General features: G+C 70.3%; 57 protein-coding genes (1 of these 57 running past the window's edge). 35 read left to right on the forward strand and 22 right to left on the reverse strand.

Features of this window, described 5'->3' with window-relative positions:
* A protein-coding gene (locus tag AB0J64_RS13840; protein WP_364025585.1) for an NAD(P)/FAD-dependent oxidoreductase crosses the window boundary here: on the reverse strand, window positions 1-32 show its 5' end (the start). 1000 nt of this gene lie to the left of the window's left edge; only the first 32 of its 1032 coding nucleotides appear in the window; its start codon is at window positions 30-32; its stop codon lies beyond the left edge, outside the window.
* 64 nt (window positions 33-96) lie between these two features.
* Here AB0J64_RS13840 and AB0J64_RS13845 point away from each other — a divergent pair, with 64 nt between their 5' ends.
* The 3 genes from AB0J64_RS13845 (at window position 97) to AB0J64_RS13855 (ending at window position 2506) form a co-directional block, all read left to right on the forward strand.
* Complete coding sequence (locus AB0J64_RS13845; RefSeq protein WP_364025587.1) at window positions 97-681, forward strand: hypothetical protein; 585 nt, start codon at window positions 97-99, stop codon at window positions 679-681.
* 66 nt (window positions 682-747) lie between these two features.
* A complete protein-coding gene (locus tag AB0J64_RS13850; RefSeq protein ID WP_364025590.1) occupies window positions 748-1299 on the forward strand; it encodes an RNA polymerase sigma factor in 552 nt (183 codons plus the stop codon).
* The gene (locus AB0J64_RS13855; RefSeq protein ID WP_364025593.1) at window positions 1292-2506 is read left to right on the forward strand and encodes a hypothetical protein; all 1215 of its coding nucleotides are present in this window, start codon (window positions 1292-1294) and stop codon (window positions 2504-2506) included. The genes AB0J64_RS13850 and AB0J64_RS13855 overlap by 8 nt, the downstream gene beginning before the upstream one ends.
* A 7-nt stretch (window positions 2507-2513) precedes the next feature.
* Here the strand turns inward: AB0J64_RS13855 and AB0J64_RS13860 are convergent, their stop codons facing one another.
* On the reverse strand, window positions 2514-3770 hold the full coding sequence (locus AB0J64_RS13860; RefSeq protein ID WP_364025595.1) for a crosslink repair DNA glycosylase YcaQ family protein: 1257 nt from the start codon (window positions 3768-3770) through the stop codon (window positions 2514-2516).
* Between the two features lie 83 nt (window positions 3771-3853).
* On the opposite strand from AB0J64_RS13860, the gene AB0J64_RS13865 reads away from it, so the two are divergent.
* A complete protein-coding gene (locus tag AB0J64_RS13865) occupies window positions 3854-4399 on the forward strand; it encodes a hypothetical protein (protein ID WP_364025598.1) in 546 nt (181 codons plus the stop codon).
* A gap of 3 nt (window positions 4400-4402) precedes the next feature.
* Here AB0J64_RS13865 and AB0J64_RS13870 read toward each other — a convergent pair whose 3' ends face one another.
* On the reverse strand, window positions 4403-5395 hold the full coding sequence (locus tag AB0J64_RS13870) for a LuxR C-terminal-related transcriptional regulator (RefSeq protein ID WP_364025601.1): 993 nt from the start codon (window positions 5393-5395) through the stop codon (window positions 4403-4405).
* Between the two features lie 121 nt (window positions 5396-5516).
* Here AB0J64_RS13870 and AB0J64_RS13875 point away from each other — a divergent pair, with 121 nt between their 5' ends.
* The 6 genes from AB0J64_RS13875 to AB0J64_RS13900 all read left to right on the forward strand — a co-directional run bounded on the left by AB0J64_RS13875 (window position 5517) and on the right by AB0J64_RS13900 (window position 11120).
* The gene (locus AB0J64_RS13875; RefSeq protein WP_364025604.1) at window positions 5517-6644 is read left to right on the forward strand and encodes a hypothetical protein; all 1128 of its coding nucleotides are present in this window, start codon (window positions 5517-5519) and stop codon (window positions 6642-6644) included.
* A gap of 171 nt (window positions 6645-6815) precedes the next feature.
* Window positions 6816-8411, forward strand: a complete 1596-nt coding sequence (locus AB0J64_RS13880) for an ATP-binding protein (protein ID WP_364025607.1) — start codon at window positions 6816-6818, stop codon at window positions 8409-8411.
* 85 nt (window positions 8412-8496) lie between these two features.
* Window positions 8497-8931, forward strand: coding sequence for a roadblock/LC7 domain-containing protein (locus tag AB0J64_RS13885; RefSeq protein WP_364025610.1), 435 nt, complete (start codon window positions 8497-8499; stop codon window positions 8929-8931).
* A complete protein-coding gene (locus AB0J64_RS13890) occupies window positions 8928-9284 on the forward strand; it encodes a DUF742 domain-containing protein (RefSeq protein WP_364025613.1) in 357 nt (118 codons plus the stop codon). Before AB0J64_RS13885 ends, AB0J64_RS13890 begins: the two co-directional genes overlap by 4 nt.
* On the forward strand, window positions 9265-9858 hold the full coding sequence (locus AB0J64_RS13895) for an ATP/GTP-binding protein (RefSeq protein WP_364025616.1): 594 nt from the start codon (window positions 9265-9267) through the stop codon (window positions 9856-9858). The genes AB0J64_RS13890 and AB0J64_RS13895 overlap by 20 nt, the downstream gene beginning before the upstream one ends.
* Window positions 9855-11120, forward strand: a complete 1266-nt coding sequence (locus AB0J64_RS13900) for a cytochrome P450 (RefSeq protein ID WP_364025619.1) — start codon at window positions 9855-9857, stop codon at window positions 11118-11120. The genes AB0J64_RS13895 and AB0J64_RS13900 overlap by 4 nt, the downstream gene beginning before the upstream one ends.
* On the opposite strand, the gene AB0J64_RS13905 is transcribed toward AB0J64_RS13900, so the two are convergent.
* Window positions 11121-12470 carry an MFS transporter gene (locus tag AB0J64_RS13905; protein ID WP_364025622.1) on the reverse strand — a complete coding sequence of 450 codons (1350 nt, stop codon included), beginning with the start codon at window positions 12468-12470 and terminating at the stop codon, window positions 11121-11123.
* A gap of 166 nt (window positions 12471-12636) precedes the next feature.
* Between AB0J64_RS13905 and AB0J64_RS13910 the strand changes: the two genes are divergently transcribed.
* The 4 genes from AB0J64_RS13910 (at window position 12637) to AB0J64_RS13925 (ending at window position 15567) form a co-directional block, all read left to right on the forward strand.
* Window positions 12637-13314, forward strand: a complete 678-nt coding sequence (locus AB0J64_RS13910; protein WP_364025625.1) for a GntR family transcriptional regulator — start codon at window positions 12637-12639, stop codon at window positions 13312-13314.
* Between the two features lie 164 nt (window positions 13315-13478).
* A complete protein-coding gene (locus tag AB0J64_RS13915; RefSeq protein ID WP_364025627.1) occupies window positions 13479-14372 on the forward strand; it encodes a dihydrodipicolinate synthase family protein in 894 nt (297 codons plus the stop codon).
* Between the two features lie 17 nt (window positions 14373-14389).
* Window positions 14390-15433 carry a sialidase family protein gene (locus AB0J64_RS13920; protein WP_364025630.1) on the forward strand — a complete coding sequence of 348 codons (1044 nt, stop codon included), beginning with the start codon at window positions 14390-14392 and terminating at the stop codon, window positions 15431-15433.
* On the forward strand, window positions 15433-15567 hold the full coding sequence (locus tag AB0J64_RS13925) for a hypothetical protein (protein ID WP_364025633.1): 135 nt from the start codon (window positions 15433-15435) through the stop codon (window positions 15565-15567). Before AB0J64_RS13920 ends, AB0J64_RS13925 begins: the two co-directional genes overlap by 1 nt.
* Before the next feature lie 23 nt (window positions 15568-15590).
* On the opposite strand, the gene AB0J64_RS13930 is transcribed toward AB0J64_RS13925, so the two are convergent.
* Both AB0J64_RS13930 and AB0J64_RS13935 read right to left on the reverse strand, forming a co-directional pair.
* Window positions 15591-16589, reverse strand: a complete 999-nt coding sequence (locus tag AB0J64_RS13930; protein ID WP_364025635.1) for an LLM class flavin-dependent oxidoreductase — start codon at window positions 16587-16589, stop codon at window positions 15591-15593.
* Complete coding sequence (locus AB0J64_RS13935) at window positions 16586-16945, reverse strand: VOC family protein (RefSeq protein ID WP_364025638.1); 360 nt, start codon at window positions 16943-16945, stop codon at window positions 16586-16588. The genes AB0J64_RS13930 and AB0J64_RS13935 overlap by 4 nt, the downstream gene beginning before the upstream one ends.
* Before the next feature lie 89 nt (window positions 16946-17034).
* Here AB0J64_RS13935 and AB0J64_RS13940 point away from each other — a divergent pair, with 89 nt between their 5' ends.
* The gene (locus AB0J64_RS13940; protein ID WP_364025641.1) at window positions 17035-17634 is read left to right on the forward strand and encodes a TetR family transcriptional regulator C-terminal domain-containing protein; all 600 of its coding nucleotides are present in this window, start codon (window positions 17035-17037) and stop codon (window positions 17632-17634) included.
* Between the two features lie 113 nt (window positions 17635-17747).
* Complete coding sequence (locus tag AB0J64_RS13945) at window positions 17748-18653, forward strand: helix-turn-helix transcriptional regulator (RefSeq protein ID WP_364025644.1); 906 nt, start codon at window positions 17748-17750, stop codon at window positions 18651-18653.
* A 3-nt stretch (window positions 18654-18656) separates the two neighbouring features.
* Here AB0J64_RS13945 and AB0J64_RS13950 read toward each other — a convergent pair whose 3' ends face one another.
* Window positions 18657-19475, reverse strand: a complete 819-nt coding sequence (locus AB0J64_RS13950; protein ID WP_364025647.1) for an SAM-dependent methyltransferase — start codon at window positions 19473-19475, stop codon at window positions 18657-18659.
* A gap of 178 nt (window positions 19476-19653) precedes the next feature.
* On the opposite strand from AB0J64_RS13950, the gene AB0J64_RS13955 reads away from it, so the two are divergent.
* Window positions 19654-20421, forward strand: a complete 768-nt coding sequence (locus AB0J64_RS13955) for a lytic polysaccharide monooxygenase (protein WP_364025650.1) — start codon at window positions 19654-19656, stop codon at window positions 20419-20421.
* Window positions 20422-20437: 16 nt separating this feature from the next.
* Here AB0J64_RS13955 and AB0J64_RS13960 read toward each other — a convergent pair whose 3' ends face one another.
* Together AB0J64_RS13960 and AB0J64_RS13965 are read right to left on the reverse strand one after the other, a co-directional pair.
* The gene (locus AB0J64_RS13960; protein ID WP_364025653.1) at window positions 20438-21112 is read right to left on the reverse strand and encodes a helix-turn-helix domain-containing protein; all 675 of its coding nucleotides are present in this window, start codon (window positions 21110-21112) and stop codon (window positions 20438-20440) included.
* Window positions 21113-21172: 60 nt separating this feature from the next.
* Window positions 21173-22396, reverse strand: a complete 1224-nt coding sequence (locus AB0J64_RS13965) for a cytochrome P450 (protein ID WP_364025656.1) — start codon at window positions 22394-22396, stop codon at window positions 21173-21175.
* Between the two features lie 140 nt (window positions 22397-22536).
* On the opposite strand from AB0J64_RS13965, the gene AB0J64_RS13970 reads away from it, so the two are divergent.
* Window positions 22537-23715, forward strand: a complete 1179-nt coding sequence (locus tag AB0J64_RS13970) for an alpha/beta hydrolase (protein ID WP_364025659.1) — start codon at window positions 22537-22539, stop codon at window positions 23713-23715.
* 16 nt (window positions 23716-23731) lie between these two features.
* On the opposite strand, the gene AB0J64_RS13975 is transcribed toward AB0J64_RS13970, so the two are convergent.
* The gene (locus tag AB0J64_RS13975; protein ID WP_364025662.1) at window positions 23732-24817 is read right to left on the reverse strand and encodes a peptidase; all 1086 of its coding nucleotides are present in this window, start codon (window positions 24815-24817) and stop codon (window positions 23732-23734) included.
* Window positions 24818-24914: 97 nt separating this feature from the next.
* Window positions 24915-26183: an SGNH/GDSL hydrolase family protein gene (locus AB0J64_RS13980; RefSeq protein ID WP_364025665.1), complete on the reverse strand. Its 1269-nt coding sequence runs from the start codon at window positions 26181-26183 to the stop codon at window positions 24915-24917.
* 194 nt (window positions 26184-26377) lie between these two features.
* Between AB0J64_RS13980 and AB0J64_RS13985 the strand changes: the two genes are divergently transcribed.
* Together AB0J64_RS13985 and AB0J64_RS13990 are read left to right on the forward strand one after the other, a co-directional pair.
* The gene (locus tag AB0J64_RS13985) at window positions 26378-27367 is read left to right on the forward strand and encodes a hypothetical protein (protein ID WP_364025668.1); all 990 of its coding nucleotides are present in this window, start codon (window positions 26378-26380) and stop codon (window positions 27365-27367) included.
* An 80-nt stretch (window positions 27368-27447) separates the two neighbouring features.
* Window positions 27448-29427 carry a histidine kinase gene (locus AB0J64_RS13990; RefSeq protein ID WP_364025671.1) on the forward strand — a complete coding sequence of 660 codons (1980 nt, stop codon included), beginning with the start codon at window positions 27448-27450 and terminating at the stop codon, window positions 29425-29427.
* On the opposite strand, the gene AB0J64_RS13995 is transcribed toward AB0J64_RS13990, so the two are convergent.
* Entirely contained in the window at window positions 29424-30032 is a 609-nt protein-coding gene (locus tag AB0J64_RS13995; RefSeq protein ID WP_364025674.1) for a response regulator transcription factor, read from the reverse strand. The genes AB0J64_RS13990 and AB0J64_RS13995 overlap by 4 nt on opposite strands.
* 91 nt (window positions 30033-30123) lie before the next feature.
* Here AB0J64_RS13995 and AB0J64_RS14000 point away from each other — a divergent pair, with 91 nt between their 5' ends.
* The 6 genes from AB0J64_RS14000 (at window position 30124) to AB0J64_RS14025 (ending at window position 37561) form a co-directional block, all read left to right on the forward strand.
* Window positions 30124-30855: an ABC transporter ATP-binding protein gene (locus AB0J64_RS14000; RefSeq protein WP_364025677.1), complete on the forward strand. Its 732-nt coding sequence runs from the start codon at window positions 30124-30126 to the stop codon at window positions 30853-30855.
* Window positions 30855-33161 carry an ABC transporter permease gene (locus AB0J64_RS14005; protein ID WP_364025776.1) on the forward strand — a complete coding sequence of 769 codons (2307 nt, stop codon included), beginning with the start codon at window positions 30855-30857 and terminating at the stop codon, window positions 33159-33161. Before AB0J64_RS14000 ends, AB0J64_RS14005 begins: the two co-directional genes overlap by 1 nt.
* 93 nt (window positions 33162-33254) lie before the next feature.
* On the forward strand, window positions 33255-34385 hold the full coding sequence (locus tag AB0J64_RS14010; protein ID WP_364025680.1) for a DUF2207 domain-containing protein: 1131 nt from the start codon (window positions 33255-33257) through the stop codon (window positions 34383-34385).
* A 522-nt stretch (window positions 34386-34907) separates the two neighbouring features.
* Complete coding sequence (locus AB0J64_RS14015) at window positions 34908-35249, forward strand: hypothetical protein (RefSeq protein WP_364025683.1); 342 nt, start codon at window positions 34908-34910, stop codon at window positions 35247-35249.
* 20 nt (window positions 35250-35269) lie between these two features.
* Complete coding sequence (locus AB0J64_RS14020; protein ID WP_364025685.1) at window positions 35270-35512, forward strand: hypothetical protein; 243 nt, start codon at window positions 35270-35272, stop codon at window positions 35510-35512.
* Between the two features lie 12 nt (window positions 35513-35524).
* A complete protein-coding gene (locus AB0J64_RS14025; RefSeq protein ID WP_364025688.1) occupies window positions 35525-37561 on the forward strand; it encodes a WD40 repeat domain-containing serine/threonine protein kinase in 2037 nt (678 codons plus the stop codon).
* Here AB0J64_RS14025 and AB0J64_RS14030 read toward each other — a convergent pair.
* Entirely contained in the window at window positions 37528-38427 is a 900-nt protein-coding gene (locus tag AB0J64_RS14030) for an AraC family transcriptional regulator (RefSeq protein WP_364025691.1), read from the reverse strand. The two genes, AB0J64_RS14025 and AB0J64_RS14030, sit on opposite strands and share 34 nt — an antisense overlap.
* An 86-nt stretch (window positions 38428-38513) precedes the next feature.
* On the opposite strand from AB0J64_RS14030, the gene AB0J64_RS14035 reads away from it, so the two are divergent.
* A complete protein-coding gene (locus AB0J64_RS14035; protein WP_364025693.1) occupies window positions 38514-39323 on the forward strand; it encodes an NAD(P)H-binding protein in 810 nt (269 codons plus the stop codon).
* Window positions 39324-39344: 21 nt separating this feature from the next.
* On the opposite strand, the gene AB0J64_RS14040 is transcribed toward AB0J64_RS14035, so the two are convergent.
* The 3 genes from AB0J64_RS14040 to AB0J64_RS14050 all read right to left on the reverse strand — a co-directional run bounded on the left by AB0J64_RS14040 (window position 39345) and on the right by AB0J64_RS14050 (window position 42296).
* On the reverse strand, window positions 39345-40883 hold the full coding sequence (locus AB0J64_RS14040) for a protein kinase (RefSeq protein WP_364025696.1): 1539 nt from the start codon (window positions 40881-40883) through the stop codon (window positions 39345-39347).
* Between the two features lie 75 nt (window positions 40884-40958).
* On the reverse strand, window positions 40959-41693 hold the full coding sequence (locus AB0J64_RS14045; protein WP_364025699.1) for a hypothetical protein: 735 nt from the start codon (window positions 41691-41693) through the stop codon (window positions 40959-40961).
* A 141-nt stretch (window positions 41694-41834) separates the two neighbouring features.
* On the reverse strand, window positions 41835-42296 hold the full coding sequence (locus AB0J64_RS14050; protein WP_364025702.1) for a MarR family transcriptional regulator: 462 nt from the start codon (window positions 42294-42296) through the stop codon (window positions 41835-41837).
* 92 nt (window positions 42297-42388) lie between these two features.
* On the opposite strand from AB0J64_RS14050, the gene AB0J64_RS14055 reads away from it, so the two are divergent.
* The 4 genes from AB0J64_RS14055 to AB0J64_RS14070 all read left to right on the forward strand — a co-directional run bounded on the left by AB0J64_RS14055 (window position 42389) and on the right by AB0J64_RS14070 (window position 46086).
* Complete coding sequence (locus tag AB0J64_RS14055) at window positions 42389-42841, forward strand: SgcJ/EcaC family oxidoreductase (protein WP_364025705.1); 453 nt, start codon at window positions 42389-42391, stop codon at window positions 42839-42841.
* A gap of 62 nt (window positions 42842-42903) precedes the next feature.
* On the forward strand, window positions 42904-43530 hold the full coding sequence (locus AB0J64_RS14060) for an NAD(P)H-binding protein (protein ID WP_364025708.1): 627 nt from the start codon (window positions 42904-42906) through the stop codon (window positions 43528-43530).
* Between the two features lie 98 nt (window positions 43531-43628).
* Window positions 43629-44042, forward strand: coding sequence for a VOC family protein (locus tag AB0J64_RS14065; protein ID WP_364025711.1), 414 nt, complete (start codon window positions 43629-43631; stop codon window positions 44040-44042).
* A gap of 163 nt (window positions 44043-44205) precedes the next feature.
* Window positions 44206-46086, forward strand: a complete 1881-nt coding sequence (locus AB0J64_RS14070; RefSeq protein WP_364025714.1) for a potassium transporter TrkA — start codon at window positions 44206-44208, stop codon at window positions 46084-46086.
* Between the two features lie 152 nt (window positions 46087-46238).
* Here AB0J64_RS14070 and AB0J64_RS14075 read toward each other — a convergent pair whose 3' ends face one another.
* The 5 genes from AB0J64_RS14075 to AB0J64_RS14095 all read right to left on the reverse strand — a co-directional run bounded on the left by AB0J64_RS14075 (window position 46239) and on the right by AB0J64_RS14095 (window position 50446).
* Window positions 46239-46811: a DUF664 domain-containing protein gene (locus AB0J64_RS14075; protein ID WP_364025717.1), complete on the reverse strand. Its 573-nt coding sequence runs from the start codon at window positions 46809-46811 to the stop codon at window positions 46239-46241.
* Window positions 46812-46883: 72 nt separating this feature from the next.
* A complete protein-coding gene (locus tag AB0J64_RS14080) occupies window positions 46884-47876 on the reverse strand; it encodes an aldo/keto reductase (RefSeq protein ID WP_364025720.1) in 993 nt (330 codons plus the stop codon).
* Window positions 47877-47890: 14 nt separating this feature from the next.
* Entirely contained in the window at window positions 47891-49183 is a 1293-nt protein-coding gene (locus AB0J64_RS14085; RefSeq protein WP_364025723.1) for an MFS transporter, read from the reverse strand.
* Window positions 49180-49752, reverse strand: a complete 573-nt coding sequence (locus tag AB0J64_RS14090) for a helix-turn-helix domain-containing protein (protein ID WP_364025726.1) — start codon at window positions 49750-49752, stop codon at window positions 49180-49182. Before AB0J64_RS14090 ends, AB0J64_RS14085 begins: the two co-directional genes overlap by 4 nt.
* Before the next feature lie 85 nt (window positions 49753-49837).
* Window positions 49838-50446: a histidine phosphatase family protein gene (locus AB0J64_RS14095; RefSeq protein WP_364025729.1), complete on the reverse strand. Its 609-nt coding sequence runs from the start codon at window positions 50444-50446 to the stop codon at window positions 49838-49840.
* A 220-nt stretch (window positions 50447-50666) separates the two neighbouring features.
* On the opposite strand from AB0J64_RS14095, the gene AB0J64_RS14100 reads away from it, so the two are divergent.
* The 3 genes from AB0J64_RS14100 to AB0J64_RS14110 all read left to right on the forward strand — a co-directional run bounded on the left by AB0J64_RS14100 (window position 50667) and on the right by AB0J64_RS14110 (window position 52720).
* Window positions 50667-51674 carry an aldo/keto reductase gene (locus AB0J64_RS14100; protein ID WP_364025732.1) on the forward strand — a complete coding sequence of 336 codons (1008 nt, stop codon included), beginning with the start codon at window positions 50667-50669 and terminating at the stop codon, window positions 51672-51674.
* Between the two features lie 147 nt (window positions 51675-51821).
* Window positions 51822-52184: a hypothetical protein gene (locus AB0J64_RS14105; RefSeq protein WP_364025735.1), complete on the forward strand. Its 363-nt coding sequence runs from the start codon at window positions 51822-51824 to the stop codon at window positions 52182-52184.
* Between the two features lie 170 nt (window positions 52185-52354).
* Complete coding sequence (locus AB0J64_RS14110; protein ID WP_364025738.1) at window positions 52355-52720, forward strand: MerR family transcriptional regulator; 366 nt, start codon at window positions 52355-52357, stop codon at window positions 52718-52720.
* Window positions 52721-52955: 235 nt separating this feature from the next.
* Here the strand turns inward: AB0J64_RS14110 and AB0J64_RS14115 are convergent, their stop codons facing one another.
* Window positions 52956-53471, reverse strand: a complete 516-nt coding sequence (locus AB0J64_RS14115; protein WP_364025741.1) for a class I SAM-dependent methyltransferase — start codon at window positions 53469-53471, stop codon at window positions 52956-52958.
* A 507-nt stretch (window positions 53472-53978) separates the two neighbouring features.
* On the opposite strand from AB0J64_RS14115, the gene AB0J64_RS14120 reads away from it, so the two are divergent.
* Window positions 53979-55034 carry an NBR1-Ig-like domain-containing protein gene (locus AB0J64_RS14120; RefSeq protein WP_364025744.1) on the forward strand — a complete coding sequence of 352 codons (1056 nt, stop codon included), beginning with the start codon at window positions 53979-53981 and terminating at the stop codon, window positions 55032-55034.
* Window positions 55035-55062: the final 28 nt, after the last annotated feature.

The following is a 55062-nucleotide window of genomic DNA, read 5'->3' on the forward strand; positions in this document are numbered from 1 at the left end:
CCCGCGCCCACCACAACCGCCGATCCCGCCATGACACCCTCCTCCGTCAACTGACTACCACATCTGTGGTACCACAATTGGGGTAATGTCGCATCCGTGGGAAATCAGGATCGGCGGGAACGGCTGCAGGACACCGCCATCGAGGTGCTGGCCGAGCACGGGGGGCGCGGGCTGACCCATCGCGCCGTGGACACGGCCGCGGGCGTTCCACTGGGCACCACCAAGAACTACTTCCCGACCAGGCAGGCGCTGCTGAGGGCGGCGGCCGAACGCTGCGTCGAGCTCTACCGCGACGTCCCGAGGCCGGCGCCCAGTGACAGGAAGACGCTCGTGGCCATGATGAGCGCGCTGCTCGCCGACGTCGCGGGCCCGGGGCGGCCACGCCTGCTCGCCTATCTCGAGCTCCAGGCCGAAGCGGCCCGCGCACCCTGGCTGGCCGGCATCGTGGACGCCATCGCGGAGGCCGACTTCGCCGCCTTCGAGGAGGCGCAGCGGGCCGCCGGCCTGCCGGTCACGCCGGAGCGCGCCGCCACCGTCACACTGGCCCTGCATGCCGCGATCCCGCACCTGCTCGCGGGCGGCTCGCGCACTCTGGCCGCCGCCGGTCTGGACGACCCCGCCGGCTTCGCCCGCGACCTGCTGGACTCCGTCTACGGCCGGGTGGGTGACGGCATGCCGTGAAAGTCTGACGGCGCTTCGGGCAAGAAGGGGCGACCGTCGTTCACCTGACCCAGCGGAGACGCCTGCATGGCCGTTCCACCCGACCTGACCGACCCTCCCGATCTGCGGGCCGGCTTCGAGCAGATCTTCAACGAGCACTTCGCCGAGATCCACCGCTACATCGCGAGGCGCCTGTCGGGCGACGCCGCTGACGATCTGGCAGCCGAGGTGTTCCTGGCGGCATACCGCGGCGGGTACGACGCCGCACGGGGCGGAGTGCGACCGTGGTTGTACGGCATCGCCACCAACCTCGTCGCGCGGCATCGCCGTACCGAGATCCGCCGGTGGAAGGCGCTCAGCAGGGCCGCCGAGCGCGACGAGCACGACCCCCAGGACGCCGCGCTGTCCCGTGTGGCGGCGGGCGAGGTGACCGGGAGGCTGGCGGAGGCGCTGGCCGGGCTCAACCGCGGCGACCGCGACGTGGTCCTGCTGAGCGCGCTGGGCGAGCTCAGCCACGCCGAGGTCGCCGCGGCACTCCGGATCCCGCCGGGGACGGTCGCGTCCCGGCTCAACCGGGCACGCAAGAAGCTCCGCAAGGCGCTCGGCGAAGTGAACCCCCTGAAGGAGTCCCATGGATGAGTTCGACCTCCTGGCCAGATCGCTGCCCGACGCGCCGCCGCCCTCGGCCGAGGTGGTCGAGCGGGCCCGCGCCCGGCTCTCCGCCGCCCAGCACGAGCCGACCCGGCGCTTCGTGCGGTCCGGGCCGGCACGGTCGTCCGTGCGGTTCGATGCGACCCTGCCGTCCGTGAGGTTCCGGCCGGTACGGCGCCGCTTCGGCTGGGGCTGGACCCTCGGGGCGGCCGTGGTCACCATCGCCGTCGTCATGGCCGTCGTCACGCTGGTGTCGAACCTGACCGCCGTGCCTGCTCCCGTGCTGGTGCCGCCTCGCGGCAACGACGCCCTGCGCCAGTTGGCGGACCAGGTGGCGAAACTGCCGGACGACACCGGCGCGTACTGGCGCAAGTCACTGGTGAACGACAGTCTGACCCGGGTACGGGCGGGCGGGCAGACCTTCAACGCGATCTTCTCGACGCGGATCGAGTTCTGGCAGCCGCGTGATCCCGGCGATCCCATGCAGAATCAGATCGAAGAGCTGGGCCTGCGCCCCGCGACCTCGGCGGACGAGCGCGCGTGGCGGGCGGCCGGGTCTCCTGCCAAGGTCCAGAGGGTGTGCACGCCCGGCACCCAAGCGGGCGACTGCCCGAAGCTGGCGATGAAGTCCAAGAACCCGGACTGCCGGTCCACGCGCACGGTCCAGCCGGGAGGCGTGTTCGGCGACCGGCGGGTGGGGGAGGTCACCGTAGCGGAGCTCGCCGCCCTGCCCACCGACGACAGGGGGCTGCGGGAATGGGTGCGCGGCCATGGGGCGGCCATGGGCAGGATGTCGAAACAGACGGACAACGAGGTGCTTGCCCGTTCCCGTCACTTGCTGGAAATGCCGATCAGGCCCGCGGCCAGGGCTGCCGTGCTGCGCCTGCTCGCCGACCTGCCGACGACCGAGGTGCGGGGCCGGGCCACCGACCCCCTGGGACGCGCCGGCCTTGAGGTGGACTTCGTCAAGGGCAAGCGTTACTTCCGGGAGTTCGGCAAGGACGACGAGGTGACCGAGGACCACACGACCATCCTCGACCTGCGGACGGGTGTCATCCTGGCGGATGTCACGGCGGCGGGGGAGAGCACCGAGGGACTGCCCAAGGGGACGATTGTGGACTACATGGCATGGACGGCGGAGTCCGGCTGGACAGACGACCGTCCCCGGCGGCCCAGCGACTGCCGCCACGGGTAGCGGCGGGTCACGCCCGCACCAGCGTCGGCCCGGCCCCCGGGCCGACGGACCCGCGGCTCGACCGCCATGGCGCTGAGACGGTGTGCGCGTAGGAGACCTCGCGTGCCCCCGCGAACGCGGCCAGGTCGGCGACCGCCGCGCCGATGGCCCCGGCGGACGTCTCGTCGCCGGGGAAGCCCGGCTCCGGGAACACGCCCTCGATCTCCAGCACGCCCCGGCGGCGGTCCAGGCGTGGCACGAGCCGCCCGACCAGGCGCTCGCCGTGCAGGACCGGCATGATGTAGTAGCCGTACCGCCGCTTGTGCTTGGGCACGTACATCTCCGTGCGGAACTCGAAGCCCCACAGCCGCTCGGTGCGGGCCCGGTCGCAGATGAGGTTGTCGAACGGCGACAGCAGCGTGGTGCGCGGCTGCCAGTCCTGCTCGAGCAGGCCCAGGGCGTCGCGGTGCACGTACCAGCGCTCCTGGCCGCCCTCGACCTCGGCGGGCAGGATCTGACCCGAGTGCTCCAGCTCGTGCAGGACCTCGGCGAGGCCTGGATAGCGGTCGCGGACGAAGTGGCGCTCGATGTCGGCGGCGCGGGCCACGCCGAGCGCACGCAGGGAGTGCTCGGCCGCCAGGGACACCGCCTCCCGCCGCGGCAGCGGCGTGGCGGCGGCCCACGCGGGCAGCCGGCGCTCGGCCAGGTCCCAGTGGCGCGTGCGGCCCGCCCTGCCCGCGACCATGATGTGGCCCTGGAGCCAGAGGAAGTCGAGCATGCGCTCGACGCCGCGGCCGTTGGTCCACCCGGAGGACTGCCAGGCCACGCTCGCGCGGCCGTCGAACGCCCCGGGCGGCAGCGGCCCCGCCTCGCGTAACCGGTCGAGCACGTGCTGCCGCAGCTCGTCGTTGGCCGTCAGCCAGTCACGGACCCGCAGCGCGTAGGTCGACTCCCCTCGCGGGTAGCCGCGCATCATGACCTGGTGGATCGGGTAGTCCTCCGACAGCACGATGGACGCGGCGTGCGCCCAGTATTCGAAGAGCCACCGCTCCTCCCACAGCAACGTGTCGAGGTCGGCGGGGTCGTAGGCCCCGAGCCGGCTCCAGAGCACCAGCAGATGGCTGCGGGCCACCACGTTGATCGGATCGAGCTGCAGGCACCGCAACGTGCGCAGCACCTGCCGCATCCCTTCCACGCCGCCGCCGGGCCTCGGCCCGGCCAGGTGCTGAGAGGTCACGGCCAGCCGCCGCGCGGTCTCCAGGCTGAGGGCCAGGGGGGTTGGCATGGCCAGCAGTGTAATCGAAAAAGAGTTCGATGTGTTTCACGTGAGTCACGAGGTTGTCCGGATCTGGCCGGACCTGTCCCAGAGTGCGCGCGCACCATTTCCCGGGTACGCGACATCGGGAGGTACGGGCCCGCCCCGGGCTCGCCGTGCCGGCGGCGTGGAACGCCCTGGAGGCCGGTGTCCGTGCGGTGCTCGGGCGCGGCAGGACGCCGCGCGAGGCGGCGGACCGGCTCGGGGCGCTGACGCACAGGCTGGGGACGAAGGTGCCGGGGCTGCCGGGCGGCCTCACGCACACCTTCCCCGATGCCGCCGCGATCGCCCGGGGCGAGGTCACGCAGGACGAAGCGGCCCTGATCGAGGCGCTGGCGGCCGATGTCGCCCGCGGGCACGGGGCGCTCGACCACGGCACCGGCCTGGAGGCGCCGGCCACCCTGCCCTACGCCGATCACGACCTCCGCCACGACCTGGCCTTCAGGCTGGGGAGCCGCGAGGCGTTCCCGCTTGGCGACGCGTCCCTCCGCGCCGCGCTGGCCGGCCTCGGCCTCGACCCCGCCGCCTGCCATGAACGGTGGCGCCCATGGCGGTCACTGGCGGCGGTCCACCTGATGGCGCACGGCGACGGCCTGTGACCGTCAGGAGTCCGCGCCCCACCACCCGCGGCGCGCGGCGAGCAGCCCGGCCTGGAAGCGCGTGCGGGCGCCCAGCCGGTCCATGAGCTCGCTGACCCGCCGGTGCACGGTACGCAGGCTCACCCCGAGCTGACGCGCGACGGACTCGTCCTTGAGCCCGGCCGCCAGCAGCGTGAACAGCTCCGGATCCGGCAGCTCGGCGGGGGAGGAGGCGGCGGCCGAGGTGGCCGGCAGCGGCAGCGCCGACCGCCACAGGACCTCGAACAGCGTGACCAGCGCGTCGAGCAGCGTCGAGGAGTGCACGATGACCGCGCTGTCGGCGTAGGCGGACGCGTCCGTGCTCAGCGGCAGGATCGCGGTCTTCCTGTCGGCGATGGCCAGCTTCATCGGCACCTCGGGGCTGACCCTGGCCTGCTCTCCCGCCGCCGCCGACTCCTGGGCGAGGCGCAGCTTGCCGGGGATCTCCAGGGCCGAGGCGTCGTAGATGCCGCGCACCAGGAGGCCGTGCGCGAGGCGCTCCATCTCGGCGACGTTCTGCTGGGCGGGGTCCTGCGCGTACGGCGGCCGGTCCAGCACCAGCAGCTCCTCGGTCGCCGTCTGCTGCAACTGCGTGAACCGCTGCACCACGGCCGCCTGCCCCTGCACGACCTCGACCAGCTCCTCGGGGGACTGGTTCTCCGTCCGCGGCGTCTCGGCCAGCAGCGCGAGCGCGGCCAGCCGCGCCTGGGCGAGCCCTTCCTCGCGGCGGGAGATGAGGGCGGCCACCGCGACGTCGGGCCTGGTCGGCACCCACCGGACGGGGCGGCCCGCCATGCGGCTGACCAGGCCGAGCGCCTCGAGCCTTGAGCAGGCCCGGCGCAGGGCCACGGTGGTGCGGCCGGTGTGCGCGGCCAGCTCGGGCAGCGTGGCACGCGGCCGCCGCAGCAGGTCCCGGTAGATCCGCTCGTCCTCGGCGTCCACCCCGACCGCCGCGAGCGCGTTGTCGTCCGTGTTCATGATCGATCAGTGTGTCAGATACCTGCAATGGCACAAATCTGCCGCCGTTTGCGCTAGCCCCGGCGTTCCGCTCCCCGATAGGACGGACTCCTGTAAGACCGGCCCTGTCGGGGAGGCAGTGTTGAAGAAGGCGTTGACCATCGGACTCGCGACCGCGCTGGCGGTCCTGTCGGCCACCACACCCGCACTCGCGGATGACGAACCCACCGGCGACGGCCTCGCCGGCTTCTGGCGCCAGCCCATCTGCCGGACGGTCACCGGTGACGGGTCGGTGACGTACACGCGGAACGACGGCAGGACCATCGCACCCACCAGCCAGGTGCTGCGCCCGGTCGTCTACACCACCGGGCTCGTCGCCCTCGACCGCCCGAACGAACTGCTCGCCATGTCGAACAACCAGCTGCTGAGCTCCAAGGACGCGGGCTGCACCTGGACGGCGGCGGGCGAGGTGAGCGGCTCCCAGACCGAGCTGGTCCCGGCTCGGGGCGGCCGGGCCTACGCCTGGGACCGCGAGGGCAACCTCACGCTCGCCACGTCCGAGGGCGTCACCCCGCTCACCTCACCGGCCGGCGACCTGACCGGGCTCGGCGTGGACCGCTTCCGCGGCGACCGTCTGCGGGCGGCCGACGGCTCCGGCCGGTTGTACGACTCGAGGGACGGCGGGCGTACGTGGCGGCCCATCGGGGTGCCCGCCTGGCCGCAGAGCGACCTGCTCATGGCCTACACGGCGGTGTTCGACCCGTACGACCTGGACCATGTGGTGCTCGGCGCGTCGAACACCGGCGCCCGCGTCACCTTCGACGGCGGCCGCACGTGGCGCACGTCCACCGGGCTGAGCGCGACCGGCGGCAAGGTCAACGTGTTCAGCGCCGCGATCTCCCCGGCCGCCCCGAACGTCGTCTACGCGATGGGGCTCGACATCGCGGAGTCGGAGGCGGGCGCGCCGTCCGGCGGCCGGCACATCTACCGGTCCTACGACGGAGGCCGGCGCTTCACGCGCGTCGTGGACCAGGGCGACGAGGTCACGATCCCCAACGGGCCGCTGCTCGCCCCGCACCCGACGGACCCGGGCGTGCTCTACTTCGACTTCGGCACCGGGTGGTCGGGCATCGGCACGGACATCTACCGGTACGACTCCCGCCTGAACCGGGTCACCGTCAACCACAACTCCTACGACCGGGTCACCTCCATCGCCTTCAACCCCTCCAACCCGGGGGTGATGTATCTCGGCATCGCCGAGGAGGTGTGACGAATGTTCTGTTACTGGTGAAGCGACCGGTTCCAGGGTGGTTGTCTGTTCTTGTGGTACTCGTGGTGCTACGGTGAGTGCCGTTCCCGTTCGCGCACGGTCGTGAAGCGGACACAGTAAGTCGTGGGCCTTAAGTCCTGCATGACTGCCCCCCGCCCTGAGGACCCCCGAATGCAAGCAGACGTACCTCAACGGACGCCCGAGCGGAAGCTCACCTCCAAAGAGCTGGCGGTCGTGGCCTTCGTGGGCACGATGGTGGTCACGGCTGCTGCGTGGTTGTGGGCGGTGACCGCCGCTCCTGCCGGGGCCAAGGGACTGATGGCGGCCGTGGGCGCGGGCTCGACCCTGCTGCTGGCCTGCGCCGCCGGGGCCGCCGCCTACTACGCCGCCACCGGCCGCGAGCTGCGCCGGCAGGCCAGGTGGGCCGAGGCGCGCTACCTGTGGCTGCGGCAGGAGAACGTGCGGGTGGCCGAGGAGGCGCTGCCCGTGCTGGGGCGCCGGGTGCGCGAGGGCGTGCCGGTCGTGGACGCGTTCGCGCAGGCGCCGAGCTTCGGCGAGAGCTCGCTGCAGCGGGTGCTCCGAGCGGCCGGCAACGAGCTCGGCGTGCTCCAGCGCGAGCTCGACACGGCAAGGAAGGCCCGCGAGTCGGCCGAGTCCGGCGCCAGGGCGTCCCGCGAGGCGCTGGAGCAGGAGATCTCCCGGCTGTCCTCCGACACGCTGCCGGAGCTCGTACGCCGGCTCCAGAAGGAGCGGATGTCGGTCGGCGCCGCGCTGGCGGACGTGCCGCAGCCGGAGCACGACCCCCTGCGCGACCTGCTGGGCGAGACGGCGCAGCACCTCGGCGAGAGCGAGCGCAGGGGAGCCGCCGTGATGGCCGCCTGCGCCGGCGCCGCGGCCCGGGTGCAGGCCCAGGCGACCAGCCTCCTCGCGCAGCTGCGCGGCCTGGAGGAGCAGTACGGCGAGCAGGAGGACGTCCTCAGCGACCTGCTCGACCTGGACCACCGCGTCTCCCAGATGAGCCGGCTGGCCGACAACATCGCCCTGCTGAGCGGCGGACGTTCGGGCCGGCGGTGGACGCGGCCGATCGTGATGGAGAGCATCCTGCGCGGCGCCATGGGCCGCATCGGCGCCTACCGCCGCGTCCGGCTCCACTCCACCAGCGCCGCCGCCGTGGTCGGGTACGCCGCCGAGGGCGTCATGCACGCGCTGGCCGAGCTGATGGACAACGCCGCCACGTTCTCGGCGCACGGCACGGAGGTGCACGTGTACGTGGACGAGGAGGACGCCGGCATCGTGATCACGATCGACGACAGCGGCCTCGGCATGCGGCCGCGCGAGCGGCAGCACGCCACCAAGCTCGTCTCCGAGCCGCTCGACCTGCGCACGCTCTCCGGCACTCGGCTGGGCCTCGCGGTGGTGGGCCGCCTGGTCGACAAGTACGGCCTGACCGTGAGCTTCCGGCCGTCGGCCCGCGGCGGCACCGGGGTCGTGCTGCTGATCCCGCGCGTACTGATCACACAGCCCAGGACCGCCGAGCCGCCGGCCGTGCCCGCGCAGGCGCCGCCGGTGGAGGAGCTGCCGACCGACGAGGAGCTGCTGCCCAGGCGGCGTCGCGGGCAGACGCTGGCCGAGGCGACGAGGGCGCGGCAGGCGCCGGAGGCCAAGCCGGTGGCCCGCGACGGGCGTGATTCGGCGGCGAGGTTCGCCGCGTTCCGCCAGGCGGGCGGCCGTGGGCGTACGTCCTCTCCGGTCACCGACGACGCGTGAGCACGCGTCACCGGCCCCCGGAACTTTCTGATCACAGTAAGGAGGCAGGGACGCCCGCGCCGCACACGCGCGTCCCGTCGTTTCGATGAGCACTACCGACGCTGCAGGCACCACCGATCGCGAGCTCGACTGGCTGCTGGAGAACCTCAGGAAGAAGACCCCGGGGGTCAGGCACGTCCTGGTCCTGACCAGGGACGGTCTCAAGATGTGCGTCACCTCGGGCCTTGGGCGCGACAAGGCCGACCAGCTCGCGGCCCTGGCCGCCGGGATCCAGAGCCTGTCGCTGAGCGCCTCCGCCGAGTTCGGCGACGGCATCGGCGCGGGGCAGGCGATGGTGGAGTTCGCCGGCGGGCTGCTGCTCATCGTGCCCGCAGGCGAGGGCGCCCACCTGGCCGTGATCGCCGACGAGGACGGCGACGTGGGGCTCGTCGCGCACAACATGAACGAGATGGTCGAGCAGATCGGGGTCTACCTCAGCGCGGCGCCGCGTCGGGCGGAGACCAGCGGCGAGCGCCCATGACACCGCGCGCTGTCGACCGGGAGGACCCGGACCGGCTCTACACGGTCACCGGCGGCCGCACCCGCGCCGACGAGAACGCCTTCGACTCCGTCTCTCTGATCGTCAGTGAGTGCGAGCCGGCCCCCGGCATGCAGTCGGAGCACGTCAAGATCCTCCAGCTGGCCCGGGAGCCGGCGGCGGTGGTGGAGATCTCCGCCGAGCTGCGGCTGCCGGTGAGCGTGGTGAAGATCCTGCTGCGCGACCTGCTGGACACCGGCCGCATCACCGTCCGCCATCCGTCGTCCGCCCTGCAGGCCGGGCGGCCGGACCCCGAGACCCTGAGGCAGGTGCTCAGTGCCCTCCACGACCTCTGATGCCGTACGCACACCGCTGCGCGGAACCGCACTCGACGCACTGAAGATCGTGATCGTCGGCGGCTTCGGCGTGGGCAAGACGACCATGGTCGGCTCGGTCAGCGAGATCCGCCCGCTGAGCACCGAGGAGGTCATGACCCAGGCCAGCGAGGGCATCGACGACGCCAGCCGGGTGCGGGCCAAGACCACCACGACGGTCGCCTTCGACTTCGGCCGGATCACGGTGACTCCCGACAAGGTGCTGTACCTGTTCGGCGCCCCGGGGCAGCAGCGCTTCTGGTTCGTGTGGGACCAGCTGTTCGCCGGCAGCCTGGGCGCGGTCGTCCTGGTGGACACCCGCCGCCTGCAGGACTCCTGGTACTCCATCGACCGGCTGGAGCACCACAAGACGCCGTTCGTCGTGGCCGTCAACCGCTTCGCCGACGGCCCCTCGCTGGAGGCCGTACGCGAGGCGCTCGCGCTGTCGCCCGAGGTCCCGCTCATCGAGTGCGACGCGCGCAAGCGCCCCTCGTCCAAGCACGTGCTCATCACGCTCGTGAAGCACATCGCCGGCACCCGGGAGGGCAAGTCATGACGAACCCACTCGTGGACGGCTATCCCGATCACGTCGACGCCATGCGGCTGTACGGGCCGGAGATCCACGCCGACCCGGCCGCGGTGTACGAGGAGATGCGCCGCAAACATGGGCCGATCGTGCCGGTCCTGCTCGACGACGACATCCCTGCCTGGCTCGTGGTCGGCTACCGCGAACTGCATCACGTCACCAGCCAGCCCCAGCTCTTCGGCCGCGACTCCAGGCGCTGGAACCTGTGGGATCACATTCCCGAGAACTGGCCGGCGCGCGCGTTCGTGAGCTGGCAGCCGTCCCTGGTGTTCACCGAAGGCGCCGAGCGCAAGCTCCGGGGCGGCGCGATCGGCGACGCGCTGGACACCGTCGACCGCATCGAGCTGAACATGATCTGCGAGCGGGTCGCCGACCGGCTGATCGACGAGTTCTCGGGGAACGGTCGCGCCGACCTGATCAGTCAGTACGCCCACCGGATCCCGGCCGAGGTCGTCACCCGGCTGTACGGCCTGCCGGAGTCGGAACTGCCCGAGCTGGTCAAGGACGCCTACCTGGTGACGGACGCGGGTGAGGAGTCCTTCCCCGCGGGGCTGCGGGTCATGGAGCAGGTGACCCGGCTCGTGGCCGCCAAGCGCGCCAGGCCGGGGCGCGACCTCACCTCGCACCTGCTGGCGCACGCCGCAGGGCTCTCCGACGAGCAGATCGTCCAGGACCTGATGGTGCTGATGCTGGCCTCACACAGCCCGGGCTCCAACTGGATCGGCAACACGCTGCGGCTCATGCTGGTGGACGACCACTTCTCGGTGACGCTCCAGGGTGGGCGGAGCAGCGTCGGCGAGGCGCTGAACGAGGTGCTGTGGAGGGACCCGCCCTCTCAGGCCATGCCGTCGCGCTGGCCCGTGCGTGACTGCGACGTGGCCGGGCGGCGCCTGCGCAAGGGCGACCTGCTGGTGCTCGGCTTCGCGGCGGCCAACGCCGACCCGCAGGTACGCCCGGCCGCGCCGGCCCACTCCGGCGCGAACCGGGCGCACATGTCGTTCAGTCACGGCGAGTACGGCTGTCCCTTCCCGGCGCCGGAACTCGCCGAGATCATCGCCAAGACGGCCATCGAAGTGCTCCTGGACCGGCTGCCCGACGTGCATCTCGCGGTGGAGCCGGAGGAGCTGCGCTGGCGGCCGTCTGTTTGGGCGCGGGGCCTCGAGTCCCTGCCCGTCCTGTTCAGCCCGGCCGGCCCCATGGGTCAGGGGCCGGCCGAGCGCTGGGAGCTCTGATCAGCGCACGCTCTCGCCGGTGGCGCTGAGGTCGCGGCGGAAGGACTCCGGCGCCTTGTACACCGAGAACATCGTGATCAGGGCGCCGATCATGACGTACGCGGCGACCAGCGGCCAGCGGGAGCCGTCCTTGCCGGCCAGCGCCGTGGCGATGAACGGGGTCAGGCCGCCCGCGAAGATGGAGGCGATCTCGCGGCCCGCCGCGGCGCCCGTGTAGCGGCGATCGGCGGGGAACAGCTCGGCGAAGAACGCGGGCTGGATGGCGTTGATGGCGTTGTGCCCGAAGTTGAGGATCAGCACGTACCCGAGCACGATCAGCACCATCGAGCCGCTGTGCAGCATGGCGAAGAACGGGAAGGCCATGACGAACACCACGACGGCGCCGAAGAAGTAGATCGGCCGCCGCCCGACCCGGTCGGAGATCGCGGCGAACACGCCGTGGCTGACGAAGGAGAGCACGGCGGCGACGAGGATGGCGTTGTTGAGCTGGGTCTTCTCGAGGCCGAGCGCGCTGGTGCCGTAGGACAGCGCGAACACCGTGAGCAGGAAGTACGGCACGGACTCGGCGAACCGCAGGCCGATGATCAGCAGCAGGTTGCGCCAGTCGTCCACGAAGATCGTACGGATCGGCCCGTGCTTGGGGCGCTCGGGCTCCGCGGCGGCCGTCTCGGCCTCCTTGTCGGCGGCCACGGCCTCGGCGAAGACGGGGGTCTCGTGCAGGCTGCGCCGCATCCAGAACGTCACGACGAGGACCACGGCCGACAGCAGGAACGGGATCCGCCACCCCCAGCTCAGCAGCTGATCGTCGGGGAGCGTGTAGACGTAGGCGAAGATCCCGGTGATGAGGATCTGCGCGGAGAAGCCGCCGGTGTTGGGCCATGCGCTGAAGAAGCCGCGGCGGTTCGGCGGCGCCGACTCCAGCACGATGATCATTGAGCCGCCCCACTCGCCGCCGACCGCGAAGCCCTGCAGCAACCGCAGCGCCACCAGCAGGACGGGAGCCCAGATCCCGATGGTGCCGAATCCCGGCAGCAGCCCGATGAGGATGGTGCTGAGTCCCATCACGACGAGCGTGACCATCAGGGTGGACTTGCGGCCGTGGCGGTCGCCCCGGCTTCCGAAGAACAGCCCGCCCAGCGGTCTGGCCAGGAAGCCGACGGCGAACGTGCCGAAGGCGGAGAGCGTGGCCACGAAGCCGCTGGCGTCCGGGAAGAACACCTTCGGGAAGACGACGGCGGCGGCTGTTCCGTAGACGAGGAAGTCGTAGTACTCCAGCGTGTTGCCGAGGAAGCTGGAGGCCGTGACCTTCCAGGTGTAGCGGAGATCTGTCTTCGGAAGGGTCGCGACCATGGCGCCTCCCTTTCTGCTGGCGGCTTGCATATTTCCGCAGTGGTTCAGTTGTCGCACACTATGGCTTGGAAGACGGTTAACCGTCAACGGTCATCCGTTAACGTTGACCGTATGCAGTTGTGCGGGATAGTCTCCGGGTCGGCGGAGACTCAGGAGAGGAGAGCTGGTGTCGATCACCAATCCGTTGCGCAACCCACCGCTCGGAGATCAGCTGCTCGCCCAGCTCCGCTCGCTCATCGTGCGTGGCGAGCTGAGCGTGGACACGCACCTGGTCGAGGGCCGGATCGCGGAGCGCTTCGGGGTGAGTCGCGGGCCGGTGCGCGACGCGCTCCGCCAGCTGGAGATCGAAGGGCTGGTGGAGACGCGCAAGCGGGGCGTCTTCGTCCGCGGCCTGTCTGACCAGGACCTTCGTGAACTCTACTCGCTCCGCGGCGCGCTGGAGAGCCTGGCCATCAAGGAGGCCGTGGCGCGCCTCGACGCCGCCGACTGGTCCCCGGTCGACGAGGCGGTCGAGCAGATGCGGGCCGCCGCCGACGACTCCGACGCCGCCAAGTTCGCCGCCGCCGACCTCGACTTCCACAGCGGCTTCTACACGATCGGCGACAACCGCTGGCTGACCGCCACCTGGGCGCTGCACCGGCCGTTGTTCGCGGCGGTGCTGGAGATCACCAACACCGATCGCGACCTGGTGCCCGTCGCCCAGGACCACGCCGACCTCAGGGACATCGTCCGCTCGGGCGACGTCGACGCCGCGCTGGCCGCGCTCACTGCCCACCTCGACGGATCCTGCGCCCGGATCCGCGCGACGCTGATCGAGCGGGAGCGCGCCCAGCCCGCCCTCTGACCTGCCCCCCGCCTGCCGCCCTGGGCCCGCCCGGGGCTCCGTCCGCCTGCCATCGATCCCGCCTGCCGTCAATTCCGCCTGCCATCAATGACGTACCGAGGCATCGCCGTGCCTCGCCATCGACGACACCATCGACGACACCATCGACGAACCGAGGTCCCGCCATGCCGGAGAACAGAGAGAACACCCCACCCCGTGCCGAGATCCTCGCCGCCGTCCCGACCTTCTTCGACGAGGCCGGGGAGCTCGACCACGCCACCACCAAGGCGCACTTCACGGATCTCGCGGGCCGCATCGACGGTGTCTTCGTGTGCGGCACCACCGGCGAGTTCCCCGCGCTCGACCGCGCCGAGCGCCGTGCCGTCGCCGAGATCGCGCTGGCCGTGTTCGGTCCGGAGCGGGTCGTGGTGCACGTCGGCGCCGCGGCCACCCGGGAGGCCGTGGCGCTGGCCCGCGACGCGGTGGCGCTCGGGGCACGCAGGCTGGCCGCGCTGACTCCGTACTATCTGCCTGCCGACACCGGCGCCGTGCGCAGGCACTTCGCCGCGGTGGCGGAGGCGGCAGGCCCCGCCGCCGTCTACGGCTACCTCTTCAGCGAGCGCTCCGGCGTGGTCGTCGAGCCCGCCGACTTCGCCGCGATGGCCGCGGAGACCGGGCTGGCCGGGGCCAAGCTGAGCGGCCTCGCGGCCGAGCGGTTCGCGGAGTACCGCGCGGCGCTGCCGGCCTCCGCCCGGGTGTGGTCGGGCTCGGACACCAGGCTCGCCGAGGTCGTCCGCGGCGGCGGCGCCGGAGTCGTCTCTGGGCTGTCGGCGGCGTTCCCCGAGCCGTTCGCCCTGCTCGCCGACGCCGTGGCCGTCGGGGACGCCGACGCGGAACGTTCCGCCCAGTCCCGGGCGGACGAGGTGCTGGCCACGCTGGGCGGCACCGTCGAGGGCATCAAGCTGGCGCTGAGCCACCTCGGACGCGGTACGGGCGCGCTCCGCATGCCGGCCCCCGAGATCGGCCCCGACATGCGTGAGCGCATCGCGCGGCTGGCCGAGACGGTCCTGAGTGCCTGATGATCCACCGGGAGTTCGTGACCATAGACGACCCCCGCTGGACGCAGTGCCACGCGTCCACGCTCGCGGTGGCGGACGGCACTCCGGTCGTCGCGTGGTTCGCCGGGACGAGGGAGGGCACGCCTGACAACCGCATCCGCGTCGCCCGGGGTGGTGAGCTGTCCACCCTGGACACCGGCAGAGACGTCGCGCACTGGAACCCGGTGCTGGCGCCCGGTCCCGACGGCGCGCTCTGGCTGTTCTGCAAGGCGGGCGAGCGCATCTCCGAGTGGATCACGCTGGTCACCCGCTCGTACGACGCCGGCGCCACGTGGGAGCCGGTGCGCGAGCTCGTGCCAGGAGACCGGTCCGGCGGCCGGGGCCCGGTCAGGAACCCGCCGCTGCTCGCCCCCGGAGGGCGGCGCTGGCTGGCGCCCGGCTCGACGGAGCGGTGGGGCGAGCCGCTGCGCTGGGACCCGTTCGTGGACGTCTCCGACGACGGCGGGCTGAGCTGGACGCGCGCCCCGATCCCCGTCGACCACGACGCGCTGGCCGGTGCCGGGCACATCCAGCCCGCGCTGTGGTGGGGAGCGGACGGCCCGGTCGCGCTGATGCGCAGCACCGAGGGGCGGGCGTACCGCTCGCTCTCCCGCGACGGCGGGCGCACCTGGACGCCCGCCGAGCCCACGGGCCTGCCGAACAACAACAGCGGCCTCACGGCGGTCGCGCTGCCGTCCGGACGGGTGGCCTGCGTGCACAATCCGAGCGCCGAGTCGTGGGGCAGCCGCTGCCCGCTCGTGGTCTCGCTGTCGGACGACGACGGGCTGACCTGGCACGCGGGTCCCACTGTGGACGACGGGGTCGTCCCCGTCGATCCGGCCGTGCCGCGGCTCCTGGACGACCGCGACCCCGGTGCCGGCCCCGGTTTCGCGCCGGGTGACGCGGGCGTCGTCACCGGCGGCGTCGCCGAGTACAGCTATCCCTCCGCCGTCCTCACCCCCGGCCACCTCCTCGTCACCTACACCTGGCAGCGCAGGGGGATCGTCCTCGCCCGGCTGTCCCTCGCCGATCTGGAGCCGTGATGACCAGCACGTACCGCATGCCCGTACCCCGCAAGGAGCGGCCCGCCGAGCCGCGCACCGCGTACCTGATCGCCAGCGGAGACCTGCGCCTGTCGGCGAACGTCGCCGGCTGGGCCGCGCAGGAAGCCCTCTAGAAGGCGGTCACGTCTGGTCGCGCTCAAGAACGGGCGGCTGCCGCGAAGGCGTGCAGTTCGCGCTCGACATCGGGACCGGCCGGGATGTACACGATCTCGGTGACGCCCGCGACGCCGGCCTTGCGGACCCGTTCGCCGATCGAGGCGGCGTCGCCGCTCCAGCCGGCGCGCAGGAGGGCCGGCCCGGCGGCGGCGACCAGAGCGCGGTCCCGGTCGGTCAGCGACGAGAGATGGCCCTGGTGGGCGACGAGATGGCGCAGGCCTTCCGCGCGGTCCGCCTCGAGGGCCGCCCGCCACCGGGCACCGCCGGGCACGGCGTCGACGGCCTCCTTCCCGTGCTCCCACACGGCGTGGACGGTGCTGGCGTAGCCGGGTCCGGCGGCCTCGACCACGCGTGGACTGGTGTGATCCTCGCCGGGCTCCAGAACGGTGCCGAAGCGCAGCAGCGCGAACTCGGGCCAGCCGCCCTGATCGCCTCCCTCGGAAACGGCGGTCACGACCACTCCGGGCACGCCGAGCTCCCGTGCCACGCCGAAGCCCTTCGGCCCCGAAGCCGCGACCCACACCGGCACGCCGATCGGACGGTCCGGGGCGGAGCCGGGCAGGTGCGTCATCTGGCACGGGCGGCCGTCGATCTCGACCACCTCGCCTCGCAGCAGAGCCCTCACCTGCCGGACGTAGCGCGCCAGCTCCGACCACGTGACGGGCCGCTGCCCCAGCGTGCTGCGGCCGGTGTAGCCCGTACCGAAGGCGACGATCAGCCGTCCGGGCGCCAGCTCCTCGACCGAGGCCACGGCGGATGCCGTCACCATCGGGTGCCGCAGCCCCGGGATCGCGACTCCGGTGCCCAGGCCGATGCGCTCGGTCGCCTCCGCGACGCGGGCCAGCGCGATCCAGGTGTCGCCGTAAACGGCCGGTGACTCGAACACCCAAACGCGGTGGTAGCCCAGCCGCTCGGCCAGCCGGGCCTTGTCGACGACGTCGGCGCCGGGCGGCAGGGCACACGAATATCGAGGAGTCATCGCCTGGCTTCCCACAGCGCGAGTGTGGCGCCGGTGGGATCGTCGATCACCGTGACCGATCCCTGGTGGAGGTCCACCCGGGCCCGGACCACGGTCGCGCCCAGCTCCACGGCCTGCTCCACCGCCCGGTCGAGGTGCACCACGGGCACGTACGGGATCCACTGCGGGCGGCGCCCGTCGTTCTCGGCGAGTTGCGTGAGGCCACCCCACGGAGCGCCGCCGTCGGTGAACATCGGCACGGTCTCGGACCCGGCAGGCACGTCGGTGACCGTCCATCCGAGCAGCTCGCCGTAGAAGCGGCGGGATCGCTCGCGGTCGGGGGTCCGCAGATCCATGAAGACGAACGGGTGGCTCATGCTTCCCTCCCCCTCAGTAAGTTGGGACATGCGTCCTGAACTTAGGACACGTGTCCTAATCGGTCAAGACGTGGGGTACGCTGGCCGCCGTGGCGGCATCCTCAGCGAGCAGGGCGAAGCACACCGACGGCAACCGGCGGGCCAAGCAGGAGCAGATCATCGAGGCGGCCAAGGACGTGCTCGCCCGTGAGGGCGTGGCGGCCTGCACGGCGCGCGCGGTCGCCGATGCCAGCCCGCTCACCAAGAGCGCCATCCACTACTACTTCAACGACATCAACGAGATCGTCGATCGCGCCGTGTTCGCGCACGTCGACACCATGCTCGACGACCTTCGGCGGGTGGCGGGGGAGACGACGGATCCGTACGAGCGGCTGCTGCGCGTGGTGGACGCCTATCTCACCACGTTCGCCGACAAGCCGCACGCCGCGTTCCTCTGGTTCGAGTACTGGATCAACGCGGGGCGCCGCGACTCCCTTGACGTGGCCGACCGCATGCTGGGCGAGGTCCACACCCTCCTGCTCGACCTCGTGGCCGAGCTCGCACCGGAAGACCCCGACAGGGCCGCCCATGCGCTGGTGTCCTGGCTGCTGGGCACCATCGTTCAGCAGCACCTCCGGCCGAGAGCGGTCGAGGCGCTGCACGAAGAGATCGCCCTGATCCTCACGACCGCCCCCGGCCACCCATCCTGAGGGCTTCGGTGGTGGCGCGTATCTCACCACCGGGAAATATCCGATGCGCCGCGGGTGGCGTGGCAAGATGGAGCGGGCCGGACTGTGGCGAGTTTGCCGATTGAGGAGCTCGGATGGCGACTGCTCACGATAAGGGTGACCTGGCCGAAACACCCGGTAAGGATGCCGCCCGGTCCGGGCCGACCGCGCTGCGCATCCTGGTCGGGGCGCAGCTGCGTCGATTCCGGGAGATCAGCGGGATCTCGCGCGAGGACGCCGGATACGCCATCCGGGGATCCCACTCCAAGATCAGCCGCATGGAGGGCGGGCGCACGAGCTTCAAGATGCGTGACGTCGCCGACCTGCTCACCCTGTACGGCGTGGCCGACGAGAAAGAGCGAGAGGCCGTGCTCGCCCTGGCCAAGCAGGCCAACGAGCCCACCTGGTGGCACGACTACCGCGACGTGGTCCCCGACTGGTTCGAGGACTACCTCGGGCTCGAGCAGGACGCCGCGCTGATCCGCACGTACGAGGTGCAGTTCGTGCCCGGCCTGCTGCAGACCGAGGAGTACGCCCGCACGATCTTCACCCTGGGCAACAAGGGCGACTCCGCGGAGCGGATCGAGCGCCGCGTCGAGGTGCGCATGCGCCGCCAGCGGATCCTCGCTCCGCCCATGTCACGCAAGCTCTGGGTGGTGCTGGACGAGGCGGCGCTGCACCACCGCGTCGGCAGCCCGGAGATCATGCGGGCCCAGCTCGAGCACCTCGACCGGATGGCCGCGCAGCCCAACATCACGGTGCAGGTGGTCCCGTTCACCGAAGGCTGGGCCGTCGGCGGCGTCGGGCCCGTCACCGTCCTGCGTTTCGCTCAGGCCGGGCTGCGCGACGTGGTCTACCTCGAGCAACTGGCCGGCGCGCAGTACCTCGGCAAGGAGTCCGAGGTGCTGCCGTACCAGACGCTGATGGACGAGCTCGGCGTGCAGGCTGCGCCCGCGCCCGACACCCCGGCCATCCTGCGTAAGATCATCGATTCGCTCTGACCGTCACGGTTTGCGGCCCACACCGCAGAACGCGTCGACCTCCGGGGGCAGCCCGAACACATCGGACTCCAGCTGCCAGCGGGAGACCGACACGATGCCGGGATCCACGAGCTCCAGCCCGTCGAAGAAGCGGGCGATCTCGGCGGGGGTGCGGAGCCGGTACTCGTACACCTCGCCCTTGTCGCGCAGCCGCTCGGCCTCCGCCGCGGCTTCGGGCTTGACGGTGTTCGTGCCGTCCTCGAACACCAGGTAGCTGCCCGAGGGCAGCGCGTCCATCAGGTGCCGCACCAGCGCGTACGCCTCGTCGTCGTCGAAGATCGTGCCCATCACGCCCAGGAGCATGAGCGCGGTCGGCCGGCTGAAGTCCAGCGTCTTGGACGCGAACTCCAAGATGCTGTCCGGCTCGCGCACGTCGGCCTCGATGTAGTCGCACGCCCCTCGCGGATCGCTGGCGAGCAGGGCGCGCGCGTGCACCAGCACCAGCGGGTCGTTGTCGACGTAGACGACCCGGCTCGTCGGGTCCACCCGCTGGGCCACCTCATGGGTGTGGTCCACGGTCGGCAGGCCCGTGCCGATGTCCAGGAACTGCCGGATGCCGGCCTTTCCGGCGAGATGCCGGACGGCTCGCCCCAGGAAGACACGGGTATGACGGGCGATGTCTTCCATCCCCGGATAGACGTCCCGGAGTTTCTCCGCGAGCTGCCGGTCGACGGGGTAGTTGTCCTTGCCGCCCAGCCAGTAGTTCCACACCCTGGCCTGATGCGGCTTGCTGGTGTCGATCCTGGAAAGGAGCGCGGGGTCCAGGGGTGAGTCATCCGTCACGAAGAGCTTCACCTCTTATGTTGATATGTCGTATCTACGAATCTATGCATCTTGTGAGGCTTTTGCCTTTGTATCAGGCGCGCTCGGCGGTGTCATTGGGGCTCAGTGATAAATCCGCTGAACCCGCGCTGCCTGAGGGCCGTACCTCGCTGTAGGACGAGACGGGGAGGTCGGCCACATGCGGCGCCGGATCACGAGTGTGAGCGTCGGGCTGCTGCTGTCGCTGGCGCTGGTCGGCGCACCGGCGGGTGCGCACGGCGCGCTGCAGAAACCGCTCAGCCGGGCGGCGGCCTGCGGCGCCGACAGCCCGCTCAAGACACAACCGGCCGCCTGCCGCGCGGCCGTGGCGGCGAGCGGCAGGGCCATGCCCGCCGACTGGGACAACCTGCGGGTGGCGAACGTCGCGGGCAAGGACCGCGAGGTGATCCCGGACGGCAAGCTGTGCAGCGGCGGCATCCCCGAGTTCAAGGGGCTCGACCTCGCCCGCGCCGACTGGCCGGCCACGACGCTGACGGCGGGAGCCCGCTTCACCTTCAGGTATCGCGGCACCATCCCGCACCGCGGGAGCTTCCGGCTGTACGTCACGAAGAACGGCTACGATCCGGCCAGGCCGCTGAAGTGGTCCGACCTGGGGAGCAAGCCGTTCCTCCAGGCCACCGACCCGAAGCTGACCGACGGCGCCTATGTCATCAAGGGCCGCCTGCCCTCCGGCAGGACCGGTCGCCACCTGATCTACGCGATCTGGCAGAACTCCGACACTCCGGACACCTATTACTCCTGCTCGGACGTGATCTTCCGTGCCGCGACGGCGGTCCAGGCCCAGCCCCGGCCGGTGGCCTACAAGACCACCGGCTACACCGGCATCCCCTGGCTGGTCACGGTGGCGGCCCTGCTCGCGATCGGAGCCGGGGCCATGGTCGTCCTCATGGTCCGGCCACGTCGTTAGGGCCACGGCTGCGAGATCACGGCTCTGAGATCTCCAGCAGGGCGGTGCTGAGCCCGCATACCGCCGTGATCAGGTGCTCGCCCAGCCGGCGCCACGACTGCTCGGCGTCGGCCGGGGCGACCAGCCCGATGGCCAGGTCGCCTTCGAGCTCGGCGCACATGTGCACGACGAGCAGGCGGATCATGGCCCGGTACTGGGCGGACAGGTCGGGGTCACGGTCCTGCCGCGGGGGCCAGAGCCTCTCCAGGCGTTGGAACGAGGGGGTGCGCATGCTCGCCTGGACGGCATGCTCGCGCAGGGAGGGCTCGACGACGGCCTGGGCGAGGAAGCGCCCGTACCAGGACGGCGTGCCCAGCTCGATGTGATGCTCGATGTGCGGCGTGAGGATGCAGGTGATCCACCTTCGGAGCGACACCTCGCCCGACGCCTCCAGCGCGGCCACCATCGGGATCCGGTGCTCGTCGATGGCGGCCGCGTGGCGGGCCAGGATCGCCTGGATCAGCTCGTCACGGGTGCTGAAGTGATATTGGACGGCGGACTTGTTGCGCTGGCCGGCCGCCTCGCTGATCATCCTGATGGAGACGTTCGCGAACCCGTGCTCGGCGTAGAGCCGTTCGGCGGTGTGCATCAGCTTGTCCCGGGCGCGCGTCGATCGGGGAGACGGCGTGGCGACCGCCGTACTGACTTGCATGGCTGATCCTTGATCTCTTCTTTCTGCACCGTCCCCCGACGATTATCGCCCCTTACCCTGTCACCACGTGACCCATACGTCCTGGAGACCTCCGGTCATCCCGCCGGTACGCATCCGCAGGTCCTCGGGAGCGTCGCGCAGCCGCAGGCCTGGCAGCCTGCGCGCCAGCGTGTCGAGGACGACCTGGAGTTCGACCCTGGCCAGCGGCTGCCCGAGGCAGTAGTGCGGCCCAGCGCCGAAGGTCAGGTGCTGGTTGCTGTTCTGCCGGCGCGCGTCGAACCGGTCCGGATCGGCGAACTTGCCCGGGTCACGGTTGGCGGCGGCGATGCTGGGGATCAGCGTGGCGCCGGCGGGCACATCGACGTCGCTGAGCGTGATCTCCTCGGTGAGGTACCTGGGCACCCCGCCGATGGTCGACAGCGTGCTGTCCAGGCGCAGCACCTCCTCGACGGTGCCCGGGACCAGGTCGGGGTCGTCGACCACGGCCTCGAAACGCTGCCGGTCGGCGAGCAGCATCGCCATCATGATCGCGATCATGTTCGAGGTCGTCTCGTGGCCGGCCAGCAGCAGCCCCCTGACAGTGCTGATCAGCTCGGGCTTGCTGAGCCGGCCGTCCTCGGCGTCGGTGATCTGGGTCAGCTCGCTGAGCAGGTCGTCGCCGGGGTTCTCCCGGTTGTGGTCGATCAGGTCCGACACGTACGCGGTGAACTCCTGGTAGGCCTGGTCGACCTCCTCCTGGGTGTTGCGCGTGAGCGTGAGCATGGTGGTGGACCAGCGCGCGAACTTGTCCTGGTCCTCGGGCGGCGCGCCGACCAGCGCGCAGATGACCCGCACGGGAAGCGGCAGCCCCAGCCCGGTCGACAGGTTGCCAGGGGAGCCCTTGGCCAGCATGGTGTCCAGCAGGTCGTCGGCCATCGCCTGGACCCTGGGCCGCCACACCTCCATCTTCCGTGCGGTGAACCAGCGGCTGAGCAGGCGCCGCCACCGCATGTGGCCCTGCCCCTCGCTGATGTCCATGGTCTCGTCCCTGCGCCGGTTGAACAGGCCGCCGTCCTCTGTGGTGGCCAGCCGGGCGGCACCCTCCCTGGCGAGGTTGCGGCTGAAGCGCGGGTCGGCCAGCACCGCGCGGGCGTCGTCGTACCGCGTCACCAGGGTGGCCACGTCACCGCTCGGCAGCCGTACGTGCGACACGGGGCATTTCTCCCGCAGCTCCGCGAGCTTCGGCGGCGGCTCCAAGGCCGTGGGACGGTCGAACGGGAACTCCGGGATCGCGTCAGCAGTCATCTTCGTCCTTCAGCTCGAAAGGCCCGACGCTTCCGAATATAAGGCGACCGCCTTAATAAGACAATCGTCGCGAAAGCCCGCCAGGTGAGCACAGGGTTCTTATCCCTCGCATGTATATACTCGGGGTATAGTCCCTCGACATGATCGCTCTCTCCAAGGCCGTCCGCCCGCTCGCCGTGGGACTGCTCGCCGTGACGGCGACCGCCGGCCTCCTCTCCGCGCCCGCGGCGTCCGCGTCCGCGTCCGCCACACCGTCTCTCCCGCGGCCGACCGGTGCTCATCCGGTCGGCACCACATCCCTGCATCTCACGGACACCTCCCGCCCTGACCTCTGGGTCCCCACGGCCAAAGCCAGGGAGCTCATGGTCTCCCTCTGGTACCCGGCCAAGGCGCCGGGCCGTGACCGGGCGCCGTACATGACGGCGAAGGAGTCGGAGCTCCTCCTGAAGGACAGCGGGATCACCAGCGTGCCCTCCGACGCGCTGAGCAAGACCCGCACCAACGCCTACACCGATGCCAAGCCGGCGGGCCGCACGCACGGCCTGCCCCTTGTCGTGCTCTCGCCCGGCTTCGGCAAGCCCAGGAGCGAGCTCACCGGGCTGGCCGAGGAGCTGGCGAGCCGGGGGTACGTGGTGGCCGGGATCGACCACACGTACGAGAGCGTCGCCACAACCTTCCCCGACGGACGGGTCACCACGTGCGTCGTGTGCGAGATCGACAAGACCCCGGCGTGGTGGGAGAAGCTGGAGAAGGGCCGTGCGGCCGACGTCTCCTTCGTGCTCGACGAGCTGACCGGGTCGCACCCGAAGTGGAAGGGCGCTCGCCTGATCGACCCCTCCAAGATCGCGATGGCCGGCCAGTCGGTCGGCGGCGCGAGCGCCATCACCACCATGCTCGCGGACTCCCGGGTACGCGCCGGGGTCGACATGGACGGCACCACAGACGTCCCGATCCCGGCCGGCGGGCTGGCACGGCCGTTCATGTTCCTGGGCAAGCCGTCCACGTACACCCCGGGAACCGGGGCCGAGGCCGCCTCGTGGGAGCGTGACTGGAAGCACATGACCGGCTGGAAGCGCTGGCTCCTCATGACCGGGGCGGTGCACGTCTCCTTCACCGACTACGGTCTGCTGACCGATCAGCTCGGCGTCGACTCAGGAGCGGACCTGCCCGGGGCCCGCTCCATGGAAATCACTCGCCAGTACGTGCGCACTTTCTTCGACCTGCACCTGCGTAAGAAGGCGCAACCCCTGCTGGACGAGCCGTCGGCCCGCTATCCGGAGGTCAAGTTCTGCGCTCCGGAGAAGAAGACCTGCGCTTAGCCTTACACGCCGGCGCTCAGAGTGTGTTGGCGCGCTGTGCCGCCTGGTAGACGGCCATCGCCTCGTTGCCGAAGAACGGGCCGAACATGAAATCGGGGGCGAAGTTGTACTTGAAGCTGTTGACGGAGTTGAGCATGCCGAACCCGGTGGACTCGTTGAAGTTCTGGAACCAGGGCCCGCCGCTCGCTCCGCCGGTCATGTTGCAGCGCAGCCCCTGGTCCGTGGTCATGACGGTGTCGTTGAACGTGCGCCCGCTGCAGTAGATCAACCGGGAACCGTCGAACGGCGCCGCCGCCGGGTAGCCGAAGGAGAACATCTGCCGCCCCCTGGGCTGGTTGAACGCCACGCCCTGCCCGCCCACGACGTCGGTCAGCGTCCGGCCCTGCAGCGGCGCCACCACGGCGGCGGCGACGTCGAAGTTGATGTCCTCGCTGGCGTTCCACTGCTGAGTGGTCAGCAGTCTGGTGGCCACCCACGTGCCGAACGGGCGCCGGCCGTTGTCGAACCCGGGGACGAACACCCAGTTCCGGTGCGAGGCGCCGTCCAGCTTCACGCAGTGCCCCGCGGTCATCACGACGCTCTCGTTGGCGCTGGTCACGGCCGAGCCGGAGCAGGACGCGTTGTTGCCGTCAGCGGTGGTGAAGAAGACGCGTCCGGTGGTGCGCACGACGGCGCCGCCGTCGGTCCAGCGCAGGCCCGGGCTGTTGGGCACCGCGGCCACCTGTTGGGCGTCGACGGCCGCGGTGCCGCGGACCGACCACGGGGAGCCCTGGACGGTCGAGGCGGCCCCGCGGGTGGTCCAAGGGGTGCGCCGGGTGGTGGTGTCGGAGACGCCGCGGGTGGCCCACGGGTCGCCCTCGGTCGGCCCGCCCGAGCGGGTGCGTCGCGGCCTGGGCGTGTCCAGCGGCTGCGCCGCCAGCATGCGCTGCGGCGTCCAGTACTGCTGGACGCTCCTGGCCTCCGACCAGGAGTCCGCGGCGGACCACCCGGCCGGCCTGGGATCGAGGCCGTTCGTGGTGCTGGCCTGCGCGGTTCCCACAGGGGCCAGGGCGCCCGCCACGGTGATCGCGACGGCGGAGAGCAGGACGACTCTGCGGTGCATTCGTACCTCCCGAAACCGGAATCTGCCGCATGGAGGTACGTACGCGGACATCCATCCGCCTCAAGGCATAAGCAAATGGATATAACTCAGGTCGCCCTTACCGGTGCAGCAGCCGGGCGGGGACCGCGTCGGCCAGCGCCTTGTAGCCGGTGTGGCTCAGGTGGAGGTGGTCGCCCACGTCGAAGGCCGCGACCAGGCGGCGCGGGTCGGCGGGGTCGCGGGTGGCCCGGTCGAAGTCGATCACGGCGTCGAACCGGCCGCTGGTGCGGATCCACTCGTTGACCGCCTGCCGGGCCGCCTCGCGGTGACCTTGGGCGTCGTCGTAGAAGCTGCCGCCGAAGGGGGTGAGCGTGGCGCCGTACACCCGGATGTCCTGTGCGTGCGCGCGCACGATGATCTGGTCGTAGGCGGCGATCAGCTCGTCGGCGACCTTCTTCTGGGCGTCCTGGGTGTCCGCCGCGGTGCCGAGGTCGTTGACGCCCTCGAAGACGATCAGCCAGTTGACGCCGCTCTGCGCGAGCACGTCCCGGTCGAGCCGGGCCAGGGCGCTGGGGCCGAGGCCGTCGTTCAGCACCCGGTTGCCCCCGGCCGCCTGGTTGGCGATGGCGACGCCCGCGGTGCGCCGATCGGTCCGCAGCCGGTCGAAGAGCTGGTCGGGCCAGCGGTTGTTCTGGTTGGTGGTGGAGCCCCGGCCGTCGGTCAGCGAGTCGCCGAGCAGGGCGAGCGTGGCGGTGGCCGGCTTGGACCAGACCTCGATGCCGCTGAGGAAGTACCAGTGGTCGACGGGGGTGGCGCCGGTCAGGTCCGCGGCCTCGGCCTGGTTGCCCTTCGCCAGGTAGGACGTGGTGCGGGAGCCCGGGTGCGACGTGATGGCGGTGGACGCCTGCCCGTCGGCGAGGTACGCGGTCACGCTCAGGACCGTGCCCGCGGGCAGCGCCAGGTCGAGCGGGTCGGACACGACCTGCGCGCCGACGGACACGACCGTCGAGGGGCGCCCGTAGAAGGTCACCGGCTGGAGGGTCTGCGGCTGGATCGCGCTCACCCCGGCCTTGCCGTCGCTGGGGAGCGCCACGGTGACGCGCGTGATGGGTAACGGCGCGCCACCGAACGCGTTGGAGAAGCGCAGCCGCATCCGCTGCCCGCCGACCGACACCCGCAGGGTCTGCCGCACCGTGCTGTCGGCCAGGACCAGGTTCTCCTGCGTGTACGGCGCGGGCGGCATGTTGCCGGGCTCGGTGAGCTGCGGCATCGCCGTCCACGTGGTGACCCAGTGCCCGCTGGGCTCGGAGGACCCGTCAGCCGCTCCCGCCGTGCCCATGGCGAGTCCCAGAACCGCGACGATGGCCAATTTCAGTGCCCTACCCATAGACCGGCCTCCCGAAATGTTTCGGGCAGATGTCGAATATTTCGGTAGCGAACGTATGACAGGTGGCCCCTGAGGTCAATGGTGTCCTGGGATGCCCGGTTCGTGATGAGGTCATGCCCGGCTCATGATCGTGTCTCTGGTGGGCGAGTTCGCAGGCCAGCAGGGTTGTACCCAGTCGATCTGAAGGAGTCGTCATGGGTGTCCTGCTCAGGAAGTGGCACGGCCCGCTGAGCTGTTGTGCGGTGGCGATGGCGGTGCTGGCCGCTGTCAGCGTGGTGGGGCTCGTCGTGGACGAGCGAACGGTGCTCGACCAGGGAGTGTGGCTCAAGCCGTTCAAGTTCGCGGTCTCCTTCGGCCTGTACGCCACCACGCTGGCCTGGATGATCGCACAAGCCGGGCGGTGGCGGCGGACGCTGTGGTGGCTGGGCACGGTCACCGTGGCCCTGTTCGTCACGCCGGAGATCACGGCCATCACCTTCCAAGCGGTCCGCGGCGTCCCCAGCCACTTCAACCTCTCCACCGAGCTGGACACGACGGTATTCATGATCATGGGTGGCGCCGCCTACCTCGGCTGGCTGCTGACCTTCGCGATGGGCGTGCTCCTGGTGGCGCAGCGCCGGGTGGACCGGGCGATGGCGTGGGCGATCCCGCTCGGGCTGGCCATCTCGCTCGCCGGCATGTCCATCGGCTACCTGATGACCGCCCCCACCCCGGACCAGGCGCAGCAACTGGCCAGAGGGCTGAGCCTGGCGACGGTCGGCGCGCACAGCGTCGGCGGACCCGACGGCGGCCCCGGCATGCCGGTCACCGGCTGGGAGACCGGCTCGGGCGACCTGCGGGTGGCGCACTTCGTCGGCCTGCACGCCCTGCAGGTGCTCCCGCTGGTCGCGATCGGCCTGCGCCTGCTCTCCCGCCGTTTCGCCGTCCTCGCGGGCGGCGCCACCCGTACGGCGCTGGTGATCACCGCGGCGTTCGGGTACGCGGGGCTTACCGCGCTGGTGCTGTGGCAGGCGCAACGCGGCCAGGCCCTCGTCCACCCCGACGCGCTCACGCTGGGGGCCGCCGCGGGTCTCGTCGCACTGGTGTCCGTCGCCACGGTCGTGATCCTGGCCGTCTCCGCGCCCCGGCGTGCCGAGCTACCGGATGTGCCCGTCCGTCCGGCCGCGACGCTCGCCGGGCGGTGAGGCTCGGAGACCTCCCGTCCACCGGCGGTGAGCCGGTCCCCGCGTCCGGGCGGCGGCGAGAGGTCTCCTAGGCTGCACGGGTGCGCAGGCAGGCAGAGCTGATCGTGGTCGTGGCGTTCGCGGCCTTCGCGAGTATCTACGTGGTGGCCGGCTCGCCCCTGGCACTGGCCGTGTTCGGGGTGCAGGTCGCCTTCGTCCGGCGGCGATCGTGGTGGCTGGTCGCCCTGCAGGCCGCACTGGCGTACGCCTCCGTGCTGCTCCACGGCTCCTCCGTCGGCATCCTCGGCTTCGTCGGCGGGTCGCTGCTGCTCACCTCGCTGTGGCCGCTCGCCCTGGCGGTGGTGGCCAGTGCCGCCCTCCTCGGCCCCGCCGACCCCGTGATCAGCATGATCCTGATCTCCCTGGTCGTCTACGGTCTGACCCGGATGATCGACCGGATCGAAGAGGTGAACGCGGCCAGGCTGTCACTGGCCGTGGCGGCGGCGGCCGAAGAGCGGTTGCGCATCGCCGCCGAGCTGAGCACGGGCCTGGGCAGGGCACTGTCCGCGATCGCCGGCGGAGCGCGTACGGGCATTCCCGACGTGGAGACGGCGCGCCAGGCTCTGGCCGAGGCCAGGGCGGCGGCGGCGAGCTACCGGGCCATGTCGCTGGCCCCCGAGATGACCACCGCCAAGGCGATGCTGACCGCCGCGGGCGTCACCGTGGACGTGCGCATGGGGCACACCGAGCCGCTCGGCCCGGCGGGCGCGCTCCTGGCGGCGGTGCTCAGGGAGGCCGTGACAGAGATCGTCCGGCGGCGCACGGCCACCACCTGCCTCATCGAGACCCTCACCGAGGGCGACACGGTACGGCTGCGCGTCTCCAACGACGGCGCGCGCACGGCCGGCGACGAGAGCCTCGGCGACCTGCCGGCCCAGGTCGAGGCGGCAGGCGGCACGCTCACCGTCGAGCTCGCCGGTGACGCCTCGATGACCGTGGACGCCACGCTGCCCACCACGCGCCCGCCCGGCCGGCCGGCTCGCGACAGCGCCCTGTCGATGGCGCTGCTGGCAGCGGTGCTGGTGGGGTTCTCGGTCAAGGCGCTCCTGCTGGCCGGCTCGCTGTGGCCGGCGGGCCTGCTGGCCGTCATCGTCGTCATGCAGCTGCGATCGGTCGAGGGGCGGCACCCGGTGGCGCTGTCGATCATGGCGGTGCTGACGTTCGCCCCGATTCCGCTCTTCGGACAGGCCTGGCTGGGTGTGGCGGGGTTCCTGGCAGGGCCGGTCCTGCTGGCCTTCTCATGGGCGGTGGCGCTGCCGCTGGTGGCGGCCGTCGTGGCGGTCGTCGCGACCGCCGCCGTGCTGCTGGGCCTGCCGGTCCCGCTGACCGTGAACTACGCGATCAGCACCCTGGTGACCGGCCTGGCGGTGTACGGGCTGCTCAGGCTGGCCCAGCTGGCCAGAGAGCTGCGCGAGTCGAGGGACGGCCTGGCCCGCGCGGCCGTGCTCGAGGAGCGCCTGCGTGCCGCCCGCGACCTGCACGACCTCCTCGGCCACACCTTGGCGGCCATCCTGCTCAAGTGCGAGCTCGCCCGCCGGCTCGACCCCGAGCGGGCCAGGAAGGAGCTCGACGACGTGCTGGCGATGACCGAGCGGGCGAGGGCGGACCTGCGGACGGTGTCGGGCGAGCACGGGGAGCTGTCGCTGACCGCGGAGGCGGAGTCGGCACGCTCGGTGCTGGCCGCCGCGGGCATCGAGGCCGTACTCGACCTGGGCCACGACCGGCTCGGCAGAGCGGTGGACACCGCGCTCGGCATCGTGCTCAGGGAGGCCGTCACCAACGTGCTCCGGCACAGCTCGGCCGGCCGGTGCACGATCACGACGTCCGTACGGGACGGTGCCGTCCGGCTGAGCGTGCGCAACGACGGCGTGCGCTCCTCGCAGGGACGCCACGGCTCGGCCGGGATCGGTAACCTCACGACCCGGCTCGCGGCACTCGACGGGCAACTGGCCATCGTCCGCGAACACGGCTGGTTCGAGCTGACCGCCACGGTGCCCACGCGGTCCTGGGTGCCCGTCTAGATCCAGCCGGCCTCGGTGGCGATCCGTACGGCGTCCGTGCGGTTGCGGGCGTTGAGCTTGGTGACGATCGCGGTGATGTAGTTGCGGACGGTCCCCGCGCTCAGGAAGAGCTGACCGGCGATCTCGGTGGCCTCGGCACCAGCAGCGACCAGCCGCAGGACGTCGGCCTCGCGCGGGGTGAGCGGGTTGTCGGCCAGGTTCCACGCGGTGATGGCGAGCGAGGGATCGAGGACGCGCTCGCCCCTGGCCACCTTTCTGATCGCGGCGCTCAGCTCCTCCGGCGAGGCGGTCTTCAGGAGGAAGCCGTCCACCTGGGAGGCGAGCGCGCGGCGCAGGTGGCCCGGCTTCCCGTGGCCGGTGAGCATGAGCGTGCGGCAGCCCGGCAGCTTGGAGCGCAGCTCGCCGGCGGCCCCGAGGCCGTCGATCTCGCCGGGCATGTCGATGTCCAGGACGGCCACGTCCGGCCGGTGGACCAGGGCGGCGGAGACCGCCGCGTCCCCGGACTCGACCGCCTCGACGACCTCGATGTCGGGTTCGAGGCTGAGCAGGGTCACGAGGGCTTCCCTGATGACGTGCTGGTCCTCGGCCAGGAGCATACGAATCACCTGACCATTATGTCCGGATCATGATGAGGTCATGGCGGGGTCGTGACCGGCTCTCTGGTGGGTGAAAGCGCAGATCAGCAGGCTTGGTCCCATGACAGAAGCAGTGCGGTTGGACGCGGTGAGCAAGGTGTACGGCAGGGGCCAGAGCGCGGTCGCCGCCCTGCGCGAGGTGTCGGTCGGCATCCCCCGGGGGACCTTCACCGCCGTCATGGGACCCTCGGGCTCGGGCAAGAGCACGTTCCTGCATTGTGCGGCCGGTCTCGACGTCCCCAGCTCGGGGGCGGTACGGCTGGGCGGCGCCGACCTGACCGGCATGGACGAGAACGCGCTGACCGAGCTGAGGCGGCGGCGCATCGGCTTCGTGTTCCAGGCGTTCAACCTGGTCTCCGCGCTGACCGTGACGGAGAACATCACGCTGCCGCTCAAGCTGGCGGGCGCCCGCGTCGACGGAGCCTGGCTGGAGGAGGTCGTGCACAGGGTGGGCCTGGGAGGGCGTGCCGACCACCGTCCGGCCCAGCTCTCCGGCGGCCAGCAGCAGCGGGTGGCGATCGCCAGGGCGCTGGTGACCAGGCCGGAGGTGGTGTTCGGCGACGAGCCGACCGGCGCGCTGGACACCATGACCGCCCGCGACGTGCTGACGCTGCTGCGGGAGGTGGTCTCGGCGCTCGGCCAGACCGTGGTGATGGTCACCCACGACCCGGTGGCCGCCTCCTACGCCGACACCGTGCTCTTCCTGGCCGACGGGCGGATCGTGGACGCGATGACCGCCCCGACCGCCGAGAAGGTGGCCGAGCGCATGACCCGGCTGGGGGCGTGGAAGTGATGATCTCCCTCGCGTTGAGGACGCTCAGGCACCGCAAGGCCGGCTTCGCCGGCGCGTTCGTGGCCCTGCTGTGCGCGGCCGCGCTGGTGACCGCGTGCGGGATGCTGCTGGAGACCGGCCTGCGTGGTGAGGTGGCGCCCGAGCGGTACGCCGGCGCCCCCGTGATCGTGGCGGGCGACCAGTACGTCAGACAGCTCAAGGAGAGCGGCAAGGAGAAGGCCAAGCTCCTGTCGGAGCGCAGATGGATCCCCGCCTCGCTCGCCGAGCAGATCCGGCGCGTCCCCGGTGTCACGAAGGCGGTGACCGAGGTGACCTTCCCCTACGCCGGGTTCACCGCCCACGGGTGGGAGTCCGCCGCGCTCACCCCGTTCACGCTCGCCAAAGGGCGCGCCCCCAGGGCCGCGAACGAGGTGGTCGTGGACGCCCGCCACTCCGGGCGGACGGTCCCCGGCTACCGCGTCGTGGGAGTGACCGCGCAGGCGCTGCCCGGCCAGGACACGCTCTTCTTCGCCACCGGCGAGGCCCGCCGCCTGGCGGGACGCGACGGCCTGGTCACGGCGATCGGCGTCTGGCCCGCCCTGCACGTCACCGTTCAGGGCGCGCTTACCTACACCGGCGACGAGCGCGGCGCGGTCGAGTTCCCCGAGGCGGAGGGCGCCCGGGTGAAGCTCGTCAGCCTGGGCGGCGCGCTCGGCGGCACCTCGCTGCTGGTGGCGATCCTCGTCGTGGTGGGCACGTTCGCGCTCTCCATGCAGCAGCGCCGGCGCGAGATCGCCCTGCTGCGGGCCGTCGGCGCCCTGCCACGGCAGGCCAGGAAGCTCATCGGCGACGAGGCCCTGATCGTCAGCGTGGCCGCCGGGGTGCTCGGCTCCGGGGGCGGGATCCTGCTGGGGTTCTGGCTGCGGGACAGGTTCGTCGAACTGAGCGCCATCCCCCCGAACCTGCGGCTGGTCGTCAGTCCGTTCCCGGCGATCGTCGCGGTGCTGACCACTCTGGCGGCCGCGTGGGTGGCGGCCCGCGTCTCCGCCCGCCGTACCACGAGGATCAGGCCGGTGGAGGCGCTGGGAGAGACGGCGCTGCCCGCCGGCTCACTCGCGCCCGTCCGGCTGATCGCGGGCCTGCTCGCGCTCGCCGGCGGGGTGGCGGTGACGATCGTGCTGTCCAACCTGTCCACGGAGGCGGCGTCCACCCCGGTCACCATGCTGACCGCGCTGCTGTGGACGATCGCGGTCGCCCTGCTGGGACCGGCGATCGCACGAGCGGTGACGGCGCTGCCGCTGCGGGCGCCCGGCGTGGCGGGCTACCTGGCGCGGAAGAGCCTGCGCGCCGGGACCGGGCGGCTGGCCTCGGTGATCACACCGTTGACCCTGATGACGGCGATGACGTGCACGATCCTGTTCGTGCAGACCACCATGGGACACGCCGCACAGGGTGAGGTGACCGCGGGCGTCAAGGCCGACCACGTGCTCGCCCCGGGCGCGTCCGTGGCCGCCGTCCGCCGGACGCCCGGCGTGCGCGCCGTGACCGAGGTGCTGCACACCTCGGTCAGGATCGACCTCGAGAAGTACGAGGCGCAGGCCGTCACCCTCGACGGCCTGGAGCAGACGATGGACCTGGGCGTGGTGGCGGGCTCTCTGGACGGGCTGAGCGACACGTCGGCGGCGATCAGCCGCACCGCGGCCTCGCGGCTGGACGTGGGCGTGGGCGACCAGGTCTCGCTGGTGCTCGGCGACGGCACTCCTGCCGAGGTGCGGATCGCCGCGATCTACTCCCGTGGCCTGGGCTTCGGCGACCTGACCCTGTCACGCGGGCTCGTCGCGGGCCACGTGGACGACGTCCGTGGCACGCTCCTGGTGGCAGGCGGGGCGCTTCCCGCGGGGGCCGTGCTCGCCCAGGCCTCGGGCGGCGGGGCCGACGCGGCGGTCGCGTACGTCGCCATGGGGCTGATCATCGCCTTCTGCGCCATCGCCGTGGTCAACACGTTGGCCATGTCCACCCTGGCCCGGTCCCGCGAGCTCGCCCTGCTGCGGATCGTGGGCACCACGCGGCGGCAGGCGGCGCGGATGCTGCGCGCGGAGACGCTGACGGCGCTGGCCGTCGCCGTGGTCGTCGGGACGGCGATCTCGCTGGTCACGCTGGCGGCCTTCAGCATGGGGATGACGGGGTCGGCGCTGCCGTACGTGCCGCCGCTCGCCTATCTCGCTGTGGTCGCCGCCGTGGCGGGGCTGGCGCTGGCGGCCACGGCGATCCCGGCCAGGTTCGCACTGCGACCCCGACCGGCCGACGCGCTCGGGGCGCGCGAGTGAAGGGCGGAATGCCCGAATCAGGTGAATATCCAGCAACGTGAAAGGAATTCGGCGCAAGCTTGAGGAAATACGCCTACTGTCACGGGGTTGCACATGCGGCGAATGCTGATCGCGTTGGGTTTGGGCCTCGTGCTGGCACCCGTGCCGGCCGCGGCCGCCGCACCGTCCTACACGCTGCCCAGGACGGTCATCACCGCCACGGTGAACCGCGACGGCACGGTGAAGGTGGTCGAGGACCACACGTTCCGGTTCTCGGCCGCCGGCCACGGGGCCTACGTCGACATCCCGCGCCTGGGCGGGGCCGAGGTGGAGAGCGTCGCGGTCGGCGAGGGCAAGGCCCGGTACCGTGCCGAGGGGACGCCGGAGCTGAACGTGGAGCGTCCTGGGGAGACGTTCGCGGAGGGCGACTGCACGGACGGGCCGCATCGGGTGGTCTGGTACTTCTCCGCCGAACCCGGGAGCACGCACACGTTCCGGCTGGCGTACACGCTGAAGAGCGCGGTCACGGCGTACAAGAAGCACGCGTTCCTGCACCTCCCACTCTGGGGCAGCGGCTGGAAGGGCGAGCTGGGCCAACTGCGGGTCTCGGTACGGCTGCCGCGAGCCGCCAAGGGCGGCCACGAGCAGTACCGGGCGTACGGGCGCTCGGACAGCGGCTTCAAGCCCGCACTCTCCAAGGACCGGCGGACCGTCACCGGCACCGCCCGGGACGTGGCCGCCGGGCATCCCGTCTCGCTCGACCTGGCCTTCCCCACGGCCCAGCTGACCGACGTGACCCCTCAGAAGGGGACCGGCGCGGCCAGGCTGGCCAAGCTCGAGAAGAGCGTGCCCGAGGCGGCCACGACCTCTGAGTGCGTGCTGGAGGGCTCCGTGGTGGAGGAGGACCACGGGCTGCCTGAGTCGTTCGCCGACACCGGCTCCCCGTCCACGGGGTCCACCGGCTGGACGGGCATCCTGTTCGTGCTGATCCTGATCATCGCCGTGGTGTCCCTGCTGGCCAGGGCCGGGCGAGCGGGAGGGTGGTCCTCCGGGACGTCACGCCCGCGCTCGTATCACCGGCACACCTACCACTCGCACACCTGGAGCAGCGGTTCCGACAGCTCCAGCAGCTCCAGTAGTTACGACTTCGGCGGCTCCAGCAGCTCTGACTCCGGCAGTTCGGGCAGCTCCGACTCGGGCAGCTCCGGCAGCAGCTCCAGCGACGGCGGCGGCGGGGCCTGGTGAGCCGTTAATTCGGTTGCGCCGGGTTTCGGCAAGCCCATACGGTTACGGACATGCGCCTTTACCTGTAATTCGCACTCAGCAGCGAAACCGCACCAGTCCACCCAGACGCGGCAGCTGTGCATGTCGAGCGGCCTCCATGAGCCGCGTCGCGAGTTACGTAGAGGAGCTTCCTTATGCGAGTTCGTTCAGCCAAGAAGAAGAACCGGCCCGAGTTGCCCGCGCCACGGCAAATGCCCAGGATGCCGCAACGCCCGGTCGCGCCACCCAGGCGCATCCCGTCCAAGGGTCGCTGAGACAACTACCCGGGATGGTAGTTAGCGAGCGCCGCCTCCACCGTACGCCAGGAGGCGGCGCTCGCCTTTTCACCGTCGCGGGGGAACATTGACTCCGCGGCGCGATTGCCATCCGTAATTGCCGGTTACTCGGTGCTATCGTCTGGGGGTCGTGTCGTCATGATTCTCGGGGGGAACGTTGAGGGCATTCATACGGATCGCCGTAATAGCCGTAATGGGATTCAGCGCAATGCTGGCCGCGAACACCGCGTCGGCCTCCACGCCGCCCCGCGCGCACTCCCTGCTCGCCGGCCTGTTCGGCGCGGACCTCGGCTCCGTGGTCAGCGCGCTTCCCAGCGTTTTCTGCGGCAATCGACTGGTCAGCTACAATTCGCCGGCGCCCAATTCGCCGACGACGTGCGTCAACGGCCCGGCAAACTCCGGAAACTCCACCAACAGCGGCAACTACCACAATGATGGAGATCCCATCAACAGCGGTAACTTCTCGAATGCCAACGGCTCCACCGCCAGCAACAACACCATCAATGGCGGCAACACCGCCAATGGCTCCCAGTGGCTGGGTGACCGGTGATACGCAGGGCCGGAGCGGTCGTGGGCTATCTCGGGCTGATGTTCGCGACGACCGCGATGTCGATGCCGCACGCAGCTCACCGGGACGGCGGCAACTCCTGGAACAGCGGAAACTACTGGAGCAAGGGCCGGCAGGTGAACAGCGGCAACTTCTCGTTCGCGAAGAACTCTCCGAAGAGCAACAACGTCCACGGAGGATCGAACTTCGCCAACGGCTTCCAGTGCTTCATCGAGCGAAAGAGCGTCGCCAAGCGAGCCTGCTGACACAATTGGCCCATGCCATCCTGCGCGCCGCTCATACCCGGTGATCCCGGGAGGCTGGCCGGCCTGAAGCTCCTTGGCAGGCTGGGCGAGGGCGGGCAGGGCGTCGTCTATCTGGCCGAGACCCCCATGGGCGCGCACGTGGCCGTCAAGTGGCTGCGGCTCGACCAGTCCGACGACGAGAAGAGCGTCGAGCGGTTCCTGCGCGAGGCGCGGATCGCGCAGCAGGTGGCGCGGTTCTGCACCGCGGCCGTGCTGAGCACGGGCGTCGAGCACGACCGTCCGTACATCATGAGCGAGTTCGTCGAGGGGCCCTCTCTGGCGCGGGTCGTTCGGAACGAGGGCCCGCGCAGCGGCTCGGCGCTGGACTGGCTGGCCATCAACACCGCGTCGGCGCTGGCCGCGATCCACGCGGCCGGCGTCGTGCACCGGGACTTCAAGCCGGCCAACGTCATCATCGCCGCCGACGGGCCGCGCGTGATCGACTTCGGCATCGCGCGGGAGCTGAGTCCCGCCACGATGACCAGCAGCACGCAGATCGGGACGCCTGCGTACATGTCTCCCGAGCAGGTGCTGGGGCATGCGGTCGGGCCCGCGGCGGACATGTTCTCCTGGGCCGGCACGATGGTCTTCGCGTCCTGCGGGCGGGCGCCGTTCGGCAACGACGTGCCGCACGCGGTGTGGGCCCGGGTGCTCAACAACGCGCCCCGTCTGGGCTCGCTCGACGGGCCGCTCCTCGACGTGGTGCGGGAGTGCCTCGCCAAGGATCCGGCACAGCGGCCGACCGCCAGAGAAGTGATCATGCGGCTGCTGCGGAACCCGTCCACCGGCTCCGACCAGGGCGCCACCTGGAATCCGCCTGCTCCCGACCCTCCAGAGGAGCAGGGATTCTCCGGCACCACGTGGAACCCGCCGGAAATTTCCGAGGAGCGAAGCGAGCAGGCCGCTCCCCGGCCGGCGCGCAAGCCGATCATCATCGGCGCGGCCGCTCTGGCCGCCGTGCTCCTTTTCGCCTCCGGGATGGTCGCGGCCGTGGCGCTGTCGAAGCGCACGCCCATGGCCGGCGGGTCCACCGGACCCACGGCCACGACGCCGAAGGAGCCGACTCGGACGCCGCCGCCCTCGACTCCCGCCGGGCCCGTCAAGACCACGCTCCCCGGCGGCTCGCTCACCCTCTACGAATACCCGTCCGCCCCGAAGACGCTGACGGCGTACGAGATCTACGACAAGAAGATCGATGACCGCGTCGACTATGCGAGGGAGTCACTGCACGGCAAGTTCGTGAAATATCCCGGCAACCTGGAGTCGCGGGTCTCGCCCAACGGGCGTTATCTGGCGGGAAGGCCGGAGGATTACACCTCGGACGGCTACGACTCGATCCTCATCGCCGACCGGGTGGCGGGATCCAGTTTCCGGGTCAAGACCGTGCGCAAGCCGCTGGACAGCCCCATCCGCGCCTGGTCGAAGGACGGCACCAGGATCCTGCTGAACGTCAACAAGAAGATCAAGAAAGACTGGGTCACGGTGGGCTTCGCCGTCGTCGAGGTGGCGGCGGGCGACCTGGCCCAGAGCAAGGTCGGCGTGGTGAACGTGGCCGACGACTCGATCCGCGGCTCAGACTTCGCCTGGGACGGCAACGAGCAGGGCGTGGCCATCGTCTACGGCAAGGACGAGGGGCTGCGCTTCTTCGACGTCTCCGGCAGGCCCACGCGGGACCTGCCGGGGGTGGGCTCGTTACGGTCCGACGCCAGGGACATCTTCTCGCCCTCGGGCAGGACGTTCGTGACCGAATGCCCCCGGGGCCGCGACGGGGAGACCTGCCTCTGGGACACCGCCACCGGCAGGCAGATCCGCAAGTTCTCCTCCGACTGCGACAAGGTGCTCGGCTGGTACGACGAGACGCGGCTGTACTGCTGGGAGTGGGACAACGCGACCAACACCGAGCTGCAGGTCATGGACTTCGACGGCAAGCTGGTCCGCAGGCTGATGGAAGTGCCGCAAGAGCTGAAAGTGACCGCTCATTTCACGGACAATCCTCCCCACGGCTCCTGACCTACGTGCCCCAGCCGCCGGTACGCGTTGGGGCTGCTGCCGTGAATGCGTTTGAAGGCCGAGCTGAAGCCGAAGGCGTCGGCGTACCCGACGCGGCGGGCGACCGAGGCGACCGTCGCGCCGGGCTCGTCGAGCAGGTCGGCGGCCAGCGCCATGCGCCAGCCGGTCAGATAGGTCAAGGGCGGCTCGCCGACCAGCTTGGTGAAGCGGCCGGCCAGGGTGGTGCGCGAGACGTTCGCGACTGCCGCGAGCGAGGCGATCGTCCACGGCCGGGAGGGGTCGTCGTGGATGGCACGCAGGGCGGCACCGACCACGTCGTCACTGAGCGCGGCGTACCACCCGGGCGCTTCGGCCTCCGGCCGGTCGAACCAGTCGCGCAGCGTGCACACCAGCAGCCAGTCGAGCAGGCGGTCGAGTACGATCTGGCGGCCGGGACGGCAGGCCACGAGCTGCGCTTCCAGATAGGCGCGCATGCCGGCGCAGTCGGCGTCCTCGGGCAGCACGATCAGGGACGGCAGGATCCGCACCAGCCGCCGCGCCACCTCGCCGTTGATCATGTAGGCGCCGACCAGCAGGACCGTCTCGCCGGTGGCGTCACCCCCGTGCCGGGCATCGGTGACGACCCGCGGTGCTTCGGTGTCGGAGAACACGAACGGCTCCGGTCCCCGGACGATGGCCGCCTCGCCCTCCCTCAGCCGCCGGGCATCGCCGTCGCGGATGATCCAGCCCTCGCCGCGCAGGGGCACGCAGAGCGTGAGTGACGCCTGGTCGGTGAACTTGAGTGCCCACGGCGGCGACAGCACCGACGCGCCGAAGACGGAGCCTTCGCCGCGTACGCCGTGCAGGAGGTCATCGAACGGATCCACGGGCCTCACCATAACCGGACGATCGGAAAGGTCCCGCGTACGCGTGGCCATGGTCGCCGGATCGCCGGCCCGGTTGGCTGTTGCTCATGAACGACATCGTGATTCTCGGTGCGACGGGCAAGACAGGCCGTCGTGTGGTGGAGCTGCTGCGCGCGGAGGGCAGGCGGGTGCGGCCGGCGTCCCGTTCCAGTGAGGTGCGTTTCGACTGGTTCGATCCGGCCACGTGGGAGGGCGTGCTGTCAGGGGCGGACGCGGTGTACCTGGTCGCACCTGAGGACCCCGCCGCCGTACGCGACTTCGTCAAGCGAGCCGAACGGGTGGAACGGTTCGTGGTGCTGTCAGGGCGGGGGCTCGAGCACGCCGGTGACACGTACTGGCGGGGGATGACGGCCGCCGAGGAGGCGGTACGCGAATCGGGCGCGGAATGGACGATTCTGCGGGCGAACAACTTCAACCAGAACTTCTCCGAGGACCTGTGGCATGCGCCGCTGCTGGAAGGACGGCTGGCGCTGCCGGTCGGAGACATGCCGGAGCCGTTCGTCGACGTCCATGACATCGCCGCGGTCGCGGCACGCGTGCTGACCGGGGACGGCCGCCACAACGGGCGGGTCTACGAGCTGTCGGGGCCGCGCGGACTGACGTTCGGCGAGGCCGTGCGGGTCATCGGGCAGGCGTCCGGCCGAGCCGTGGAGTACGTGGAGCTGACTCCCGAGGAGTACCGGGCCGAACTGCTCGCCGAAGGACTTGCCGAGGAGGTGGCCGACGAGCTGGGCGCCCTGTTCGCCCTGCTCCGTGAGGGTCGTCTGGCGGGGCCCACCGACGGGGTCCAGCACGTGCTGGGCCGCCCGCCCATCAGCTTCGAGGACTACGCCGCCCGGGCCTGGGCCTCGGGCTGAGCCGCACCGGCGAGGCCCGCGTCAGCACATGGTCCACGAGGTTGACTTCGCCTTCCGTACCGGCGAGGTGAGCTGGAAGACGACCGTGTGCCTGGACCCGAGCTCGGGCGTGATCAGCTTCTTCGAGCCGAAATAGTCGCTCTTGCCGTAGGACGGGATCCGCCTGGAGCCGCTCTCGATCACCTGGCCGTCGACCAGCCACTGGTAGGAGAACGGGGCGCCCATCTGGGACGAGTCCAGTCCGACGCCGAAGCTCAGCGAGCCCGAGTAACAGGTGACGCCCTCCTGGTTGATCTTCGACGAGCCGGCGACCCGTACGTAGGAGAGGCTGAACGAGGCGGCCCTGGTCCTGTTCGCGGTGGGCGACGGGCGGGTCGTGGCCGGCTTCTTCGTCGGCGTCGGCGTCGGCGTCCGCGTGGGCCGGGCGGTCGTGCGTTGCTGTGTCGGCGAGGAGGTGGGGCGCGGGCGCGTGCTCTTCGGCGTGACCGTCGGGGTCCGCGTCTTCTTGGGCGCCACGGTCCTTCTGTGCTTGGTGGCGGAGGGGGACGGCTCGCTGGAGCCGGCCGCCAGCGCCGCCGGGTTCGGATCCCTGTTCACCGAGGCGTTCCAGACGACGACGCCGGCCGCCAGGCACACGGCGACCGCTCCGGAGACGCCGGCGATCAGCGGGAAGCGCAGTGCCGTGCGCCGCGGTGGAAGGGTGGGGGACCCGCCGCCTGCCGGAGCGTGCCAGGGGGTGGGTGCGGCGTGCTGCCCCGGTGTGCCGGCGGAGGGGGACCGCTGGCCGCCGAGCAGGCGGAGCAGGACGTCCTGCATCTGCGGGCGGGCGCCGGGGTCCTTGGCCAGGCAGGCGTACACGATCGAGCGCAGCGGCTCCGGCAGGTCGCCCAGGAACGGCTCGTGGTTCAGGACCCGGTTGATGACCGCGGGCAGCGAATCGTCGCCGAACGGGGGCGTGCCCGTCCCCGCGAACACCATGACGGAAGCCCAGGCGAAGACGTCCGCGGCCGGGCCGATGTACGCGCCCGCCAACTGCTCGGGGGCCATGTACGCGGGCGTACCGACGACACTGCTGGTGACGGTGACCGCGGAGTCGGCGACGCGCGCGATGCCGAAGTCGATGACGCGCGGCCCGTCGCGTCCGAGCAGCACGTTGGCGGGCTTGAAGTCGCGGTGCACGATGCCCGCCCGGTGGATGGCGGCCAGCGCCGTGGCCGTGCTGACGGCCAGACGTTGCAGGTCGGCGCCGCAATAGCGGCCCGTCTGCGCCAGCGAGGGCCCTTCGACGTACTCGCTGACGATGTACGGGCGCGTGCCCATCGACGCGTCGAGCACCTGGGCGATGCAGAACGGCTCCACGCGCCGGGCGGCATCAATCTCCTTGGCGAAGTGGTCGCCGGCGCCGACGGACTGCCGCAGCACCTTGACCGCCACCGGCCGGCCGTCCGGTGCCTGGCCGAGGTAGACGATGCCCTGGCCGCCCTCGCCGAGCCGCCCGACGATCCGATAGGCCGCGATCGTCTGGGGGTCTCCTGGGCGCAGGGGTTCGGCGTTCGGCATGAGTGAAGTTACTCCTGTGACGGCCGGGACGGACCTTCCGCACCCTAACGGGATAAATCCTGATCTGTAGGCGTATTACTCCGACGGCAGGAGGAACCGCCAGGTCACGGCGTAGACCTGGCCGTGGCTGTCTCGATAGAGCGGCCACCCTCCCGGCCCCTTGACCCGCTTGACGGACCGGATCACCGCTTTCGCCTGGCGGCCCGTCAGCTTCCTGACCAGGACGCCCGTCTCTCCCTTCGCAGGCTCCCGGATCGAGGACGGCCACGGCGCATCCGCCTTCCGCTCGGACGAGCGCTCGGCCACCAGTCGTACCCGGTCGGCGCTGTAGCCGGTTCCTTCGCGGCGCACCCGGTCGGCGAGCGTGGTCAGGGTCTGCTGCGCGTGGTAGAGGGCGTCGGGGTAGCGCTTGCTGCCGGAGTAATCACGGCTGAGGGCGTAGGCGTCGACCGTACGCAGGGTACGGCCGCCGGTCCAGACACCGAGGGTCGCCGTAGTGGCGTCGTAGATCCTGGGTCCGCTCGGAGTGGGGGTCGAAGGCTGGTTCTTCAGGTCTTTCCTGAGCGACCGGACGAGGGTGCTCACATCGGCGGACGTCAGCCGCAACCGGCGGTCGGCGTCGGCGACCGCCAGGCCGCTCCCGTAGACGATGATCTCGGGCGGATCGATCTCCTTGAACCCGGGCCGGACGTAGCCCCCCGAATCCCACAGCAACGCGACCACCTGACGGTTGTCCGGCCTCTCGCCGGGCCGGGCGGCCTCGGCAGAGGCGGGGTGGCCGATGGCCGGCAGCATCGAAACAGCTGTCACCAGAAAGGTGCAGAGAAGGCGCATATCCCGGAAACGTGGAAGATCCCTCGCCGGTTCAGGAGTGGCGCAGGACCGTACGCCGGCCGTCGTCGCCAGGGGTGCTCACGATGAGGCGGCGCGCCATCGCGGTGACGTCCTCGCTCAGTCAGACTCGGCTGCTGTGCGGCCACGGAGTTCGTCGGCGGCCTCCTGGTAGGCGGTGGCGGCGTTGGCGAAGTAGTCGAACAGGACGCTGCGCTGCTCGGGGGAGTACTGCTGGATGATCGCGGCGATCCTGTCGCGGGCGGGAGCGAGGACCTCGTCCAGGCCCGACGGGGTGGCGATCGGTTCGACGATGACCTTGCGGCGGTCGCCGGGATCGGGGACGCGGCGGACGTATCCGGCCTGCTCCAGGCGGTCGATCAGCCGGGTGGTGGGGCCGGTGGTCAGGCCTGTGCGGCGGCCGAGCTCGCCGGGGGTCAGCGCCCCGCTCAGGCTCAGGATGTTCAGCGCGTACAGGTCGGTCGCGCCCAGGTCGACGGCCTTGGCGCTGGCGTGGCCGTGCAGCATGACGGCGCTCAGGTACCGCCGGTAGACCGCACCGGCGTTCTCGGGTGTTGACACGTTCCGCCCTCCGGCTTAATCTCTTCCTCAGAGAAGATAAATCCTCAAGGAATCAACTTCCTCTAAGAAGCTATCATGAGAGGGCTAGAACCATGAACGCTCGTACCGCTGACACCGCCGCCGTCACCGCCGTGCTCGACCGCCTGGCCGACGCCTGGGAGCGCGGCGACGGCGCCGCCTACGGCGCGCTGTTCACCGCCGACGCCACCTACATCACCTACGTCGGCACCCTGTACATCGGCGCCCAGGAGATCGGCGACGCCCACCAGGCGCTGTTCGACAGCTTTGTCAAGGGCACCAAACTGGCCGGCCAGACCGTCAGCATCCGCTTCACCGGCCCCGACACCGCCCTGGTCATCACCCGCGGTGACACCTACAAGGGCAGGCCCGGCAAGCTCCACAAGATCCAGACCTACACCCTGACCCGCCAGGCGGACGGCGAGTGGAAGATCGCCGCCTTCCAGAACACCAAGCACCAGGCGGTCATGGAAGCCATCTCCTTCAAGTTCCAGCCTGCCAGCAAGCCCGCCGCCGCCCACGCCTGAACGCCCACGCCTGGACGCCCACTTCTCAACGCCCACGCCTCAACGCCCACGGAAGACCCCACATGACTTCGCTCGCCGTCGTCGCCGCCACCGGGCGCACCGGACGCCTCGTCGTCGAACGCGCCCTGGCGGCCGGACATGCCGTCACCGCCGTCGCCCGCCACCCCGAAGCCCTCGGCCTCGACCACCCCCACCTCACCCGCCGCGCCGCCGACGTGATGGACCCCGCCCGCTTACGCGCGGCGCTGGCCGGACACGACATCGTGGTCTCCGCCCTCGGCTCGACCGGGAGGGGCCCGACCACCCTCTACTCGGCCGGCACGGCCGCGATCATCGGGGCGCTGCCCCCGGACGCCCGGCTCGTCGTGATCTCTTCGGCCGGTCTGGCCACCCCCGCCGACGCCGGACCGACCGCCCGCCTCTTCGGCCGCGTCCTGCACCACGTCATGCGTCACCCGTACGCCGACATGAACCGCATGGAGCGCCTGCTCGCCGGGACCAGCCTCAGCTGGACGGCCGTGCGGCCGACCGGCCTGACCGACCGGCCGGGCACCGGCCGCCCCCGCGTCTCCCTCGGAGCGTCCGAGCGCCTCGGCACTCGGACCTCCCGCGCCGACCTGGCCGCCTTCATCGTCGACCATCTCGACGACCCGCTGACCTTCGGCCGCCCCGTCGCCGTCTCCTCATGAGCTTGACCTGCGCCAAGGCAGCAGACGACCGTTCCTGGCCGTTCCCCGACGTAGCCTGGGAAGAACTCGCTGGTACGACCGTAGTTCCAGGAGAAGTCATGTCCTCACGACTCAACCCGTACCTCACGTTCAACGGCAACGCCCGTCAGGCGATGGAGTTCTACGCGGACGTGTTCGGCGGAAACCTGGTCATCAACACGTTCGCCGAGTTCGGCGCCACGGACTCACCGGACGCCGACCGGACCATGCACGCGATGCTGGAGACCGACGCCGGCTACACGATCATGGCCAGCGACGTCACCGGCGACATGGAATTCCAGCCCATGGCCGGCTCCTCGCTGAGCCTCAGCGGCGACGACGCCGATCTCCTGCGCGGATACTGGGAGAAGCTGTCCGCGGGCGGGACCATCACGATGCCCATGCAGAAGCAGGCCTGGGGCGACGAGTTCGGCATGTGCGTCGACAAGTTCGGCGTGCCGTGGATGGTCAACATCAGCCAGGCGCGGACCTGATCGATGCTTTTCAAGGAAAATGCAAGCGACGGGCAAGGACCAAAGCGACAATTGTTGCAAGTGTTAATATCCGCGCATCCCTTGGTCACCTCCCCCCGGCTCTCAGCTCCAGCGTTCACCGAGTAGATCCCCAGGTGGCCCGGGCCGAGAGGACAGGGTGGTCATGGCCACACGTCGAGAACGTCTGCGTTACTGGTTCGACAACAGCATGTCGAGGGGCACGCCCGCCCTCATCGGCTGGCTCGCACTGGTCACCGTCGTCATGGTCGTGGTGTTCGCGGTCCTGTCCGTGGCCTTCGCCGACGACGATGTGCACCACAGCTGGTACGACGCGCTGTGGGGCAGTCTCATGCGGGCGATGGACGCGGGCACCATGGCGGCCGACAACGAGGCCAGCAGCCCCGTCTTCACCGTCCTCGGGTTCGCCATCACGATCGGCGGCCTGCTCATCGTCTCCAGCCTGGTCGGTGTGCTCACCACCGGCCTGGACAACAAGCTGACCGATCTGCGCAAGGGCCGTTCCCGCATCGTCGAGTCCGGGCACACGGCGCTGATCGGCTGGTCCGACCAGATCTTCACCATCATCCCCGAGCTGGTCGAGGCCAACGCGAGCGAGTCCAGATCCTGCATCGCCATCCTGGGCGATCGCGACAAGCTGGAGATGGAGGAGGAGCTGCGCGCCCGGGTCGGGGACACCGGCAAGACCCGCATCGTCGTACGCAGCGGCAGCCCCATCGAGCCGACCGATCTCGACCTGCTCAGCCTGGACACCGCCCGCTCCATCATCGTGCTGTCCCCGCAGGGTGAGGATTCGGACGCGCACGTCATCAAGACGCTGCTGGGGCTGACCAACCGCAACTGGCGCAGGCGGCGCCCGCCGATCATCGCCTCGGTCACCGACACCGACAACCTGGTGGCGGCCGAGCTGGCCGGCGGCGGGCACGCGCAGGTGGTCGACACCGACGACATCGCCTCACGGCTCATCGTGCAGACCTCCCGCCAGTCCGGGCTGTCGGTGGTCTGCACCGACCTCCTGGACTTCGGCGGCGACGAGATCTACATGCGTCCCGAGCCCAAGCTGACCGGATTCCCGTACGGGGAGGCGCTGTTCGCGTACGAGACCGCCTCCCTGATCGGGATCCGGCGCGGGGACGGGTCCGTGGTGCTGAACCCGCCGATGAACACCGAGATCCAGCAGAGCGACGAGATGATCGTGGTGGCCGAGGACGACTCCACGATCCGGCTGGTACGCAGCTTCCCACCCGTCGTCCAACAGGCGATCGCCCACCCCGTCCGCCAGCCCGCACCTCCGGAGCGCACGCTGCTGATCGGCTGGAACAGCCGAGCCCCGAAGATCGTCGCCGAGATGGACCAGTACGTGGCGCCCGGCTCCACGCTGAACATCGCGGCCGACGTCATGGAGGACGACGACCACCTGGCACAGCTGAAGGTCGGCCTGCGCAACCTGGCCGTCAACGTCAAGGAGTGCGACACCACCTCCCGGATCACTCTGGAGGCGCTGGAGCCGGGCGTGTTCGACCACATCATCGTGCTGGCCGACGACCGGCTGGAGGGGCAGCACGCCGACTCGCGCACGCTGGTGACGCTGCTGCACCTGCGTGACCTCGCCTCGCGTACGGGACAGCGCTTCCCGATCGTCAGCGAGATGAACGACGACCGCAACCGCCGCCTGGCCCAGGTGACCAAGGCCGACGACTTCGTGGTCAGCGACAAGCTGATCAGCCTGCTGATGACGCAGCTCTCGGAGAACCCGCACCTGGGCGCGGTCTTCCGCTACCTGTTCGACTCCGACGGCTCGGAGATCTACCTCAAGCCCGCGACCGACTACGTCCAGCCCGGGGTCACGGTCAGCTTCGCCACCCTCGTCGCCTCGGCCCGGATGCGCGGCGAGACCGCCATCGGCTACCGCCTGCAGGTCGAATCCACCTCCCCGCCGAACTACGGCGTCGTCCTCAATCCCGGCAAATCCGAGCCGGTCACCCTCGGCCCCCGCGACCTGGTCATCGTGCTCGCCGAGAACTGACCCGTCAGCGGTTCCCGCTGTCACGGCGTATCAGTGCCGTGCCAGGCGAGGGCGCGATCGTTCTCACCATGACGAACTCCGAAACCCGCACCCGTCCCGGCACCGTCACCCTCGCCGGCATCCTGCAACTGCTGTCCGCCCTTCCAGACTGTTCACGGCCGATTGGACTTCGCGTGCCATCCAGGCGGTGGGTCCTCGCCGACGACCCCGTCCACGGCCTCGCGGAGCAGGTCGGCGTGTCCGGTGTGGCGTCCGTACTCCTCGATCAGGTCGCAGAGCAGCCGGCGCAGGCTGAAATGGCGTCCGTCGGCGTAGGCGAGGTGGACGAGCTGGTCGAGTCCGCCGGCGGCCAGGGCCGCGTCCAACCTCGCCCGCGACCGCTCCACGGTGGCGTCCCAGAGCGCGTAAAGGTCCTCGGGGGCGTCATCGGCGGCCGAGTTGAAGTCCCAGTCGGGGTCGGCGCCCCAGTCCGCGGTGTCCCACGGCGCGCCCATCGGCGCGCCGCTGAGTTTGGTGCTGAACATCTGATCCTCGGCGCGCGCGAGGTGCTTGAGCAGGCCGCCGAGCGTCAGCGAGGAGGCACCGATGCGGGTCCGCAGCCCGGCCGCGTCGAGGTTGTCGGTCTTCCAGCGGAACGTCGTGCGCAGGCGGTCGAGCGCACCGATGAGGTGCTCGGCCTCGGTGCCGGCGAGGGGCGGTTCCCACCAGTAATCGCTGTTGGTCATGGCGCCACCGTAGAGTCCATTCCGGACGTTCTGCTTCCGGAAGCGCGAGCGATCACCTCGGGTCGTGCCTGTTCAGTGCGCGGCGTCCAGTTTCGCCCGCTGTTCCGCCGTCAACTCCAGGTCCACGGCTGCCAGGCTCTCGTTCAGTTGCTCCACCGAGGAGGCACCGACCAGTGGGATCACCGGGATCTCGCCGCCCATGAGCCAGGCCAGCACCACCTGGTTGACGGTCGCTCCGGTCTCCTGCGCCACCTCCCGCAGCGCAGCCAGACGCACAGGTGTGCCCGCGTGGTCGAACGCCGCGCCGAGCGGCTTGTCCTGGCGGACGTAACCGCCGCCCAGCAGGGGCGAGTACGCGACCAGCGAGAGTCCGGGCTCGGCCCTGAGGTAACTGAGCAGGTTTCCGCTGACCACGCCCAGGTTGCCGTCCTTGGACCGCAGTGTCGGCAGATCGGTGCGCGGACGTAGGTAGGTGTGGTGATACTGCAGGACCTCATAGCCGGGCAGCCCGGCCGCGGCCGCCAGGCTCCGGGCCCGCTCGAGTCGCCAGGCCCAGTGGTTACTCGCCCCGAGGAGGCCCACAGTGCCTTCCTCGACCAGACCTGCGAAAGCCTCGACGGTCTCCTCCAGCGGCACGCTGGAACCTTCGATGTAGGCATGTGCGTACAGGAGGTCCAGCTTGTCCACGCCGAGCCGTTCCCTGCTCCGCTCCGAAGATTCCCGGATGACCTGCGCGGACAAGCCCTCAAGGTCGTGGCTGAGGGTGCTCGCCGGAGCGTTGGGCCGCCCTCCGAGTTTGGTGGCGATGACGATCTCATCCTCAACGCCGCGACTGCGGCGCCAGCGTCCGAGCAGCGCCTCGCTCTCTCCGCCCTGAGTGCCGTTGATCCAGTACGCGTAGTTGTTGGCGGTGTCGATGAAGTTGCCGCCGGCCTCGACGAACCGGTCGAGGATGGCGAACGACGTCGTCTCGTCGGTGGCGGTGCCGAACAGCATCGCGCCAAGGCTGAGCACGCTGACATCACGGCGGGTCTTCGGATCACTGCCGATCGTGCGGTACTTCATTGGGGGGTCCTCTCTTAATTCAGGGAATGCGGAGAGCCGACATGGGTCACGGGGCGGGTGTCCAGCCGGCCGGGCGGCAGATCACGCAGGCGGCGCAGAGGACTGGCGAGGAGGATCAGGCCGCTCAGCGCGAACCCGATCAGCATCACCCACAACGCCGTGCGGACGGTGAACGCCTCGGCCAGTGCGCCGGCCAGGACGCCCCCGAGCGGCATCGCGCCGAAGTTGACCAGCTGCACGCTGGAGGTCACCCGGCCCATCAGTTCGCCCGGCACGTACGTCTGGATGAAACCGGAGAAGACCACGTTTCCTGCTACGACCCCCGCGACGATCAACACGCCGCCCAGCACGAACAGCGTCAGCCCGGCTCCGCGATCCGCCAACGGGATCATCAGGCCGGCGGGGGCCAGGCCGGCTTTGCCGAGCAGAACGGCCCGCGCGCTGCCGAACCGTGCCGCCATCGGCCGCGCCACCATGGCGCCGACGATGCCGCCCAGGCCGGTGGCCGCGATCAGCAGGCCGGTCTCGCCCGCGCCGATCCCGACGCCGTCCACCAGGAAGAGCACGGTCAACGACGTGTAGCCGGTCAGCGCGAGGTTGGCCGCGCAGCCGTACAACGTGTTGCCGCGAAGCAGCGGATCGCGGGCGCCCAGGAGAATGCCGTCGCGGATCTCGGTGCGGAGGCGTCGGCGGGGCTTGGGGGTGTGGGCTTCGCGCCGTTCGATGCGGGCAAGGCAGATGGCCGAGACGGCGAAGCTGGCGGCGTCGGCGACCAGGCTGCCGACAGCCGAGAAGAACTGGGCGAGCAGCCCGGCGAGACCGGGCCCGGCCAGGTTCGCCACCTGCTCGCTGCCCTGGAGTTTGGCGTTGGCCTCCAGCAGGTCGGACCCGTCCACCAGGAACGGCAGGTAGGCGCGGTACGCGGTGGCGAAGAACACCTTGGCGGTCCCCGCGACCAGCGCGACCACGATCAGCTGGCCGATCGTCAGACGGCCGAGAGCGGCGGCGATCGGAACGCTGAGGAAGGCCGCCATCGACACGCAGTCGGCGGCCAGCATCACGGGGCGGCGGGGGAGGCGGTCCACCCAGACACCCGCAGGCAGGCCGACGAGCAGCCAGGGCAGCCAGGCGGCCGCCGCCAGCCCGCCGACCGCGAACGGCGGCGTGTCCAGCACGGTCACCGCGACCAGGGGCAGCGCTACGCCGGTGACGGAGCTGCCCAGGCTGCTGATGCTCTCCCCGATCCACAGCAGCCGGAAGTCGCGCCGGCGCAGCAGCCCGAAACGGGTCTCCTCTGTGATCGTCACGGTCGGCCGGGCACTGCGCGGGCGAAGGTGAAGACGGTGCCGCGTTCCCGGCCGTCGTCGGGCAGTTGGCGCTCTGCCCACTTGTTCATCACGGCTTTGAGCTCGGCGGCGTATTCGGCCAGTTCTTCGTCGGTGACGCGGATCCAGGCCTCGGTCGAGAACGGCCCGAGCGGCCAGCGTTCCTGCTCGGACTGGGGCTGGTCCGCCCAGCGGCGCACGTGGCCGGTCTGCCGCTCCAGGTTGAGCGATTCGACGGCCCGAGCCACCGCCTCCCCTGCGGCGTCGCCGGCGAAATCGGTGGAGGACCAGCAGAGCGTGGGAGTGGTCCGACGCCACCAGCGCTCGCGCCGGTCGCGGGCCAGCTCCGGCACCTCCTCGATCAGCCCGGCGGCTGCCAGGGCGCGCAGGTGGTGGCTGACGTTGCCGACGGCTTCCCCGGTCTGTTCTGACAGGGTGCTGGCGGTGGCGGGGCCGTCGAGTTTCAGCAGGTCGAGGAGGCGGCGGCGCACCGGGTGCGCCATGGCTGCCAGGACTCGCGAGTCGATGATCCCAGGCTGGTCGTCGGGCATGGCGAGGAGCGTATACGTACAAGAGTCATTGCACAATAGCTCTTGTACGTATGCGCCCGCCCTGTACGGGGCCTGGGCCGGCCCTTCACCCCTTGCCATCGCGCAGCTGAACGGCCCGCTGCTCTGCCACATCGATTCGATAGATCACGTCATGCGGGTGGGAACAAGAAAGGGCGGTCTGGTGGTCGAGGTCCAGCAGATTCCGCAGCAGCATTCGCCCGATCATTTCGTGCGAGACGATCAACGGCCGACGTGCTCCTGCCGCGTCGATCTGGAACAGGGCTCGGCGGGCACGTTCTTCGGCGTCCGCGTAACTCTCTCCACCTGGAAAGCGGTATGAGTACTTATTGCGAGCGCGTCCCAGTGCGACTTCGGGAAAGTCGCGCCGAATCTCCTCGTCGGTCAGTCCGGCGATGTGCCCATGGTGGATCTCCTGAAGATCGTCGATGATCTCGACCGGCAGAGCGAGCCGCGCTGCGAGGATCTCCGCCGTGCTCAGGGCACGCCCTAGAGGACTGCTGAACACTCTGTCCACGGGCAGAGCCGCGACGACGTCCGCATGGTGCACGGCCTGAAGAACGCCGTCGGCCGTCAACGGGGAATCGAGGTGCCCCTGCCGGCGCCCTTGGACATTCCACGTCGTCTGTCCATGTCTGGCGAGATACACCTCTGCCAGGTTGATCCCTTGCGCCATCGCTGCTTGTTCTCCCCAGGTATCTACATTTTTCTACACGCCCGCATTTTCGCCGCCCATTCTCATGGCAACGATCTGTTCGACCATGCCCTCAAGACGCCGCATACCGGCGCGAAGTGACACGATGTGAGCGCACATCACGCGTCTGGAGATTTGACCCCTTGACCTGGAGTGCGCTCGAGCTCCTAGCGTCGGCGGCACCGAGAAGGGAGCACATCACGTGAGAACTGTGCAGCTTGGCCGTACGGGCGAGCAGGTCAGTCAGCTCGCCCTGGGATGCATGATCATGGGCACGGTGACGCCGGAGGACGAAGCCGTCACGATCCTCGACCGGTACCTCGAGGCCGGAGGCAACTTCCTGGACACCGCCGACTGCTACTGCTGGTGGGAGAGCCGGGGAAGCTACGGCGGAGAGAGCGAGGAGCTGCTGGGCCGCTGGCTGGCCAGGACCGGCCGTCGCGAGCAGGTGTTCCTCGCGACCAAGGGCAGCGCCGTGATACGCGACCTGGACGCGGTCTGGTCCGACGGCCGGCCTGACTGGGACGCCGCCTACCGGACGTTCGTCGGGGCCGGGGCGAAGACCTTGCGGGAGGCCATCGACGGCAGCCTGCGCCGGCTCGGCACCGACCATGTCGACCTGTACTACGTGCACGTCGACGATCGTGCCACGCCCTTGGAGGAGACGCTGGAGGCGCTGGCCGGCATCGTCCAGGCGGGGAAGGCCCGCTACATCGGCTGGTCCAACGTACGGACCTGGCGGCTGGAGCGGATCCGCCAGTTGTGCGCCCAGCACGGCTGGCCGGCGCCGGTGGCGCTCCAGCAGCAGCACTCCTACCTGCGGCGCCGAGCCGGGCTCCGGCACGCGTCCATCGTGGACGACGAGCAGCTCGACTACCTGCAGGCACACGACGACCTGAGCCTGGTCGCCTATTCGCCGATCCTCAAGGGCATCTACGACGACCCCGCCAAGCGCGCGGGTCATGGGGCGATGGACCCTTACCAGGGTCCGGACGCGGAGGCCCGGCTCGCCGTTGCCGCCGAAGTGGCCGCCGAGACCGGGGTCACCCCGAACGCGCTGGTCCTTGCCTGGCTGCTGCACCAGACCTCGCCGGCGATCGTGCCGCTGATCGGGCCGCGCACGATCCAGCAGTACGAGGCGGCGCTGCCGGCGCTCGACGTCAAGCTCACAGGGGAGCAGCTCGCCCGCCTCGACGCCGCCGGAGCCTGACAGGAACCCGATCTCCGCAGGTGGCGCGGCCGAGGCCGGACCGGTGACGAAAGCGAGGCCGAAGTAGGCAGCGCGAAGCATCTCCACAATGGGGCGAGGGTCCTCGTACGCAAGCGGCGTGCACTGCCTGGCAGGATGGGCCGTGCCATGAGGAAGAGCGGACCCGATCCTGTTGACCAGCGTCTCGGCCCCTACCGCAATCGTGTCGCTCGACTTCTCGACGAGGGCGCGCTCGCTGGCTACGCCCACTTGGAGATGGAAGTCTGGTGGCAGGTGGAAGGGGCTTTCTGGCGGCGAAGATGGACCAACGGAAGAGAGCTGCCGCACTGGCATGTCGCCCTTCGTGACGCGGAGGGCAAGTGGACCTACAGCGACGCTGTGGGTGACGACGTTGATGAGACTCTTCGAGAGCTCGCCGCTTCGCAGTTCGACTGGTACACGGGAACCTACACGCTCGAATGGTTGGACGGTGTTGACGCCGAGGCCGTTGCCCGCGAGCACTTCACCTGAGACGGCAGTTGGACATGACCATCGGCCGCACATGCACAGAACCTGCCTGCCTGACACTGAGATCTTCCATAGCCGTTTCGCGTGTCGCCGACCGTGCACGCCGTTGAAGATCACAAGCGTTGGGGATGCCCGCTTGACTCTCGGGTAACCCGAGACCGGATGCTGTCTGGGTGAGTAGCGACAACCTCTTAGGTATCGGTGCCTTCGCCCTGGTTTGCGGCCTGTCGATCCATGCCTTACGGCACTACGACGAACTCGGCCTGCTGCGGCCGGCGGTCGTCGATCCGGTCACTGGCTATCGCCGCTACCGCCCTGAGCAGGTCCGGCAAGCCAGGCTGATCTGTGCGCTGCGGCGCGTCGATGTGCCGATCGACGCCGTGCGCGCCGTCATGGACGACCCGTACGGCGAATCGCTGCACACCGTGCTGCAACAGCACCGAGAGCGGCTGGTGGATCGTGCCCAGGTCTGCCCAGGTTCTTTCCCGCATGGTCCGCGTGGTGGACCACTACATCGAACACGGAGTGGCTATGCCTGACCTCAAGACCCCGCGCATCGTCCAGGTGACCATCAACGTCACGGACATCTCCGAGTCGGTCTCGTTCTACCAGGCCGCGTTCGATGCGGTGTTCAACGAAGAGATCTCCTCCTTCCAGTTCGGTGCCTGGCCGAGTGAGGAGTTCTTCCTGCTGACTGTCGCGCACGGACCCAAGGAGGCCGCGGTCTTCGTGCGTGGCAGACCCCAGCGGGAACCGCATCGATCTTTATCGCCGCTAGGACGGGTTCGACCACGTCACGCGAGCCGCGACGAAGCTCTGCCCTTCGAAGAGCACCTCGCCGCCCAGTTCTCCGGTGAGCTGGGCGCTGGTCAGGTAGCGCTTGTAGATGCGGTGTCGAGAGCCGTTGTTGAGCATCCGCTCCACCCATTGCTCGGGCTCGACTCCGGGGCGGAGGGCAGTGTCGATGACAACCAGTTCTCCGGCTACGCGCCGCGCCTCGGAGAGGAAGACCGTCCTCTCGTCGAGTGGCAGATGGCCGTAGAAATAGCCCGTCAGCACGTGGTCGAAGGCTCCGTCGGCAAAGGGGAGGTTCAGTGCGTCACCGACGACGGCCACGCCTGCGGGCAGCCGCGATTGTGCTACGGCGACCATCGCAGGGCTCGGTCCAGCCCGACGGTGACCCCCCGAAGGTGACGCGTCAGAAAGCCGGTGCCACAGGCGACGTCGAGAGTTCGCGCCGTCGGTAGCCGACCCACCAGGTCCACCAGGCGCGAAACCTCCAGGTGCCATGAGGGTGGGTTGAGTGACGCGAAGCGACCTTGCGCCAGGTACCACTCGTCGTACTCCTTGGCGCGCTGCTCGTAATAGGCGGCGGTCGCAGCGTCGCGAGCGAAGGTGGGGGTCCGATCCGACACGAGTCAAGTGTGGCGCCCCGGAACCTACGGATCAAAAGCCGACAGTAATTATCTGTCAACAAATGTTGTGAACATACGCCACCGAGACCGGCTCGGCTGAGCGCGTTCCGGTCAGCGTGGTATCCCGTTTTTGTAGCGCCCCGACTCCTACGCGTAATCGTCTATGTCCATCATTATCGGGTGAGGGCGGAGGTCTGGGTGGCTTCTTGGGTCTCCTTCGTCGCGTTCGGCCTGGATAAGGGCCTGTTCGGCCTGGTACGCGGCCGCTTTCAGGCGCGGCGGGGATGAGCTCGTATGGCCTTTCGCGCGTTCACCCGACCTGGCTTCGCGCACATTCCGGTTCGGGTTGAGTGAACACCTTGGGTGCTGTTACCTTCACACGGTGGACGACAGGCGTGCACGGGCGGAGATAATCGAGGATTTCGCGACTACCCTGCGAGAACTGCGCAACGCGGTCGGTAATCCACCTTTCCGAGAGATGTCCGGCCGTTCGAAGGCGATTTCTCACACGACGTTGCACGAAGCCACGAAGGGTAACCGGCTCCCGAGTTGGGAGACCACCGTCGAGTTCGTCAAGGCGTGCGACGCGGACCCGGCCGATTACCGTGAACTCTGGGAGAGAGCGAACAGGGCGGTCAGATCGGCGAGCGCCGGCAATCCCTCGATGCGCGTGGACACCTCGGTGGCCCCTCCGTCCGGTGGACTCGCAGCCTCCGCCACAGGCGCTGTGGAGCTTCGTACCGTGCACCTCGCCCTCGAGTCGCAAGCGCCCTGGCCGGCCGGAGAGACCTCCGCGTCCGTGCCTACGCCGCTGCCACCGTCCGACGAGTTCGCGGGCGACGTGCAGCCTCTGCTTCCTGAGTCGGGGCGCAGAGGAGGACTGCGGCTGACCCGTCCGGCTGTGTTCGCGGCAGCGGCTGTGATCATGGGGGCGGCGGTTCTCGTCGTGGTCGCCGTCAATCGCGGCTCCAAGCCCGAGGGGCACAGCCTGAGCCCGACCGGCAGCCCGTCGGTTGCCGCGCTGTCCCCGGCCGATTGCCCGGTACGTTCGACCAACCCGCCTTGGGCCCCGCCGTTGTACAAGGGTGATGCGGCCGCGTTCATCGAGGATGTCACGCTGGCCGACTGCACGCGCGTCGGTCCCGGCCAGACCATGACCAAGGTATGGCGGCTCAAGAACGCCGGGAACGTGCCATGGAAGGGATATTCGCTGCGTCGCCTCGACCCCACGCAGCAAGCTGATCAATGCCAGACCATCTCCGACGTGCCGATCAAGGACACGCAACCTGGCGAGACAGTCGACATCCAGACCATCATCACCACGCCCAGGAAGCCGGGCCTGTGCTACGTGCGATTCAAGATGGTGGACGGTTCGGGAGCGGTCGTGTTCCCGGGAAGCCGGCCGATCAACTTCCAGATCATCGTCGAAGGACAATGAAGAGTTCCCCGCCGTGCGTGACACGGCG

Origin of the sequence: Nonomuraea sp. NPDC049695 (genome assembly GCF_040674955.1) — a bacterium.
Taxonomy (GTDB): Bacteria; Actinomycetota; Actinomycetes; order Streptosporangiales; family Streptosporangiaceae; genus Nonomuraea; species Nonomuraea helvata.

Excerpts from the sequence above, each read along its gene's own strand:
- AB0J64_RS13850 (WP_364025590.1), top strand. The coding sequence starts at position 748 with ATGGCCGTTCCACCCGACCTGACCGACCCTCCCGATCTGCGGGCCGGC.
- AB0J64_RS13855 (WP_364025593.1), top strand. The coding sequence starts at position 1,292 with ATGGATGAGTTCGACCTCCTGGCCAGATCGCTGCCCGACGCGCCGCCG.
- AB0J64_RS13860 (WP_364025595.1), bottom strand. The coding sequence starts at position 3,770 with ATGCCAACCCCCCTGGCCCTCAGCCTGGAGACCGCGCGGCGGCTGGCC.
- AB0J64_RS13870 (WP_364025601.1), bottom strand. The coding sequence starts at position 5,395 with ATGAACACGGACGACAACGCGCTCGCGGCGGTCGGGGTGGACGCCGAG.
- AB0J64_RS13880 (WP_364025607.1), top strand. The coding sequence starts at position 6,816 with ATGCAAGCAGACGTACCTCAACGGACGCCCGAGCGGAAGCTCACCTCC.
- AB0J64_RS13885 (WP_364025610.1), top strand. The coding sequence starts at position 8,497 with ATGAGCACTACCGACGCTGCAGGCACCACCGATCGCGAGCTCGACTGG.
- AB0J64_RS13890 (WP_364025613.1), top strand. The coding sequence starts at position 8,928 with ATGACACCGCGCGCTGTCGACCGGGAGGACCCGGACCGGCTCTACACG.
- AB0J64_RS13900 (WP_364025619.1), top strand. The coding sequence starts at position 9,855 with ATGACGAACCCACTCGTGGACGGCTATCCCGATCACGTCGACGCCATG.
- AB0J64_RS13905 (WP_364025622.1), bottom strand. The coding sequence starts at position 12,470 with ATGGTCGCGACCCTTCCGAAGACAGATCTCCGCTACACCTGGAAGGTC.
- AB0J64_RS13915 (WP_364025627.1), top strand. The coding sequence starts at position 13,479 with ATGCCGGAGAACAGAGAGAACACCCCACCCCGTGCCGAGATCCTCGCC.
- AB0J64_RS13925 (WP_364025633.1), top strand. The coding sequence starts at position 15,433 with ATGACCAGCACGTACCGCATGCCCGTACCCCGCAAGGAGCGGCCCGCC.
- AB0J64_RS13930 (WP_364025635.1), bottom strand. The coding sequence starts at position 16,589 with ATGACTCCTCGATATTCGTGTGCCCTGCCGCCCGGCGCCGACGTCGTC.
- AB0J64_RS13935 (WP_364025638.1), bottom strand. The coding sequence starts at position 16,945 with ATGAGCCACCCGTTCGTCTTCATGGATCTGCGGACCCCCGACCGCGAG.
- AB0J64_RS13945 (WP_364025644.1), top strand. The coding sequence starts at position 17,748 with ATGGCGACTGCTCACGATAAGGGTGACCTGGCCGAAACACCCGGTAAG.
- AB0J64_RS13955 (WP_364025650.1), top strand. The coding sequence starts at position 19,654 with ATGCGGCGCCGGATCACGAGTGTGAGCGTCGGGCTGCTGCTGTCGCTG.
- AB0J64_RS13960 (WP_364025653.1), bottom strand. The coding sequence starts at position 21,112 with ATGCAAGTCAGTACGGCGGTCGCCACGCCGTCTCCCCGATCGACGCGC.
- AB0J64_RS13965 (WP_364025656.1), bottom strand. The coding sequence starts at position 22,396 with ATGACTGCTGACGCGATCCCGGAGTTCCCGTTCGACCGTCCCACGGCC.
- AB0J64_RS13970 (WP_364025659.1), top strand. The coding sequence starts at position 22,537 with ATGATCGCTCTCTCCAAGGCCGTCCGCCCGCTCGCCGTGGGACTGCTC.
- AB0J64_RS13975 (WP_364025662.1), bottom strand. The coding sequence starts at position 24,817 with ATGCACCGCAGAGTCGTCCTGCTCTCCGCCGTCGCGATCACCGTGGCG.
- AB0J64_RS13980 (WP_364025665.1), bottom strand. The coding sequence starts at position 26,183 with ATGGGTAGGGCACTGAAATTGGCCATCGTCGCGGTTCTGGGACTCGCC.
- AB0J64_RS13985 (WP_364025668.1), top strand. The coding sequence starts at position 26,378 with ATGGGTGTCCTGCTCAGGAAGTGGCACGGCCCGCTGAGCTGTTGTGCG.
- AB0J64_RS14000 (WP_364025677.1), top strand. The coding sequence starts at position 30,124 with ATGACAGAAGCAGTGCGGTTGGACGCGGTGAGCAAGGTGTACGGCAGG.
- AB0J64_RS14005 (WP_364025776.1), top strand. The coding sequence starts at position 30,855 with ATGATCTCCCTCGCGTTGAGGACGCTCAGGCACCGCAAGGCCGGCTTC.
- AB0J64_RS14010 (WP_364025680.1), top strand. The coding sequence starts at position 33,255 with ATGCGGCGAATGCTGATCGCGTTGGGTTTGGGCCTCGTGCTGGCACCC.
- AB0J64_RS14015 (WP_364025683.1), top strand. The coding sequence starts at position 34,908 with ATGCTGGCCGCGAACACCGCGTCGGCCTCCACGCCGCCCCGCGCGCAC.
- AB0J64_RS14025 (WP_364025688.1), top strand. The coding sequence starts at position 35,525 with ATGCCATCCTGCGCGCCGCTCATACCCGGTGATCCCGGGAGGCTGGCC.
- AB0J64_RS14035 (WP_364025693.1), top strand. The coding sequence starts at position 38,514 with ATGAACGACATCGTGATTCTCGGTGCGACGGGCAAGACAGGCCGTCGT.
- AB0J64_RS14040 (WP_364025696.1), bottom strand. The coding sequence starts at position 40,883 with ATGCCGAACGCCGAACCCCTGCGCCCAGGAGACCCCCAGACGATCGCG.
- AB0J64_RS14055 (WP_364025705.1), top strand. The coding sequence starts at position 42,389 with ATGAACGCTCGTACCGCTGACACCGCCGCCGTCACCGCCGTGCTCGAC.
- AB0J64_RS14060 (WP_364025708.1), top strand. The coding sequence starts at position 42,904 with ATGACTTCGCTCGCCGTCGTCGCCGCCACCGGGCGCACCGGACGCCTC.
- AB0J64_RS14065 (WP_364025711.1), top strand. The coding sequence starts at position 43,629 with ATGTCCTCACGACTCAACCCGTACCTCACGTTCAACGGCAACGCCCGT.
- AB0J64_RS14070 (WP_364025714.1), top strand. The coding sequence starts at position 44,206 with ATGGCCACACGTCGAGAACGTCTGCGTTACTGGTTCGACAACAGCATG.
- AB0J64_RS14075 (WP_364025717.1), bottom strand. The coding sequence starts at position 46,811 with ATGACCAACAGCGATTACTGGTGGGAACCGCCCCTCGCCGGCACCGAG.
- AB0J64_RS14080 (WP_364025720.1), bottom strand. The coding sequence starts at position 47,876 with ATGAAGTACCGCACGATCGGCAGTGATCCGAAGACCCGCCGTGATGTC.
- AB0J64_RS14090 (WP_364025726.1), bottom strand. The coding sequence starts at position 49,752 with ATGCCCGACGACCAGCCTGGGATCATCGACTCGCGAGTCCTGGCAGCC.
- AB0J64_RS14095 (WP_364025729.1), bottom strand. The coding sequence starts at position 50,446 with ATGGCGCAAGGGATCAACCTGGCAGAGGTGTATCTCGCCAGACATGGA.
- AB0J64_RS14105 (WP_364025735.1), top strand. The coding sequence starts at position 51,822 with ATGAGGAAGAGCGGACCCGATCCTGTTGACCAGCGTCTCGGCCCCTAC.
- AB0J64_RS14115 (WP_364025741.1), bottom strand. The coding sequence starts at position 53,471 with ATGGCACCTGGAGGTTTCGCGCCTGGTGGACCTGGTGGGTCGGCTACC.